The sequence below is a fragment of the Spirillospora sp. NPDC052269 genome (assembly GCF_040679435.1).
In the GTDB taxonomy this organism is placed as follows: domain Bacteria; phylum Actinomycetota; class Actinomycetes; order Streptosporangiales; family Streptosporangiaceae; genus Spirillospora.
Window position 1 is genome coordinate 151866 of sequence record NZ_JBFAUU010000006.1, and the last position, 47143, is coordinate 199008.

General features: G+C 71.5%; 53 protein-coding genes. 27 read left to right on the top strand and 26 right to left on the bottom strand.

Features of this window, described 5'->3' with window-relative positions:
• The first annotated feature begins 294 nt into the window (after nt 1–294).
• The 5 genes from AB0L06_RS14535 to AB0L06_RS14555 all read left to right on the top strand — a co-directional run bounded on the left by AB0L06_RS14535 (nt 295) and on the right by AB0L06_RS14555 (nt 4738).
• Complete coding sequence (locus AB0L06_RS14535; protein WP_500231461.1) at nt 295–738, top strand: RrF2 family transcriptional regulator; 444 nt, start codon at nt 295–297, stop codon at nt 736–738.
• A 77-nt stretch (nt 739–815) separates the two neighbouring features.
• Nucleotides 816–2009 carry a globin domain-containing protein gene (locus tag AB0L06_RS14540; protein ID WP_500231462.1) on the top strand — a complete coding sequence of 398 codons (1194 nt, stop codon included), beginning with the start codon at nt 816–818 and terminating at the stop codon, nt 2007–2009.
• A 17-nt stretch (nt 2010–2026) separates the two neighbouring features.
• Nucleotides 2027–2617, top strand: a complete 591-nt coding sequence (locus AB0L06_RS14545) for a histidine phosphatase family protein (protein WP_500231463.1) — start codon at nt 2027–2029, stop codon at nt 2615–2617.
• An 81-nt stretch (nt 2618–2698) separates the two neighbouring features.
• Nucleotides 2699–2998 (top strand): metal-sensitive transcriptional regulator, encoded by a 300-nt coding sequence (locus AB0L06_RS14550; RefSeq protein WP_122199502.1) that lies wholly within the window; start codon nt 2699–2701, stop codon nt 2996–2998.
• A gap of 138 nt (nt 2999–3136) precedes the next feature.
• Entirely contained in the window at nt 3137–4738 is a 1602-nt protein-coding gene (locus AB0L06_RS14555) for a DHA2 family efflux MFS transporter permease subunit (protein ID WP_500231464.1), read from the top strand.
• Nucleotides 4739–4741: 3 nt separating this feature from the next.
• On the opposite strand, the gene AB0L06_RS14560 is transcribed toward AB0L06_RS14555, so the two are convergent.
• The 3 genes from AB0L06_RS14560 to ggt form a co-directional block, all read right to left on the bottom strand.
• Complete coding sequence (locus AB0L06_RS14560; protein WP_500231465.1) at nt 4742–5629, bottom strand: oxygenase MpaB family protein; 888 nt, start codon at nt 5627–5629, stop codon at nt 4742–4744.
• A gap of 149 nt (nt 5630–5778) precedes the next feature.
• Nucleotides 5779–6126, bottom strand: coding sequence for a divalent-cation tolerance protein CutA (gene cutA / locus AB0L06_RS14565; RefSeq protein WP_500231466.1), 348 nt, complete (start codon nt 6124–6126; stop codon nt 5779–5781).
• Nucleotides 6127–6173: 47 nt separating this feature from the next.
• Nucleotides 6174–8024, bottom strand: a complete 1851-nt coding sequence (gene ggt / locus AB0L06_RS14570) for a gamma-glutamyltransferase (RefSeq protein ID WP_500231467.1) — start codon at nt 8022–8024, stop codon at nt 6174–6176.
• A gap of 409 nt (nt 8025–8433) precedes the next feature.
• On the opposite strand from ggt, the gene AB0L06_RS14575 reads away from it, so the two are divergent.
• Nucleotides 8434–10650 (top strand): APC family permease, encoded by a 2217-nt coding sequence (locus AB0L06_RS14575; protein ID WP_500231468.1) that lies wholly within the window; start codon nt 8434–8436, stop codon nt 10648–10650.
• Nucleotides 10651–10682: 32 nt separating this feature from the next.
• Nucleotides 10683–11687 (top strand): tetratricopeptide repeat protein, encoded by a 1005-nt coding sequence (locus AB0L06_RS14580; RefSeq protein ID WP_500231469.1) that lies wholly within the window; start codon nt 10683–10685, stop codon nt 11685–11687.
• Nucleotides 11688–11690: 3 nt separating this feature from the next.
• Here AB0L06_RS14580 and AB0L06_RS14585 read toward each other — a convergent pair whose 3' ends face one another.
• From AB0L06_RS14585 to AB0L06_RS14595, 3 genes are read right to left on the bottom strand one after another with little or no spacing between them, the layout of a single operon-like run.
• Entirely contained in the window at nt 11691–11972 is a 282-nt protein-coding gene (locus AB0L06_RS14585; RefSeq protein WP_500231470.1) for a hypothetical protein, read from the bottom strand.
• 50 nt (nt 11973–12022) lie between these two features.
• Complete coding sequence (locus AB0L06_RS14590; protein WP_500231471.1) at nt 12023–12505, bottom strand: ATP-binding protein; 483 nt, start codon at nt 12503–12505, stop codon at nt 12023–12025.
• Nucleotides 12502–12813, bottom strand: a complete 312-nt coding sequence (locus AB0L06_RS14595) for a hypothetical protein (RefSeq protein ID WP_500231472.1) — start codon at nt 12811–12813, stop codon at nt 12502–12504. The genes AB0L06_RS14590 and AB0L06_RS14595 overlap by 4 nt, the downstream gene beginning before the upstream one ends.
• Before the next feature lie 305 nt (nt 12814–13118).
• Here AB0L06_RS14595 and AB0L06_RS14600 point away from each other — a divergent pair, with 305 nt between their 5' ends.
• The 5 genes from AB0L06_RS14600 (at nt 13119) to AB0L06_RS14620 (ending at nt 15436) form a co-directional block, all read left to right on the top strand.
• Entirely contained in the window at nt 13119–13976 is an 858-nt protein-coding gene (locus tag AB0L06_RS14600) for a helix-turn-helix domain-containing protein (protein ID WP_500231473.1), read from the top strand.
• A gap of 22 nt (nt 13977–13998) precedes the next feature.
• The gene (locus tag AB0L06_RS14605) at nt 13999–14205 is read left to right on the top strand and encodes a DUF397 domain-containing protein (protein WP_500231474.1); all 207 of its coding nucleotides are present in this window, start codon (nt 13999–14001) and stop codon (nt 14203–14205) included.
• Between the two features lie 333 nt (nt 14206–14538).
• On the top strand, nt 14539–14775 hold the full coding sequence (locus AB0L06_RS14610) for a DUF397 domain-containing protein (protein ID WP_500231475.1): 237 nt from the start codon (nt 14539–14541) through the stop codon (nt 14773–14775).
• Nucleotides 14772–14975 (top strand): DUF397 domain-containing protein, encoded by a 204-nt coding sequence (locus AB0L06_RS14615; protein ID WP_500231476.1) that lies wholly within the window; start codon nt 14772–14774, stop codon nt 14973–14975. Before AB0L06_RS14610 ends, AB0L06_RS14615 begins: the two co-directional genes overlap by 4 nt.
• Nucleotides 14976–15025: 50 nt before the next feature.
• Nucleotides 15026–15436 carry a hypothetical protein gene (locus AB0L06_RS14620; RefSeq protein ID WP_500231477.1) on the top strand — a complete coding sequence of 137 codons (411 nt, stop codon included), beginning with the start codon at nt 15026–15028 and terminating at the stop codon, nt 15434–15436.
• A 175-nt stretch (nt 15437–15611) separates the two neighbouring features.
• Here the strand turns inward: AB0L06_RS14620 and AB0L06_RS14625 are convergent, their stop codons facing one another.
• Nucleotides 15612–15914, bottom strand: a complete 303-nt coding sequence (locus tag AB0L06_RS14625) for a DUF5959 family protein (RefSeq protein ID WP_500231478.1) — start codon at nt 15912–15914, stop codon at nt 15612–15614.
• Between AB0L06_RS14625 and AB0L06_RS14630 the strand changes: the two genes are divergently transcribed.
• Nucleotides 15851–16222, top strand: coding sequence for a hypothetical protein (locus tag AB0L06_RS14630; protein WP_500231776.1), 372 nt, complete (start codon nt 15851–15853; stop codon nt 16220–16222). The two genes, AB0L06_RS14625 and AB0L06_RS14630, sit on opposite strands and share 64 nt — an antisense overlap.
• 19 nt (nt 16223–16241) lie before the next feature.
• On the opposite strand, the gene AB0L06_RS14635 is transcribed toward AB0L06_RS14630, so the two are convergent.
• Complete coding sequence (locus AB0L06_RS14635; RefSeq protein WP_500231479.1) at nt 16242–17390, bottom strand: methyltransferase domain-containing protein; 1149 nt, start codon at nt 17388–17390, stop codon at nt 16242–16244.
• Between the two features lie 534 nt (nt 17391–17924).
• Nucleotides 17925–19130 carry an FAD-dependent monooxygenase gene (locus tag AB0L06_RS14640; protein WP_500231480.1) on the bottom strand — a complete coding sequence of 402 codons (1206 nt, stop codon included), beginning with the start codon at nt 19128–19130 and terminating at the stop codon, nt 17925–17927.
• Between the two features lie 106 nt (nt 19131–19236).
• Here AB0L06_RS14640 and AB0L06_RS14645 point away from each other — a divergent pair, with 106 nt between their 5' ends.
• Nucleotides 19237–19695 (top strand): MarR family winged helix-turn-helix transcriptional regulator, encoded by a 459-nt coding sequence (locus AB0L06_RS14645; RefSeq protein ID WP_500231481.1) that lies wholly within the window; start codon nt 19237–19239, stop codon nt 19693–19695.
• Nucleotides 19696–19961: 266 nt separating this feature from the next.
• Here the strand turns inward: AB0L06_RS14645 and AB0L06_RS14650 are convergent, their stop codons facing one another.
• Both AB0L06_RS14650 and AB0L06_RS14655 read right to left on the bottom strand, forming a co-directional pair.
• Nucleotides 19962–20504, bottom strand: a complete 543-nt coding sequence (locus AB0L06_RS14650) for a DUF4262 domain-containing protein (protein ID WP_500231482.1) — start codon at nt 20502–20504, stop codon at nt 19962–19964.
• A 39-nt stretch (nt 20505–20543) separates the two neighbouring features.
• A complete protein-coding gene (locus AB0L06_RS14655; RefSeq protein WP_500231483.1) occupies nt 20544–20999 on the bottom strand; it encodes a helix-turn-helix domain-containing protein in 456 nt (151 codons plus the stop codon).
• Here AB0L06_RS14655 and AB0L06_RS14660 point away from each other — a divergent pair.
• From AB0L06_RS14660 to AB0L06_RS14670, 3 genes are all read left to right on the top strand, one after another.
• Nucleotides 20951–21202: a hypothetical protein gene (locus tag AB0L06_RS14660; RefSeq protein WP_500231484.1), complete on the top strand. Its 252-nt coding sequence runs from the start codon at nt 20951–20953 to the stop codon at nt 21200–21202. The two genes, AB0L06_RS14655 and AB0L06_RS14660, sit on opposite strands and share 49 nt — an antisense overlap.
• Nucleotides 21203–21241: 39 nt before the next feature.
• Nucleotides 21242–21835 (top strand): pyridoxamine 5'-phosphate oxidase family protein, encoded by a 594-nt coding sequence (locus AB0L06_RS14665; protein WP_500231485.1) that lies wholly within the window; start codon nt 21242–21244, stop codon nt 21833–21835.
• Between the two features lie 201 nt (nt 21836–22036).
• The gene (locus AB0L06_RS14670) at nt 22037–22600 is read left to right on the top strand and encodes a dihydrofolate reductase family protein (RefSeq protein ID WP_500231486.1); all 564 of its coding nucleotides are present in this window, start codon (nt 22037–22039) and stop codon (nt 22598–22600) included.
• A 113-nt stretch (nt 22601–22713) separates the two neighbouring features.
• On the opposite strand, the gene AB0L06_RS14675 is transcribed toward AB0L06_RS14670, so the two are convergent.
• Genes AB0L06_RS14675 through AB0L06_RS14685 form a run of 3 tightly spaced genes read right to left on the bottom strand, consistent with a single transcriptional unit; the run spans nt 22714 to nt 23810 of the window.
• Nucleotides 22714–23106, bottom strand: coding sequence for a hypothetical protein (locus tag AB0L06_RS14675; RefSeq protein ID WP_500231487.1), 393 nt, complete (start codon nt 23104–23106; stop codon nt 22714–22716).
• A gap of 57 nt (nt 23107–23163) precedes the next feature.
• Nucleotides 23164–23676: a hypothetical protein gene (locus AB0L06_RS14680; protein WP_500231488.1), complete on the bottom strand. Its 513-nt coding sequence runs from the start codon at nt 23674–23676 to the stop codon at nt 23164–23166.
• Entirely contained in the window at nt 23673–23810 is a 138-nt protein-coding gene (locus AB0L06_RS14685; protein ID WP_500231489.1) for a hypothetical protein, read from the bottom strand. Before AB0L06_RS14685 ends, AB0L06_RS14680 begins: the two co-directional genes overlap by 4 nt.
• Before the next feature lie 224 nt (nt 23811–24034).
• Here AB0L06_RS14685 and AB0L06_RS14690 point away from each other — a divergent pair, with 224 nt between their 5' ends.
• Nucleotides 24035–25003, top strand: coding sequence for an ATP-binding protein (locus AB0L06_RS14690; protein WP_500231490.1), 969 nt, complete (start codon nt 24035–24037; stop codon nt 25001–25003).
• 128 nt (nt 25004–25131) lie between these two features.
• On the opposite strand, the gene AB0L06_RS14695 is transcribed toward AB0L06_RS14690, so the two are convergent.
• Entirely contained in the window at nt 25132–25518 is a 387-nt protein-coding gene (locus AB0L06_RS14695; protein ID WP_500231491.1) for an SCO5389 family protein, read from the bottom strand.
• A 236-nt stretch (nt 25519–25754) separates the two neighbouring features.
• Between AB0L06_RS14695 and AB0L06_RS14700 the strand changes: the two genes are divergently transcribed.
• Nucleotides 25755–27437 carry an AMP-binding protein gene (locus tag AB0L06_RS14700; protein ID WP_500231492.1) on the top strand — a complete coding sequence of 561 codons (1683 nt, stop codon included), beginning with the start codon at nt 25755–25757 and terminating at the stop codon, nt 27435–27437.
• On the opposite strand, the gene AB0L06_RS14705 is transcribed toward AB0L06_RS14700, so the two are convergent.
• Nucleotides 27397–28500, bottom strand: a complete 1104-nt coding sequence (locus AB0L06_RS14705; protein ID WP_500231493.1) for a GNAT family N-acetyltransferase — start codon at nt 28498–28500, stop codon at nt 27397–27399. The genes AB0L06_RS14700 and AB0L06_RS14705 overlap by 41 nt on opposite strands.
• 31 nt (nt 28501–28531) lie before the next feature.
• Here AB0L06_RS14705 and AB0L06_RS14710 point away from each other — a divergent pair, with 31 nt between their 5' ends.
• Nucleotides 28532–29011, top strand: coding sequence for a MarR family winged helix-turn-helix transcriptional regulator (locus AB0L06_RS14710; RefSeq protein WP_500231494.1), 480 nt, complete (start codon nt 28532–28534; stop codon nt 29009–29011).
• 50 nt (nt 29012–29061) lie between these two features.
• Here AB0L06_RS14710 and AB0L06_RS14715 read toward each other — a convergent pair whose 3' ends face one another.
• From AB0L06_RS14715 to AB0L06_RS14730, 4 genes are read right to left on the bottom strand one after another with little or no spacing between them, the layout of a single operon-like run.
• A complete protein-coding gene (locus tag AB0L06_RS14715) occupies nt 29062–30006 on the bottom strand; it encodes an ABC transporter substrate-binding protein (protein ID WP_500231495.1) in 945 nt (314 codons plus the stop codon).
• Between the two features lie 17 nt (nt 30007–30023).
• On the bottom strand, nt 30024–30878 hold the full coding sequence (locus tag AB0L06_RS14720) for an ABC transporter ATP-binding protein (protein ID WP_500231496.1): 855 nt from the start codon (nt 30876–30878) through the stop codon (nt 30024–30026).
• Nucleotides 30875–31912, bottom strand: a complete 1038-nt coding sequence (locus AB0L06_RS14725; protein ID WP_500231497.1) for a FecCD family ABC transporter permease — start codon at nt 31910–31912, stop codon at nt 30875–30877. Before AB0L06_RS14725 ends, AB0L06_RS14720 begins: the two co-directional genes overlap by 4 nt.
• 46 nt (nt 31913–31958) lie before the next feature.
• A complete protein-coding gene (locus AB0L06_RS14730) occupies nt 31959–32954 on the bottom strand; it encodes a FecCD family ABC transporter permease (protein ID WP_500231498.1) in 996 nt (331 codons plus the stop codon).
• A 181-nt stretch (nt 32955–33135) separates the two neighbouring features.
• On the opposite strand from AB0L06_RS14730, the gene AB0L06_RS14735 reads away from it, so the two are divergent.
• The 5 genes from AB0L06_RS14735 to AB0L06_RS14755 all read left to right on the top strand — a co-directional run bounded on the left by AB0L06_RS14735 (nt 33136) and on the right by AB0L06_RS14755 (nt 38343).
• Nucleotides 33136–33957 carry an NUDIX hydrolase gene (locus tag AB0L06_RS14735; protein ID WP_500231499.1) on the top strand — a complete coding sequence of 274 codons (822 nt, stop codon included), beginning with the start codon at nt 33136–33138 and terminating at the stop codon, nt 33955–33957.
• Nucleotides 33954–35006, top strand: coding sequence for a serine/threonine-protein kinase (locus tag AB0L06_RS14740; protein WP_500231500.1), 1053 nt, complete (start codon nt 33954–33956; stop codon nt 35004–35006). The genes AB0L06_RS14735 and AB0L06_RS14740 overlap by 4 nt, the downstream gene beginning before the upstream one ends.
• Nucleotides 34999–35973, top strand: coding sequence for a hypothetical protein (locus tag AB0L06_RS14745; protein ID WP_500231501.1), 975 nt, complete (start codon nt 34999–35001; stop codon nt 35971–35973). Before AB0L06_RS14740 ends, AB0L06_RS14745 begins: the two co-directional genes overlap by 8 nt.
• On the top strand, nt 35973–37328 hold the full coding sequence (locus AB0L06_RS14750; protein WP_500231502.1) for an adenylosuccinate synthetase: 1356 nt from the start codon (nt 35973–35975) through the stop codon (nt 37326–37328). The genes AB0L06_RS14745 and AB0L06_RS14750 overlap by 1 nt, the downstream gene beginning before the upstream one ends.
• 112 nt (nt 37329–37440) lie before the next feature.
• Nucleotides 37441–38343, top strand: a complete 903-nt coding sequence (locus tag AB0L06_RS14755) for a neutral zinc metallopeptidase (protein ID WP_500231503.1) — start codon at nt 37441–37443, stop codon at nt 38341–38343.
• Between the two features lie 6 nt (nt 38344–38349).
• Here AB0L06_RS14755 and AB0L06_RS14760 read toward each other — a convergent pair whose 3' ends face one another.
• Nucleotides 38350–38736: a DUF7715 family protein gene (locus tag AB0L06_RS14760; protein ID WP_500231504.1), complete on the bottom strand. Its 387-nt coding sequence runs from the start codon at nt 38734–38736 to the stop codon at nt 38350–38352.
• A 189-nt stretch (nt 38737–38925) separates the two neighbouring features.
• Here AB0L06_RS14760 and AB0L06_RS14765 point away from each other — a divergent pair, with 189 nt between their 5' ends.
• On the top strand, nt 38926–40599 hold the full coding sequence (locus tag AB0L06_RS14765; protein ID WP_500231505.1) for a translation initiation factor IF-2: 1674 nt from the start codon (nt 38926–38928) through the stop codon (nt 40597–40599).
• A gap of 9 nt (nt 40600–40608) precedes the next feature.
• On the opposite strand, the gene AB0L06_RS14770 is transcribed toward AB0L06_RS14765, so the two are convergent.
• Entirely contained in the window at nt 40609–42696 is a 2088-nt protein-coding gene (locus AB0L06_RS14770; RefSeq protein WP_500231506.1) for a hypothetical protein, read from the bottom strand.
• 80 nt (nt 42697–42776) lie between these two features.
• Entirely contained in the window at nt 42777–44171 is a 1395-nt protein-coding gene (locus AB0L06_RS14775) for an MFS transporter (RefSeq protein WP_500231507.1), read from the bottom strand.
• Between the two features lie 132 nt (nt 44172–44303).
• Here AB0L06_RS14775 and AB0L06_RS14780 point away from each other — a divergent pair, with 132 nt between their 5' ends.
• The gene (locus tag AB0L06_RS14780; protein WP_500231508.1) at nt 44304–44879 is read left to right on the top strand and encodes a TetR/AcrR family transcriptional regulator; all 576 of its coding nucleotides are present in this window, start codon (nt 44304–44306) and stop codon (nt 44877–44879) included.
• Between the two features lies 1 nt (nt 44880).
• Here AB0L06_RS14780 and AB0L06_RS14785 read toward each other — a convergent pair whose 3' ends face one another.
• From AB0L06_RS14785 to AB0L06_RS14795, 3 genes are all read right to left on the bottom strand, one after another.
• Nucleotides 44881–45336, bottom strand: coding sequence for a hypothetical protein (locus tag AB0L06_RS14785; protein ID WP_500231509.1), 456 nt, complete (start codon nt 45334–45336; stop codon nt 44881–44883).
• A gap of 3 nt (nt 45337–45339) precedes the next feature.
• Nucleotides 45340–46197: an ABC transporter permease gene (locus AB0L06_RS14790; RefSeq protein ID WP_500231510.1), complete on the bottom strand. Its 858-nt coding sequence runs from the start codon at nt 46195–46197 to the stop codon at nt 45340–45342.
• On the bottom strand, nt 46194–47143 hold a 950-nt coding region (locus tag AB0L06_RS14795), incomplete at its 5' end, for an ABC transporter ATP-binding protein (RefSeq protein WP_500231511.1). The genes AB0L06_RS14790 and AB0L06_RS14795, both read right to left, overlap by 4 nt.

Below are 47143 nucleotides of genomic sequence, written 5' to 3' on the forward strand. Positions count from 1 at the left end.
ACCCCTCACGCGCGGTAAAGGACGGTCTAGGCTTCTACCATCCACCTTGGTGTGGAGCATCTGAGCGTCTACCGATTTGCTACATTGCATCCGTCGCGCGTCCGGCGGGTCACGCGGGACGCGCGTAGGTGACGCGGAAGGTCGTGCGACCGCCGCGCGAAGGGGGCGTGTGAGGCGGGCCGTGGCGCGTCCGGGCGGGCGCGGGGCGTGGTGTCATGGACGCGGATGGTCATGTGACCATCCGCACGGCCGTAAAAGGCGCATCCAGGATGCAAGTTCTCCTACGCTTGGATCATGCGGCTGACGAAGGCGACCGACCTCGCTCTCCGCGTGGTGATGAGCCTCGCGGCGACCGACCCCGAGCCGAGCACGGCCCGGCGGGTCGCCGACGAGATGCGCGTCCCGTACAACCACCTCGCCAAGGTGGTGGCGCGGCTGCAGCGGATGGGCATGGTCGAGACCCGGCGCGGACGCGGCGGCGGGCTCAGCCTGACCGACGCGGGTCGCACCGTGTCGATCGGACGGCTCGTCCGCGAGCTCGAAGGGGCCGGGGACGTCGTCGAGTGCGAGGGTGACGTGCCCTGTCCGCTCCGGCAGGCGTGCCGGCTGCGGTCCGCGCTCCGCCAGGCGCAGGAGGCGTTCTTCGCCTCGCTGGACGAGATCACGCTCGCCGATCTGGTCGCCGCGCCGACCGGTCCGGTCCTGCTCGGGCTCGTCGGCCGTCCCCCCTCCGGGTAGAGCGATCTCCCCTGCTCACTCTTCCCCGCTCCCGTCCGTCGTTAAATCAGTAGATCAAATACCAATTTGGAGGCGCCATGCTCTCCCCCCGGTCCACCGAGGTCGTCCGCGCCACGCTCCCCGTCATCGGCGGCGCGATCAACGACATCACCGCCGTGTTCTACCCGCGGATGTTCGAGGCGCACCCCGAGCTGCTGCGCGACCTGTTCAACCGGGGGAACCAGGCGGCCGGCACGCAGCGGCAGGCGCTGGCCGGATCGATCGCGGCCTTCGCGACCGCGCTGGTCGAGAACCCGGACGTCCGCCCGGACGAGATGCTGAGCCGGATCGCGCACAAGCACGCGTCCCTCGGCGTCCTGCCGGAGCAGTACCCGATCGTCCACGAGCACCTGTTCGCCGCGATCGTCCAGGTGCTGGGCGACGCGGTCACCGAAGAGGTCGCCGCCGCCTGGGACGAGGTCTACTGGCTGATGGCGAACGCGCTCATCGAGATCGAGCGCCGCCTGTACGCCGAGCAGGGCGTGCTGGCCGGCGACGTCTGGAACTCCTGGGTCGTCGCCGAGCGCGTCGAGGAGACCGACACCACCGCGACGTTCCGGCTGCGTCCGGCCGACGACGCGGCCGCGGTCCCCCCGTTCCGGGCCGGCCAGTACGTGTCGGTGCGGGTGCCGCTCGAGGACGGCGCGCGCCAGATCCGGCAGTACAGCCTGACCGACGCCCCCGGCGTCCGGGAGCGGACGATCACCGTGAAGCGCGAGGAGGGCGACCCGGCGGGCGAGGTCTCCAACCGGCTGCACGACACCGTCCGCGTGGGCGACACGCTCGAGCTGTCGGTGCCCTACGGCGACCTGGTCCTGGACGACGCGGACGGCCCGGTGCTGCTCGCCTCCGCGGGCATCGGCTGCACCCCGATCGTCGCGATGCTCAAGCAGCTCGTCGAGGACGGCCACGGGGCCCCGGTGATCTCCGTCCACGGCGACCGGGCGCACGCCACGCACGCCCTGCGGGACGAGCGCACCGCCCTGATCGGCAAGCTCGCGGACGGCTCGGACCTCACCTGGTACGAGACGCCGGAGCAGCCCTGGCCGGCCGAGCGCACCGGCCTGGTCGACCTGTCCGGCGTCGAGCTGCCCGAGGGCCTGCACGCCTACCTGTGCGGACCGCTGCCGTTCATGCGGGCCGTCCGGACGCAGCTGATCGACGCGGGCGTCCCGGCGTCGGCGATCCACTACGAGGTCTTCGGCCCCGACCTGTGGCTGGCCGCCGCCTGACCCATAGGGTGTCCCCTATGGGGGAACTGATCATCCTTCGGCACGGAGAGACCGAATGGAGCCGGGACGGGCGGCACACGGGACGCACCGACATCCCGCTGACCGCCAAGGGCGAGGAGCAGGCGCGCGCCCTGGTCCCGGCCCTTTCCGGCCTGCACCCGGTGCGGGTCGTCTCCAGCCCGGCCGAGCGGGCGCGGCGCACCGCCGCGCTCGCCGGCCTCACCGTCGACGAGACCGACCCCGACCTGTGGGAGTGGGACTACGGCGGCTACGAGGGGATCACCAGCCCCACGATCCGCAAGACCCTCCCCGGCTGGTACCTCTGGGACGACGGCGTGCCCCCCGGTGACGCCGAGCACCCCGGCGAGACCGTCTGGCAGGTCGGCAAGCGCGTCGACGACGTCCTCGGACGCGTCCGCCCGCTGCTGGCCGAGGGGGACGTCGTCCTCATCGCGCACGGGCACGTGCTGCGCGTCCTCACCGCCCGCTGGCTGGGCCTGGATCCGACCGACGGACGCCTGTTCGCCCTGGCCACGGGCACCGTCTCCACCCTGGGAACCGAACATGACCGGCCCGTCATCACGACCTGGAACGTACCCCCGAAGTAGCGGGTAGGATACCCCTCGGGGGGTATCCCCTCGGGGGTATCGTGGCCGAGCCCCCGCAACGCCGGCGACTGTGAGGACGAGATGGCGACGAGCGAGACTCCGACGCGCGGCTACACCGCCACCAAGGATCAACTGGGAACCAGGCTGCGCCGTATCGAAGGCCAGGTGCGCGGCATCGAGCGCATGGTCGAGGACGACCGGTACTGCATCGACATCCTGACCCAGATCAGTGCGATCCAGGCCGCCCTGGACAAGGTGGCCCTGGGCCTGCTGGACGGGCACGTCCGGCACTGTGTGACCGAGGGTTCACACGAGGGCAAGTCCGAGGAGATGTCCACGGAGCTGATGGCCGCCGTCGGCCGCATCATGCGACGTGGCTGACCCCGGCTTTACCCTTTTCACCCTTGAGCAGGCGAAACATCCCTTGAAGTTCGGCATCGGCCGTGATCCGCTGAAAAGAGCGTGAACTTCGACGGGTCCCGGAGGCGACCCCGGGGCCCCGACAGGGGGCCTTTCGCCATGGCCGACGACCGGCTGACCGACGCCGCGCGATCCGACGCCCCGCCCGACCCTACTCCGTCCGGCGGGGCGTCCAGCGGGGCGTCCGGGGATCGCGCCGCGCCGCCGGGCGACCGGCTGGACCGCCAGACGATCGTCCTCGGCCTGGTGGTGGTCTGCGGCACCGTCATGGCCGTCCTCGACACCACCATCGTCAACGTCGCGCTGCGCACCCTGGGCAGGGACTTCCACGCCGACCTCGGCACGATCCAGTGGGTCGTCACCGGCTACCTGCTCGCGCTGGCCATGGTCATCCCGCTGACCGGCTGGGCGATCGACCGGTTCGGCGGACGCCGCGTCTGGATGACCTCGATCGTCCTGTTCGTCCTGGGCTCGGCGCTGGCCGGGCTGTCCTGGAACATCGGCTCGCTGATCGCGTTCCGGGTGCTGCAGGGCCTCGGCGGCGGCATGCTGATGCCGACCGGGATGGCCCTCCTGACCATCGCCGCCGGGCCCACCCGGATGGGCCGCGTGATGAGCATCGTCGGCGTCCCGATGCTGCTCGGGCCGGTGTTCGGGCCGGTCATCGGCGGCTACCTCGTCGAGCGCGCCGACTGGCGCTGGATCTTCTTCGTGAACCTGCCGGTCGGCCTCCTGGCCCTGCTGCTCGCCTGGTGGAAGATCCCGCGCGGACGGCCCCGGGAGGACGGCGCGGCCCTCGACGTCCGCGGCATCCTGCTGCTGTCGCCCGGGTTCGTCCTGCTGATCTACGGGCTGTCCACGGCGAGCGGGAGCGGCGGGTTCGGGCAGCCGTCCACGATCGCGTGGCTGACGGCCGGGGCCCTGCTGGTCGCGGCGTTCGTCGTGCACGGCGCGCTGCGCGGCGGACGGGCGCTGATCGACGTCCGCCTCTACCGGAACCGGACGTACGCGACCGCATCCGCCGTGGCGTTCCTCGTCGGGACCGTCCTGCTCGGCTCGATGCTGCTGATCCCGCTGTACTACCAGCTCGGACGCGGCCAGGGCGCGCTCGACGCCGGGCTGCTCATGGCCCCGCAGGGCATCGGCGCGGCCGTGTCCATGCCGCTCGCCGGAATCCTCACCGACCGGCTCGGCGCGGGCCGCGTCGTCCCGTTCGGGATCATCGTCCTGACGCTCGGGACCATCCCGTTCACCCAGCTCGAGGCCGGCACGTCGTTCTGGCTGCTGGGCTTCGCCATGTTCGTCCGCGGCCTCGGCATCGGCGCGACGATGATGCCGTCCATGTCCGCGGCCGTCGCCACGCTGGAACGCGCCGCCGTCCCCCGCGCCACCAGCGCGCTCAACATCGTCGTCCAGCTCGGCGGCTCGTTCGGCACGGCCCTGCTGGCCGTCGTCCTGTCCCGGCAGCTCGCCGAGAACCTCCCGGCCGCGGCGCGCGGCGCGCACGGCGGCACCACCACGGGCGGCGACATCCCCGCGGCGCTCCGGCCCCTGCTCGACCCGCACCTGGCCACGGCCTTCTCCGCCACCTTCTGGGTGGCGCTGGTCCTCGGCGCGGCCCTGATCATCCCGGCCCTCCTGCTCCCCCACCGAGGCCGCGACCGCACCCGCGAGGACGAACCGCCGATGGCCGGGGGCTAGGAGCTAGGAGGCGATGGCCCAGGCGGACGGGTCGACCCCGTGTTCGCGCGTGAGCTCCCGGGCCCGGCGGGCGTCGGGGCTGTAGCGGTACCGCTCGGGGACGACCCGGGTCGTCCGGTAGAGGCCCTTGAGGGTGAGGGTGGCGGCGAGGTCGGACGTCGGGAGGCCCGGGAGGCCGTACTTGCGGCGGGCCCAGCGCGGCAGCGTGGAGACGACGAGGACGCCGAGGGCGGGCGCCGCGAGCTTCAGCGGCATGAGCCTGCTGGGGAGGGCAGGGTTGAACATGCGGCGGAAGCCGTCCCTGGCCTCGTCACAGGCCCAGACCCGGCGGCGCATGCCGGCGTAGTAGTCGCGCATCTCGGCGACCGAGGACGGGACGTCCGCCGGGTCGAGGCCGACGACTTCGGCGGCGAGGCGCTGCTCGTCCACGAAGCGGTCGGCGTCGGCGCGGCTCAGCGGGACGCCGGAGCGGCGCGCGACGTCCAGGTAGGAGTCGACCTCGCCCATGTGGATCCAGAGCAGGCTCTCCGGCTCGTCCACGGGGAACACCTCGCCGGTGCGCGGGTCGGTGCCGCTGAGCTTGGAGTGGATCTTGCGGACGCGGCGTCCGACCCGTTCGACCTCGTCGTGCGTGCCGTAGGTGCGCACCCGGACGAACTCGACGGTGCGGCCGAGCCGGGCCCACGCGGTGGCCGGGTCCATGAGCTCGGAGTTCTGCGCGGTGCCCCACATCGAGTGCGGGTGCAGCGCCTGGAGCAGCAGCGCGCGGATCCCGCCGATGATCAGCACCGGCTCGCCCATCACCCGCCAGGTGACCGAGCCCGGCCCGAACAACCCGAAGTCCTCGCCGCCCGCGCCGGAAACCGCGCCGGATGCCGAGTCGGATGCCATCGCCCGCTCCTCTCCGCGCCGTCCTCGAGCCGGGCGGCGCCGCTCGCACGCCTTCGAGGAAACCACGTCCGCCGGTGCAAGTACTCACTTATTTCCCGGATATGGCGGGACTCACACCGGACGGACGATCACGCGGACGCGCGGGCGGTTCAGGCCTCCTCGGGCTCGGGTTCGGCCGGGCCGGTCTGCTCGGCGACCCAGGCGAGGTAGTCCATGCTGCCCGCGACGACCGGGGTGGCGATGATCTCCGGAGTGTCGTAGGAGTGCTCCTCGGTGATGAGGCTGGCGAGCTCGTCGAACCGGTCGACGGTGGTCTTGAAGACCACCATCCACTCCTCGGCCGCCTCGATCTCGCCCTCCCACCAGTAGGTGCTGGCGACCGGGCCGACCAGCTGCGCGCAGGCGGCCAGGCGCTCGGAGACGGCGGACTTCGCCAGTTCGGCCGCCTCCGAGCGTGAGTCGGTGGTCGTGGTCACCTGGACGTACGCATCGGCCATGACCTGCTCCTTCCCCCGTGCACCGATCGTAGCCGGACGGGTACGGATCACCTCGCCGGCCGTACCACCAGCGCACTTCCGCCGTGTCGGCGGACGGGCTCCGCGACGGCCTGGACCAGCCCGGGCGCCAGGAACTCCAGGCCCGTGGCCGCGCCGATCTGGCCGACCGGGGGCCCGGGGAACAGCGTGAGCTGATGGCCCTTCGCCGCCAGCGCCTGCCCGTACCGGTCGATGAACGCCTGCTCGGCGAACACCTGCGGCGTGTTGCGCTGGGTGGCGCGCGGCGCGGCGAGCGCGTCCGGGAGCTTCATCCCGAGATCGAGCCGGTTCAGCAGGATCTGCAGGACGGTCGTGATGATCGTCGAACCGCCGGGGCTGCCGACCGCGAGCAGCGGACGGCCGTCCTTCAGCACGATCGTCGGGGCCATGCTGCTGCGCGGGCGCTTCTCCGGACCCGGCAGGTTCGGGTCGGCGGGCTGCCCGGCGGCGGGCGGCTGGAAGCTGAAGTCGGTCAGCTCGTTGTTGAGCAGGAACCCGCGTCCGGGGACGGTCAGCGCGCTGCCGCCGAACTGCTCGATCGACAGCGTGTAGGACGCGACGTTCCCCCACTTGTCGGAGACGACCAGGTGCGTGGTCTGCGGGCCCTCGTGCGTGAGCGGCTGGGTCTTCCCGGTGGACGGCGCGCACGGCGGGTAGTGGCCGTCCGGCTTGCCCGGCGGGACCGGAGCGGGCGCGGCGGCGTCCGGCTTGATCTGGCAGGCGCGCTCGCGGGCGAAGCCCTTCGAGAGCAGCTCCTTCATCGGGACGTTCACCTTGTCGGAGTCGCCGATGTAGGCGCCGCGGTCGGCGTAGGCGAGCTTGGACGCCTCCAGGTAGTAGTGCAGCGCGCTGACCGGGTCCTTCGGGCTGAGCTTGTAGTTCCCGAGGATGTTCAGCGCCTCGCCCACCGTGAGCCCGCCGGACGAGGACGGCGCCATGCCGTACACGTCCACGCCCCGGTACTTCACGTGCGTCGGGTCGCGCCAGACCGGCTTGTAGGCGGGCAGGTCGGCGTCCGCCATCAGGCCCGGCCGGACGTTGCGGGTGGCGTTCGGGTCCTTCGGCGGATGCTGGACGGTCCGGACGATCTCCTTGCCCAGCTCCCCGCCGTACAGCCAGGACGGCCCGCGCTTGGCGAGCTCCTTGTACGTCCGGGCGAGGTCGGGGTTGCGGAACGTGGAACCGACCGCCGGGAGCTTCCCGCCGGGCAGGAACAGCTCGCGCGTCGGGACGATGTCGCGGAACCGCGCCTCGTTCGTCGCGGTCTGGTCCTGGAACTCCTGGTCGACCGTGAAGCCGTTCTGGGCGACGCGGATCGCGGGCTGGAGGAGGGAGGACAAGGAGCGCGTCCCGAAGCGGTGCAGCCCGGTGTCCCACTGCGCGAACGTTCCGGGGACGCCGACGGAGAGTCCGCTGGTCACGGCCTCGTCAAAGGAAAGCGGCTTGCCCGTGTTCGGGTCGATGAAGGAGGTGTCCCTCATCGCCTTGGGCGCCTTCTCGCGTCCGTCGATGGTGTACACGCGGCGGGTGCGGGCGTCGTAGTAGGTGAAGAAGCCGCCGCCCCCGATCGCCGACACGTAGGGCTCGGTGACGCCGAGGGTCGCGGTGGCGGCGACGGCGGCGTCCATCGCGTTGCCGCCCTTGCGCAGCACCTCGAGCGCGCTGCGGCTGGCGTCCAGGTCGACGGTCGAGACCGCGCCGCCGTAACCGGTCGCGACGGCCTGCTTGCCGTCCGCAGGGCGCTGCTTCATCGGGGCCGTGGGCGCGGGCGCGGCGGTGGCCTGGCCGGGAGCGGCCAGCGCCGCGACGACCGCCGCCACGGCGGTGACCGCGACGGCTGGGCGGGCGCGCGTGGACAAGGCCGGACGGGCACGCGTGAACAGGGTTTCACTCAGCGGACGAAAGGGACGAGCGAACGCACGGGCGCTGGGGCCGGACGCATGGGCGTCGGGGCGCGGACGTGGGCGTACGCTGCGACGGAACGGCGCGGGGAACGACAACAGGACCTCCTCCGGAACCGGCGCCCCCAACCGTGCCACCGATCCCGCCCGAATACCAGCTTCCCGGCCGACCTTGGACGTACCACCCGTCCCGTCCGGTCCTGACGCCGGACTCGTCCCGTCTCGTCCCGCCTCACGAATCTCAGGGAAATCATTGCGGTTTCGCCTGCTTGTGGTGAATTGTGGGCCCTTCAAGCAGTGCTGTCTCGCGAACAGCGGCGCGGGTTCAGGCCCTGGGGAAACATCGCCTAAGACCTGGGACTTCGCCATGCCCAACAACATGTTCCGCCGGCTGCCGGTGGAGCGCGCGACCGGAGAGATGCACGGGGGCCGCCACCGGCTCCGCGTGGTCTACCGGACCCGCGACCTGATCGTGCTCGGCCTCGGTGTGATGGTCGGCTCCGGCATCTTCAAGATCTCCGGACAGCTCGCCGCGCAGACCGCCGGCCCCGCCGTGATCGTCTCGTTCGTCGCGGCCGGGATCGTGTGCCTGCTGGCCGCGCTGTCCTACGCCGAGCTGTCCTCGATCATCCCGGTCGCGGGCAGCGCCTACTCGTTCAGCTACGTCGCGTTCGGCGAGGTCTGGGCGTGGGTCGTCGGCTGGTCGCTGATCCTGGAACTGCTGCTCGCCGCGTCCGTCATCGCGCGCGCGTGGTCGCTGTTCGCGACCCAGACACTGCACGACTTCAACGTCCCGATACCGAGCGCGCTCGGCGGCGTCATCGGGCAGCCGAAGGGCTTCGACGTCTTCGCGCTCGGCATCCTGCTGCTCATCGTCGCGATGCTGGCGATCGGGAGCCGGATGAGCATCCGGACGCTGTGGTTCATGGTCCTGGCGAAGCTGATCGTCATCGCGCTGCTCGTCGCGACCGGCCTGAAGTTCTTCGCCCCGCACAACCTGACGCCGTTCGTCCCGCCCGCGAAGGCCGCGCCGGACGACAGCGCGCAGACGGTTCTCGATGCGCTGACCGGCGCGGTCACGGGCGGCTCGCCTCATGTCTTCGGCATCTGGGGCATCCTCGCCGCGACCCCCGCGATCGTGTTCGCCTACATCGGCTTCGACCTCATCGCGACGGCCGCCGAGGAGACCGACGACGCCCCGCACCGCGTGCCGCGCGGCATGATCGCGTCGCTGTGCATCGCGGTCGTGCTGTACCTGGGCGTCGCGGTCACGATGCTCGGCATGGTCCCGTACAGCCGCCTCGACCCGGCCAAGCCCGCGCTCAGCAACGCGTTCGGGACGGTCGGGGCGAGTTCCATGGGCAAGATCGTGGACGTGGGGGCGGTGCTGGGGCTCACCACGGTCATCCTGGTGGTGCTGATCAGCCTGACGCGTGTCCTATTCTCGATGTCCCGGGACGGGCTGCTGCCTCGGCAGATCTCCGGCATCGGACGGTACCGGGTGCCCACGCGGGCGACGCTCGTCGCGGGCGCTGCTGCTGTCTTGATGTCGCAGACCATCAACGTGCTGACGCTGGAGCACATGGTCGTCATCGGGACGATGTTCGCGTTCCTGTTCGTCTCCGCTTCCGTGCTGCGACTGCGGCGCGACCAGCCTGACCTGCATCGTCCGTTCCGGGTTCCGGCGGCACGGTTGACGGCTGTGGTGACGATCGTGCTGGTGGCGTGGCTGATGCTGAATCTGGAACTGCGGACGTGGGCGTACTTCGGCATCTGGATGTCCGCGGGGATGGTGCTGTACCTGGCCTATGGACGGCGACGGAGCCAGCTGAAGCTGCTACTGGAACAGCCTCCGCCCGCCCGGATCTCCATGCCGTACCCGATGCCCGCCCCTTCGGGCGCGCCTATGGCCGCTCCTGTCCCGATGAACGCCCCCATGGCGCCTGGCCCGATGGCCGGACCCGCGGCTCCTGGTCCTGTGCCTTCCGGTCCGTATTCTTCTGGGCCGATGTCAACAGGGCCTTCGCCGTCCAACGCGATGGCCTCCCCGCCCCCGCCGCAGTCCGGGCATGAGTTCTTCGACGGGCCGCCGCAGCAGCAGTGGTACAACCGTCCGCCGGCCGAGACGCCGCCGAGCAACGACCCGTTCGAGGTCCCGCCGCAGCGGCGGGCACAGCAGGAGAACTACGCGTCGCAGGGCGGCGGCTACTACCAGGACGACGAGGACGTCATCGGCCTTGGCTACGGCCAGCCGTCCACCCCCAACCGACATCCTTCCGCCGACCCGCGCAGCTCAGGCGACCCGCGTCCGACGGGCCGATATGCGACCGGCGGCCGCAGCCCTGGGCAGACCGGCGGCTACGAGATGCCGCAGCAGTCGACCGGCCCATACCCTGCGCCGCACGACCAGACGGGCGAGAACCCGTCTCCGTCCGGACGGTATGCGACGGGTGGATATGCCCAACCGGGGGACGATCCGTACAGCTCGGGCTCGGGACGGCACCGCAGCGGTGCTGCAGGCCAGCCCGACCCGTCCGACGAGGACCCGAACCTCCCGCCCAACGGAGGCCGCTACCGCCGCTGAACTCGTCAGTGGCTCCCCCTAGGCTCCGGCGCATGAAGCCGGAGCCTAGGGACGCCGACCGCGCGGCGCGCACGACCGCCGACCTGCTCGGTGACTACGTCCGAGCGGCCCAGGCGTACCCGGTGGGACGGATCGAGCGTGCGTTCACGGACGTCCGGGGACGCTACGAAGCGGTGTTGAGCGAGACTCCGCACAACTCCGCCGCGGCCTCAGGACTGACCGTCCTCACTATGGCGAAGCTGCTCTCGTATGTGTTCCACGGCCCTGGCCACCGAAGTTCCAACACACGCGAATGGCCTCTGGGACGGTCAGGACCGCTGGAAGAACTGTCCACACCCCTCCCTGCGGACGACGCGACCGGCCACGAGCTGGCCAACGACGTCGTGCATGCAGCGAGATGCGCGCTGACCGTGGATCCGTCCGACAATCTGGCGGCGTTCTTCCTCGGCCATGCGCTGTGCCATCTCGGGGACGAGGCGGAGGCTCGCGCCGCCTGGCAAGAGGCCCTCCGCCTGGATCCCGCTGACCACGTGGTGGCGGAACTGCTGCCTGCTCTGGACGAGTGTCCGGCGACGCCGCCGCCCGAGCCGCCCTACGTCTGCCGCTGCCCGCGCGGCTTTCTTCTCGTTCGCCACCGCTTCCTGATCTCCAACAACGGCGACCGGGCCGAGGTGAGCTGGCTGCTCAACGACCCGGTCGATGTCCGTAAAATCGTGGACGCGTGGGTGGACGAACATCCGTGGGCGGACTCCTTCGAGGACGACCCCGAAGCGTCCGAGGACTACTGGGATCTGGAGTCCCCGTACTTCGATCCGCTGCCCGGCGAAGACCTCAGCTTGGAGGTCCACTCCCACGCCGAACCGGTCACGGTGCAGTACCTGGACCGAGGACTCCGTCGTTCACCGGACGACACCGTCCACATCGATTGGTCGGCGATCCAGCTGCCCAGCGGTCTGCGCGCTCCCCTGTCGACCGGCCAACCCGTCCGCTGCAGCGGACGCTGGTACCTCTTCGGCGAGAACTACCACCACCTCTGACCTTCAGCGGGGGATCAGCCGCGCCCTCCACTCCTCGAACATCAGCGTGGCCTCCAGCTGAGCGGCCGCGCCGACCACGAACCGGCAGTCGCCCAGCTCCGTCCCACTCCGGGCATGCACGTACAGATCGTGGGCGGCACCCGGACGCCGGACGACGACTTCCTCCACCGCACCGCGACGCGACACCACGACGAGCACCGGCACCCCGTTCCGCGATTCCAGCTGAACGAGATGCCCGGCGTCCTGGGCCAGCAGGCCGAGCCGCATGAGACGCCGACTCGCCACCCACCGACCACGCGCCTCCTCACAGCGCGCCCACGTTCGAGCAGGCCACCTCACCGCCGCGCCTCCCGCAGATCGACGGTCATCTCGAACCACACCGACCACCGCTGGACGGCCCGGGTGTCCGACACCTGGCAGGCACCTGCCCGGTCGGCCAGGGCGATCACGATGGCGAGTCCCCGTCCAGACTCCTCCCACGACTCCAGCGGATCGGCGTCCACCACCGGGAAGCGGGGCATCCCGTCCGCGACGCCGTCGTCCAGAATCTCGACCCGCACCCGACTTGCAGACGTGTCGGCCTGTCCCGCCAGCAGTCGGACCGACACCTCCACTCCGCCACCCGGACGTCCCGATGCCGTATGCCGGACCGCGTTGGTGACGATCTCGGTCGTCACCAACTCCAGGTCATCGACATCGGCGACGCCCAGCGGCGTGACCCACTCCCGAACCTGTGCCCGCACCTCCCGGACGTCCAGTACGCCTTCCCGCTGTGGCGCGAGCCGCTTCGGCCCCGCGATCACTTCCCAGGCCGTCACCGCGTGACCGCCGCGATCTGGTGAGCCGCCTGCATCGTGCCGTCCACGGTCGCCATCCGCCCACCGTCCCAGCAGTACACCCAGCCACCAGCAACATCCTGGACGCCGAGGACCGCCATCCGCCGCCCATCAGCCCCGATCCGCACGTACAAGACGGGCTCACCATGAGCCGGATACGCCAGCCAGGACGCCCGGTCGATCGCGTGCAGGTCCGCCATGAGATCGGTCAGAACCCGCAGCCGCGCAGCGGCCAGATCCAGGTCCTCACATGCGCGTCCTGCGCCCACCGTGCCCGGTAGGTTGTGCATGGTCCGACTCCTTACTAGTCGGGCAAGGCCCCGGCTCGGTGTGTGCGCACCGGCCGGGGCCGCCTGTTTCTTGGACTACTCCAACGGCCGACCGTTTCCGGCGACGTGGCAACGACGCGACCTCAGCAGCAAGGGCAACACCGCCTCCTGCATCTCCGATCACCGCCATCCACCCGCGCCAGTTCTTGCATTCGCCACCATCCGCTTCTGGAAGGTGACACTCTGTGAGTCGCCCCACCTGCACCGTAGGTCGGGAACTGCAGCGAGCACAAGCAACTTGCAGAAATGCGAGAGGGGATTCCGACATGGCTCCGCGCTCCAGCCCCACGGCCCGACGTCGCCGACTCGCCTCGACCCTCCGTGACCTGCGCGAAGAGCGCGAGCTCACCCTCGCCGAGATCGCTCGATCCCTCGGCTGGTCCGAATCCAAGGTCAGCCGCATCGAAACCGGGCGAATCGGAATCCGCACCGATGACCTCGACCGACTCCTGGACGCCTACAAGGTCCAGGACGAGTTGCGCAGCGCACTCCAAACACTCCGCAGACAGGCAAGCCACCGCGGCTGGTGGGCTTCGTATGCGGACGCACTTCCGCAGTGGTTCAACAGCTACGTTGGCCTCGAAGACGGGGCAAAGTCCCTGACGATCTACGACAACCAGCTCGTCCCAGGGATCCTGCAGACCGAGGGCTATGCCGAAGCGGTCATCAAGGCCGCACGACCCTACGTCACCCCCGACGAAGTCGAGCGCCAGGTCGCCGCACGCTCGACCAGGCAGTCACTTCTCACACGAGCCGAGTCCCTGGAAGTGTGGATCATCCTCGACGAAGCCGTCATCCGCCGCAACGTCGGCGGGACGGACGTGATGCGCACGCAGCTTCGGCACCTGCTCACCCTCTCCGGGCTTCCATCCGTCACACTGCAGGTCTTGCCTTTCGAGCACGGCGCTCACGCTTCGATGGGCTCGGCGTTCACCTACCTCACTTTCCCCGAGGCGGGAGATATCGGTCTCGTCTACATCGAAGACCTCACGAGCAGCCAGTATTTGGAGGAGCCAGGAGACATTGAGCGGTATACGCTGGTTATCGACCATTTGCGAGCATCCGCCTTGTCTCCCAAGGCCTCAACAGCTTTCATTGGGAGCGTCCTGGATGCTCTGCCATAACCGATCTTGAGGGGGACGCGGTATGTCCGCGCCAGATCTCACTCGCGCCCACTGGCGCAAGAGCAGCCGCAGCAACGGATCGGGCGGCGCGTGTGTCGAAGTCGCGTCCGTCCCCGCCGTCGTCGCGGTGCGCGACAGCAAGAACCCCCACGGCGGGAACCTCGTGTTCACGCGTGGGACCTGGAAAGCCTTCAGCCAGGACGTCAAGCGCGGCGCCCACGACCTCTGAGCACTGCACCCCGCTCCGATGAACCCATCCCCCTCTTCCTACGCCCTGTGGCGGAAGAGCCCGAGAGGTGACGGCGGTGGCGAGTGCGCCAAGCTCGCCAGCCCACGCGTCACCATCGGCGTCCGGGACAGCAAGGCACTGAACGCTACAGGGCGTCCTCTCCCCTCGTTCCACCAGTGAGAGCCCCCGTACTTTCGGGGGTTCTTTCATTGGTCGGGGCCAGGGCACACCCTTGTGGCCTGTGCTGGACGCCGAAGTTGCGCTCGCTCCCCACGGCACGCGGGTTAAGCTCAATGCCACGATCCGCGAACTTCGCTCCTTGAGGAGATGCGGATGAATGCTCCGGACCCAACCCCCACGGTTTGGCGCACCAGCATCCACAGCCAGCAGAACGGCGCGTGCGTCGCGGTCGCTCGCTTCCCGCGCATGGTCGCCGTCCGCGACAGCAAGAACCCCGACGGCAGAAACCTCGTGTTCTCCCTACATGCGTGGCAAGCGTTCAGCCGGGACGTGAAGCGCGGCAATCACGATCTTGCGAGCTTCGGCCCGTCTGAGGAGGACGCGAGGTGAATGCTGCAACCCAACCCTCAGCTGCCTGGCGCACCAGCAAGCGCAGCCAGCAGAGCGGCGCGTGCGTGGCGGTCGCCCGCTTCCCACACGTGGTCGCGGTCCGAGACAGCAAGAACCCTAAGGGCGGGAACCTCGCGTTCACGCTCCAGGCGTGGCAAGCCTTCAGCCAGGACGTCAAGCGCGGCGCGCACGGCCTCTGACCGCTGTGCCCCGCCCCGATGCGCCCATCAACCTCCCCCGCGCTGTGCCGGTGGACGAGCCGGAAGGGCTACGGAAAGATGCCTTTGTGGACTCTGCTGCGCCCCTGTCGGACGAGGAACTGGACTCCCTCGAGGAAGTCGCAGATGCGGCGACTCCTGGTCCCTGGTATGTCAGGCAACTCGATGACACCCACGCCATGTGCCTTGTGGCGGTCAGCACCGTGCCCGACAGTGGACGGAACGAGCGTTGGCCGGACTTCGACCACGGCCAGATCGTGGCCGCCACCCTCATCCAAGCGCCGCGCTACGTCGATGTGGCGGACGACTTTTGGGACCAGAACGCCCAGTTCATCGCCGACGCACGTCGCGACGTTTCCCGGCTGATAGCCGAGGTCCGACGCCTCCGCAGCCTTCTGAACACCGGCAACGACGAACCCGACTCCACCACCGAGCCGCTCTGAACCTCAGCCGGGACGCCTCGAAGACCAGGCAGCGACGGGCACGCCTCCAAGCACGCTCGACGCGGCCCGTCGACTTCGTCCCGAGCACATCGCGCGCTCGTCGACCCGCGTTCAGCTCCAGTCCAGAGCACACTGACGCTCCCCTCGGACGGCGGCGCCAGACCGGGCCCGGTATTCAGGGGTTGTGTTGCCCCATGTACGTCCGGGCGAGGTCGAGCCTGTTGCGGTGGTCTTCGATCCAATCGTCGGGGAACCGCACCAGCAGAGCCACCGATGTAAGCGACGCGACAGGGTTTTGGACCGTGACCTCGGACGCCAAGCGCGGGCCGGTCGAGTCAGCGAAGTCAACGGGGACGATCGCCATCTGGGGCCCGTCCCTCTTCCATCCACACGGCCGAACGCCCTCCATGGGACATGAACCAAATGAACATTCGAGAAAGATTTCTTGCCGTCCTGGAGTCGGACTCCAAGGAGACATTCCTGCTGGCCCTGGGGCATCGACTGGGAATCTCGGCGCGCGAAATCTTCGCCGAGAAATCGCCTGGCGGGTTGCAGCAGGCCCAAGCCTGCAACGAGATGACGATCGCCATCTGGTCGCAGGTGCGGGCCATGAAAGATGAACTAGGGGACGGTTACCCGGATTCGGAATTCCTCGTGATCCTCCTCGGCAAGGCCGACATGGGAGATGCACGGACGCACCTTCGCAACGCGGTTGAGAGCGCCCTTCTCTCGATAGCCGGCGATGAGACAGCGGGGTCGGGCCGCGCGCGTCCCAGAAAGTGTTGATGGCCAGCGCTGGAGCCGCTTACCTGTCGATGCGGTTGGCTTCGGTGTCGAGCCAGACGTGCTGGGCGTCCGGGGTGACGGTGAGGCCCCACCGGTCAGCGGTGGGGCTGCCCAGGCCGTTCCACCAGTGGTAGGTGTCCTCCACCTCCTGCCACAGGTTCCGGTCACCGGACTGGCGGACCGGGAACCTCTCCGCGCCCGACTCGACCTCCAGGCTGGCCCATGAGCCTGACCACGGATCGACCAACCACACCGTGTACGCGCCGTCGCCCTGGTGCCTGACGACCAGCTTGCACCGGGGGACCTTGAGCCCGCCCGCCAACGACACGTCGTACTCGCCGACCACGTCGTAGGGATGCAGTTCGGTGAACGAGCGACGCACCCCTGTGGACTCACCCACGTCCCGGGACAGTCGCGCCTGCTTGCCGCGCTGGTCTCGCAGTCTCATGAACGCCACGTTCCCCACGATCCGGCCCCGCATGGTCGAGTCGCGCGACACCGCGAACGACACCAGCGCGCCGTTGTGGAAGTCGGTGGTCCACGGCACCAGCACCCGTCCGCCCGGCCGTGTCTGGGCCGCCCACGCAGACGGCACCCGGTCGGCCGCGACTGTGGCGATCACCCGGTCGAAGGGTGTGTGTTCCGGATGGCCCAACGCGCCGTCCCCGGTGACGACTGTGACCCGATGACCCACCTCTCGCAGCACTCTTTGGGCTCGTCCGGCCAGTTGAGGATCCACCTCTACCGAGGTCACCCGATCGGCCCCAAGGCGTTCGGCCAGCAGCGCGGCGTTCCAGCCCGTTCCCGTGCCGATCTCCAACACGTTCATGCCCGGCTCGACGACCAGCGCCGCCAGCATCGACGCCACGACATCGGGACGGCTGGCCGAGCTGGTGATCTCATGGCCGACCTGCCCTGGCTCGGCCGGGACACCGTCGTCCACCTGGGTGATCACCACCTCGTTGGCGTAGCACAACTCCAGCCACGCGGACCGGTCGTCGGCCCGCCGCACCGGCAGCAGCCGGTCACCGTCCTCGATCCATACGGTGTCGGGGACGAAACGGTGCCGGGGCACCGCCTCGAAGACCGGACGCCAGTCCGGGGTGAGCGCCCCGGCCTCGGTGAGGCCGTCCACAAGGCGGGCCGACAAAGCTGCGGCGTCGGTCACCTACTTGCCCTTCTCGTGCCGGCCGCCCCCAGGCGGGTTCTTGGGCTCCTTCGGCGGGACCGGCTTTTCCCACTGACCGTCCTGTTCCTTCTTGTCATCGTGCTTGCCCACGTCCGAGCTCCCCTCGCTCGATCCGACCCGAGACTGATGCGCGCCAGTGCGCTACCGGTCACGCTAGGTTCACGCGGACCTCAGGGTCCTTGAGTGCGGCAATGTGTGGCACACGAGTTTCAGTCCAGCGCGTTTCACACTCTGGGGATCGGCTCTCGGACGGCCTCGCCCTGGACAGTCAGCCCGGCGAACTCGTCGAATGTCGCGGTGTACTGGGCGATCTCGGTAGGCCGCGTGATCATGAGCCGACCGGTCACGGTCACTGAACGCGGCCGATCGTCCGAGTGCGCGAGCTTGATCGTGTGCCAAGGTCGCCGGCCTGCGGGCCAGCACTGGCGTCTGGGGCAGGATGGCGTTGGGCGGCGGACGGTTGGTCCTGAGCCGGACGGCTGGGCGGTCAGGGCCGCGCGGCTGGTGTGAGGGTTAGGGGCGGGTGGTCTCGGTCCACTTGATGTGGTGGTGGAACATCCAGGTCATCTTCGCCATCTCCTTGGGGCTGTCGGCCTTGCGGAGGATGAGAGGGAGGGCCAGGTCGCGGAGCAGACGACCGACCACCCCCTGCTTCTTGGTGTTGTTCATTCCGGAGGCCCACTTCACGATGCGCTCGACGCGGTCGCGGCGCAGCGATTCGTAGCGGGCGAGGGCGTCCGGGATGGTGGGCAGGTCGCGCAGGCATTGAGCGAGGATGACCGCGTCCTCGGCTGCCAGGGAGGCGCCCTGCCCAGAGGACGGGGAGACGGCGTGGGCGGCGTCACCGATCACGACCATCGCATCGTTGTGCCAGGTGGTGACGGTCGGGAGGTCGTACTGGTTGGTGAGGCCGAAGTCGGCGGTGGTGTCCCGGACGATCTGCGCGGCGGGCCCCTGGTCGGCCGATAGCAATCCGTCCAACTGGGCCTTGAGGTCGGCGGTGGTCAGTTTGCGCAGGGCGTCGCGGGACCGTTCCTGCTTCGCGGGCGGGTTGGCGAACCACCAGACCTGGCCGTCGGGGGCGACGGTGTAGCCGAAGAAGCAGTCGCGGCCCCAGATCATCACGTAGTCGCCGGGCGTGGCGTCGACGTTCGTGGTGCGCGCGAAACCGCCGGTGTTGCCGAGGCCGGTGTAGCGGGGGCCGGGGTTGGCGGGGTCGATGGCGGTCCGGGTGACCGAGTGGACGCCGTCGGCGCCGATCAGAACGTCACCCTCGGCGCTGGTGCCGTCGGCGAAGTGGGCACGAACCCCACCGTCCGGCAGGTTCTCGGCGCGGACCAGGCGCTTGCCGTGCTCGACCGGGATGCCCCGGTCGACGACCAGCTTGGCGAGGCCGCGGTAGAGGTCGGAGCGCCGGATGGTGTGGGTGACGGTGCCGTCGTCCAGCGTCGGTCCGAGCGCGACCGAGCCCAGGTGCTTGCCGCTGCCGCTGTGGAACTGGATGCGACCGCTGGGGAACCCCGCGTCGAGCACGACGTGGTGGGCGTCCACGGCGCGCAACGCGTCCATGCCGTTGACGGCGACGGTCAGGTAGACGCCGTGGTCCAGTCCCGCGCTCTCCTCGTAGGCCTCGAAGAGCCGGGCCTCGAGGCCGGCCTTGTGCGCCGCCAGCGCGGCGACGGTCCCGGCGACGCCCCCACCGATGATCAGAACTCGCATCCTGCACCCCTTCAGTTATTTCGTTCGGCCGAACGAAATATAAGCCGGGGCCGAGCGGGCGGTCAACCTTTTTGTTCGGCCGAACGAAGTAGATAGCCTGAGCGTCATGACAGACCGGGATGAGCTGGTAGGACGGCTGCTCGCGAGCGGGCGCGAGCTGAGCAACGCGGCGGTGATGTTCCACACCGCCCTGGCCGAGCACCAGGGCCTCACCGCCACCGAGGAGAAGGCCCTCGACCTGCTGGACCGCTTCGGCCCACTGACCGCACGGCAACTGAGCGAGCGCTCGAACCTGGCTCCGGCGTCGGTGACCGGCCTGATCGACCGCCTCGAACGCAAGGGCTTCGCGCGCCGCATCCCCAACCCCGCGGACAAGCGCAGCGTGCTGGTGGAAACCGTGCCCGATCGCCTCGCCACCCTCGCCCCACTGTTCGAGGACTACGTGGCGTCCCTGAGGGACCTGGTCACCCGCTACGACGAGCGCGAACTGACCGCGATCGTGGACTTCCTCACCGAAGCCGCCGATCGCCAGCGACAAGCCACCCGACGACTCCGCGACGGCTGACCCCTTCCGGCCGCCGCGACCCTCAACCGGGGAACCGGCGGGTGCGTATGTGAACGCCCCCCTGCGGACGGCCCGGGACGGGCGGCTCTCAGCTGTCGATGCGGTTGGCTTCGGTGTCGAGCCAGACGTGCTGGGCGCCCGGCGTGGCGGTTAGGCCCCACCAATGCGAAACGTAGGCCATGACACCCACCTGATCTGGGGTAATGCCCAGATACGGCACCCGGCGGGTGGGGGCCGTCGGCGGGGTTCGGCGAGACGCGGCGGGGTTAGAGGTCTTGCGTCCAGGGGCCGGCCGGATGGTCGGAGGGGTCCAGCCAGAGTTGCGGCTGGAGACCGCGGTGAGCCTCGTCCGACTCCGGGTCCCACGGGAAGGCGCCCTGTTCGCTGGGCCAGACGACTTGCAGGACTGGCAAGGGGGGCCGTCGGTAGAACTTGATGGCCGTCCCGAAGAACGCCTTGTACCAGGGATGGCCGACGGCCTTCAGGGCCACGGGATAGCCGTCGATGACGTCATCGCGTTCCTGGCCGTCCTCGGCGGGTCGCCCGTTGAGCGCGTTCTGGGCCAGGCCGTTGAGCATGCGGTGCATCAGCTTGACGTCCAGGCCGAACATGGCGAGTTCGGGCGATCGGTGGTTGTGCCACAGCCCGATCGTGAACGCCCACCCCGGCCCCAGGTCGTCGGCCGGGATCAAAATGACCTGCCATCCGTGTTCGCGCACCTGCCGAATGGTCTGCTCAGTGATGGGGTCGTTCTCGTCGCCGTAGTCATGGCACAGAACACAGCGGCAGACGGCTTGGTCGGGGGTCATGCCGGAAGGTTAGACCGCCCCCGGTTTCCGGCGCGGTCGTCAAGGGGGGTTGGGATGGAAGGGCGCGACGGTAGGCGCCGGAGGTGGCGCCCAGGGCGCTTTGGAAACGTCTGCGGGGGTTGGTGGAGGAGAGGCCCGTGCGGCGGGCGCTGGTCTCTTGGGGAGGTCGGTGGATTCCAGGAGGTCTCGGGCTGTGGCTATGCACTGGGCCAGGCGCCACTGGCCTGGGCTGGTGCCCAGTTGGTCGGTGAAGCGCCTGGTGAGGGTGCGCGGGGAGACGCCTGCGCGGGCGGCGATGGCCTCAAGGGGCAGGGGCTCGGCGATGCGTCTGGTGATCCACTCGAGGAGTGGGGCCAGGGTGCCGTCGAACTGGCCGGGGTATGGGGCGCGGAGTACTGGAGCTGGCCGCCCTCCCGGTGGGGCGGCATGACCATGGTGCGGGCGATGTGCGCGGCGTAGCGGGCACCCTGGTCGTGGCGGACGAGATGCATGCACAGATCGATGCCAGCGCCGGCGCCGGCGCTGGTCGCCACGTCGCCGTTGTCGACGTACAGGACGTCGGGGTCGACCCGGACGTTCGGGAAGCGGGTGGCAAGGTCATCCGGCCGGGTCGTTTCATCCACGCGCCCGCCGGCTCCTCGCACGTCCCGCAGACGGCGAGCGGATGCACGTTGTTCCTGTTCTATCCGTTGGGGTGACCGGAGAAGCGCGAACGCGATTCGGACATACTCATGCGTATGGGCAAGAGCTATGAGCGGATCGACGGCAGGCTGCGGGCCTTCATCGAGGCGCAGCACATCTTCTTCACCGCGACGGCCCCTCTGGACGCGGACGGGACCGTCAACCTCTCCCCCAAAGGCCTGAACGGTTCGTTCGCCGTCCTCGACGAACTCACCGTGGCCTACCTCGACTTCGCGGGCAGCAACGCCGAGACCATCGCCCACCTGCGCGAGAACGGCCGCATCACCCTCATGTGGTGCGCCTTCGACGGCCCGCCCAACATCGTCCGCGTCCACGGACGCGGCGAACCCGTCTTCCGCGACGACCCACGCTGGGACGGGCTGATGCGCCACTTCCCGGACATCGACCCGACCCTGCACGGCCTGCGCGCGATCATCGTCGTGAACGCCGAGAAGATCCGCGACACCTGCGGGTACGCCGTCCCCCTCATGACCTACGAGGAGGACCGCCCGCTGCACGCGTCCCGCTTCGCGCGCGAGACCGACGAGTCACTCGACGCCTACTTCCACAAGAAGGAGCACGTCGCGTCCAGCATCGACGGCCTGCCGGGCCTCCCCCTCCCACTCCCCCCACTCCCCCGCACGCCATGACCGCGGACGCCACAGGACCGGACCGCCCCGAGGCGGGCGGCAAGCGGCATCGTCGGGCTCCTTGACCGGGGTGATCCGACGACAGGCCTCATCCGGAGCAGCCTGAAAGATCCTGAAAATGTCGCCGTCTCAGCGATGAGCTAGGGACGCCCCGTTGGTCTGCACTGCATCGATCCGGTGCCATCCGACAGGGAGCCTTCGTTGAGAAAGATCTTCGCGTTCATAGCGGTGAGCGCCGACGGGTACCACGCGGGCCCGAACCAGGAGCTCGACTGGCAGGACTTCGACGAGGAGTTCGACGCGTTCTCCAGGGAACAACTCGCCGAGGTCGACACGCTGCTGTTCGGGCGCGTCACCTACGAAGAGATGGTCGCCTACTGGCCCACGCGACAGGGCGACGACGGGATCGGCGACACGATGAACGGCATCGCCAAGATCGTCGTCTCCCGGACCCTCGAAACAGCCGACTGGACCAACACCCGGCTCATCAACACGGGCGTGCAGGACGAACTCACCGCGCTCAAGCGGCGACCGGGCAAGGACATCGCCATTCTCGGCAGCTCCACCCTGACGGCCGGTCTCCTGCCGACAGGACTCATCGATGAGCTGCGACTGCTCGTCAACCCGATCGTCCTCGGCAACGGCCGGCCCGTCCTCAAGGGCGCAAGCCACAGAACCAGGCTGGAACTGACCAAGACCCGCCCCTTCAAGTCCGGCGGCATCCTGCTCCACTACCGGCCGCACGCCACGCCCCCGGCACCCTGACGATCTCGATCCCCAGGTCGGACTGCCGCGGTCAAAACATCGGCGTCGGTCTGCGACGGCCCGGGCGAGTGAGTTCGGAGGCCACTTCCGGGGATGGGAGTGGCCTCTCACCGTCACCGCGGTTCACGGGGCCGGTCGAGTGCCATGCGGACGGCTAGGCGTCCGGCTTGCCGGAAGCCGTATTCGCTGGAGTCGACCTCGTGCCAGCGGGCGCCGGTGAGCGCGGCCTGGACGGCCAGAGCGTCGGGCCCCGCCTGCGGCAGCGGCTTCTGTCCCTCGTGTTCGACGTCGCCGAGCAGTTCGCGCCTGATGCCGTCGGCCACGGCCTCGGCGAACTCGGGCGGGAGATCCTTCTCGTCGACGAGGTTGACGAAGTCGAACTCGGTCGCGCCGTCCGGCGAGGGTTCGAAGTCGACGGTGATGATGGCGAACGGCCCGCAGCGTCCGATGTTCTTGATGTAGCGGACGTGCACATCGCGCACCGCGTCCAGAAACAGCCCGGGCATCGGCTCTCACTTCCACTCGGCACAGCGCGATCAAGGCTAGCCGGGCTCGGTCTCGGTTCAGCCGTGGCGGTGGCGGCGGACGGCGTAGGCGACGGTGACCGCGGCCAGGAGAGGGCCCCAGGCCACGAGCGGCACGTAACAGAGGTACAGGATGACCCGCTTGGCGCCCTGCGGGGTCTCCGGGTCCGAGCCGTCGAAGCCGAACAGCAGCTGGGTCCAGATCACCATCAGGGCCACCGCGCCGAGTGCGGCCGGGATGATCGCCGCCAGGGGGTGGACGCGGCGTCCCCGCAGGAACGGGATCCAGCGCGGCCAGACCTCGCCCCACGGCCGGACGAGGCCCATGCTCAGGAACGCCAGCGTCTCGGACAGCAGCGTCAGCGCGCAGACGTAGCCGAGCAGGGAGGAGAAGTCGATGCGGTGCGGATCGAGGCTGCCGGTGAATCCGGCCGGCAACCTCAGCGCGAACAGGATCCGCCAGATTCCGGACGGGAGGGCGCACCAGATCGTCGCCTGAGCCGCCCACTCGGCCCAGCGCGGCACCGGTCCTCGCGTGGTCACCACGGTCATCGCACACCTCCGACAGCGGCCGGGGCGGCGGACGGAGACGGATCCTCGTCGGACCCCGTGGCCAGCAGGGCGCCGGCGATGACGGCGGTCAGCAGCGCGACCACGAGCAGCTTGATCTTCAACTTCGGTGTCACGACAGAAAGATCTCGTTCAGGCGGGATGCGGCGCTTCCCCCGCGGGACCGAACAGGGTCGTCCTCGCGGGGGAATCTGCGGGGCGCCCCCTCCCCCCATCTGGCAAAACGTGCGATCAGGGACGGATCGGCATGGTCCGCGGTTCGGCAGCGCGGGGGCGGGCGGGGGTGTCAGACTCAATGCCTGCGGAAACGGTTTTCAGTTTCAGAACGGGGGCATCGATCGTGAAGGTCGCGTTCGTCGGCAAGGGTGGGAGCGGCAAGACGACCACCTCTTCGCTCTTCATCCGCCACCTCGCCGCCGAGAGGGCGCCGGTCGTCGCGATCGACGCGGACATCAACCAGCATCTCGGGGTCGCGCTCGGGATGTCGGAGGAGCAGTCCGCCGAGGTTCCGGCGCTCGGCGCGCACCTGACGGAGATCAAGGAGTACCTGCGGGGCGACAACCCGCGGATCGCGTCGGCGGAGGAGATGGTCAAGACGACCCCGCCCGGACGCGGGTCGCGGCTGCTGCGGTTCGACGGGCACGACCCCGTCCACGCGCTGTCGCGGCAGGTGGACGGCGTCACGTTCATGGCGACCGGGCCGTTCGACGAGGACGACCTGGGCGTGTCGTGCTACCACGGCAAGACCGGCGCCATGGAGATGTACCTCAACCACCTGGTGGACGGTCCGGGCGAGTACGTCGTCGCGGACATGACGGCGGGCGCGGACACGTTCGCGTCGGGCCTGTTCACCCGGTTCGACGTCCTGTTCCTGGTGGTCGAGCCGACGCGGAAGGGTGTCGCGGTCTACCGGCAGTACACGGGCCACGCGTCCGAGTTCGGCGTCCGGATCGTGGTGGTCGGGAACAAGGTCCAGACGGACGAGGACGAGGCGTACCTGCGCCAGCACGTCGGGTCCGACCTGCTGGCGGTCATCGGGCACCAGCCCGCGGTGCGGGCGATGGAGCAGGGCCGCCCGTTCGAGCTGGACTCGCTGGACGACGCCGCGCGCAAGACGCTGAGGCGCCTCCAGGACGAGGTGGACGCCCAGCCGAAGGACTGGGCCAGGTACCAGCGCCAGGCCAACGAGTTCCACGTGAGGAACGCCGAGGGCTGGGCGAACAAGGCGGTCGGCGTCGACCTCACACGGCAGATCGACCCCGGCTTCGTCCTCGGGCCGGACGCACCGGACGCGCCCGCCGGCGCCTGAGTCGGAGCGCACCAGGACCTGGATCGCGGAAACCCCGTGGTCCAGGCGCGACGAGGCCCCCACGATCAGGGCGGAACGTGGGGGCCTCGTTCGTGCCGACCGGCGATCACGTCTCAGAGTCGTGCCGGTCAGCAGTTCAGCAGCGTCGGGTCCTGGTTGAGCAGTTGCGCCTCGGGCGAGACGAACCGCTGGTAGGCGGCCTCCGCGTCCTTCTTGAACACGGCGGGCTTGCAGCAGTTCTGGAACGCCAGCCGCACACCGAAGTGCTCCTGGATCGCGTTCCGCATGGAGTCGCTGGAGAACATGCGGAACATCTGCCCCCATTCCTCCTCGGTCTCGGGGACGAGCGTGTTCTGGACGCTCTCCGCGTCCGTGCTCTTCATCTCCTCCACCAGCCGCGTCACCATGGCCCAGGCGAACGGCAGCGAGTCGGCGACGCACTTGATGAACTCGTCCTGCCCGACCTTGCCGGACTCGGCCTTGGCGAGAAGCTCGGGCGATACGTTGAGCGACATGTCGCACCTCCGCCTTGGACGCTAGGCAGGCTGTCACTGTCCGTCCATCCCCGGTCGCACAGAACTATCCGAAGGGACAGGCGCGGGGTACGCGGAGGACTGCGTGATGTGGCGGTAGGTCTTCATTCCGGGGTCCGGTATCGCCCTCTGCCGGGTGTCAACGTTCACCTGTGGTCACTCGAACGCGAGTTGGCCGAACTCCGTCCGGAACCGTGCGGGCGGGGGAAGGGGAACGCATGCAGGGGGACGGTGACGGCGTGGGCCGGACGGGCTCCGAGCGGGGACTCGAGGGGTTGATGGCTTCGCTGCGTCCGGCGGCGGCCCGGTCCGCGGACCACTACGCCGACGGCTGGTGGCGGAAGGAGACGTTCGTCGACGATCTGCGGGCGACGGCGTCGTCCGATCCCGGCCGGACGGTCTTCATCAACTGGCGCCGGGACCTGGGGCACGAGGTCGTCGTGACGTACGGCGAGCTCGCGGAGCATGTGCGGCGGCTGTCGGCGGGGCTGCGGGGGCTCGGGTTGCGGCGCGGTGACGCCGTGGCGTTCCAGTTCCCGAACTGGTGGGAGGCGGCGGCGCTGCTCCTCGCGTGCATGGACGCCGGACTCGTCGCCGTGCCGGTCCTGATCACGCTGGGCGGACGCGAGGTCGAGCGCGTCCTGTCCGGGACCGGGGCGAGGGCGTGCGTGGTCCTCGACGAGTGGGAGGGCGCCCGGCCCGACCGGATGCTGGCCGGCCTGGACGCGCGGCTGCCGCGGCTCGAGCACCGGATCGTGTTCGGCGACGCGGCGGCGACCGGCGCCGTCGCGTTCGCGGACCTGCTCGCCCACGACCCGTCCGCTTCGGACGAGGGTTCACCGCGCGGGCCGGACGAGCTGTCGATCGTGCTGTTCACGTCCGGGACGACGGGCGAGATGAAGGGCGTCCTGCACACCGCCAACACGCAGTACGCGTCGCTCCGGGCGATGCGCGTGAACGACGGGCCGGAGCGCCGGCTGGCCTCCATGGCCAACCTGATCCACGGGGCGGCGATGCTGATCAACATCCTGCGTCCGATCACCGACGGCCGCTCTTCGGTGTTCGCCGACACGCGCGACGCGGACGTGTGGCTGGGCCTGCTCGCCCGCCACCGAATCACCTTCCTGCTCGGATCCCCGCCGGGACTGCGGTCGCTCGTCGAGGCCCAGCAGCGTGAACGCCGGTCCCTGCCCGCGTTGGAGACGGTCACCAGCACCGGGGCTCCGTTTCCGGCCGCCTACGTCGAACCGGTCCGGGAGTGGCTGTGCGAGCGTCTGCGGAACACCTACGGGATGACCGAGATCGGCTTCTTCTCCGCGACCGCGCCGGACGACCCGCCTGAGCTGGCCGGACGCAGCATCGGCCGTCCCGCTCCCGGGTTCGCGTCGCGCCTGGTGCCGGACGAGTCGTCGGACGGCGGCGACGTGTTCCGCCTTCACGTGCGCGGGCCGTCGGTGTGCCTGGGGACGTTCCGGCTGTCCGACCGGCGCATCGCGTGGGATCCGGCGGACACCGGCGGCTGGTACGACACCGGCGACCTCGTCCGCGAGGACGGGCACGGCGGCCTGCAGTACCTCTTCCGGGTCGCCGACCGGATCGGGAGTCCGCTGCCGATCCCGGTCCTGGAGGTCGAGGACGAGCTGCTGCGCCATCCGTCCGTCGCGGACGTCGCGATCGTCGGGTTCCCCGACCCGGACGACGGGACCGAGACCGTGTGCGCGGTCGTCGTCGCGGACGGCGAGGCGCCCACGCTGGAGAGCCTGCGGCGGCACCTGCTCGAGACCGGCATGACCGAGTGGTACCTGCCGACCCGGCTCGAACAGGTCGATGTGCTCCCCCGCAACCACATGGGCAAGGTGCTCAAGCACCGGCTCCGCGACCGCTTCCTCGGCCGGGAGTGATCTCGAGGTCCTTCGTGAGGCGGACGGTCCCGTCGGTGGAGACCGCCGGCTGGAGGCGGTAGCCCTGGCGCTGGTAGAGGGCGATGTTGCCCTCGCTCTTCGCGCCGGTGAAGAGCAGGATGCGGCGGGCGTCCCGGGTCGCCGAGGCCTCGGCGGTCTCCAGGAGCCATCGGCCCAGGCCACGTCCTCGCAGGTCGGGGACGACGGCCAGGCGGCCGAGGTGGTGGTCGGTCTCGTCCGGGCGGGTCCGGACCATGCCGAGGAGCCGTCCGTCCAGCCAGAGGCCCGTGGTGTCCCAGGTCGCGAGCCACTCGCGCACGTCGTCCGGCGTCTCGTGCAGCGCCGGGATGTCGAGGGTGTCGTTGACGATGGCCTCGTCCATCCAGCAGGCCCGCTGGAGGACGGTGACCTCGGGCGCGTCGTCCGGGGTGAGCCGCCTCGCGTAGGAGCCCGGCAGGGGGCCGGGCACGGTTCCGGGGCGGGCGCGGTCGCGCATGGGACGCAGGGCGTGGGCGAGTCGGGTCAGTTCGTCCAGGAGTTCCGTGGCGGCGGCGTCGCGGGCGGTGTCCGGGCGCAGGCGGCCGTCTTCGACGGCTTCGGCGATGCGGATCGCAACCGTCGCGCCCAGCGGGACCATGCGGAGGGTGGTCACGACCTGCTTGGAGTGCTGGACGGATCGGGTGCCCGCCGACGTGTTGCCGTAGCTGACGAAGCCGATCGGCTTCCACGCCCACTCGGAGCCGAGGAAGTCGAGGGCGTTCTTCAGGGTCGCGGGCATGCCGTAGTTGTACTCGGGGGTGACCGCGACGAAGCCGTCGGCGGCGTCCGCGATCGCGCTCCAGCGGCGGGTGTGCTCCTGCCGGTAGATGCCGGAGGAGGGGTGTTCCTCCTCGTCCAGGAAGGGCAGGTCCAGGTCGCCGAGCGCGAGCGGGACGAGTTCGACGCCCAGTTCCGCGGCGTGCGGGGTGAGCGCGTCGACCAGCCATCGGCCGACGGCGGGGCCGAGGGCGCCGGGGCGGGTGCTGCACATCAGGACGAGGACGCGGAGCTTGTTTGTTTCCATGTAAACGAACGGTACGTGCTAGTTTGATGACATGTCAACGAAATCCTCGGACGAGGGCGTGCGCTGGCTGGACGCGGGCGAGGAGCGGGCCTGGCGGGCCTTCCGGCGCGTCCTGGTCGCCGTCCAGTCCGGGACGGCCCGCGACCTGGCCGCGATCGGCCTGTCCGAGCCCGACTACGAGGTGCTGAGCACGCTGTCGGAGCGTCCGGACAGCACCAGCACGCTGGGCGAACAGGCCGACAAGATGGGCTGGTCGCGCAGCCGGCTGTCCCGGCACGCGACCCGCATGGAGGCCCGCGGCCTGCTGCGGCGCGAACCGGATCCGTCCGACGGCCGGGGGTGCCTGCTCGTCCTCACCCCGCAGGGGCTGGACGCGCTGGAGAACGCCGCGCCCGCGCACGTCGCGTCCGTGCGACACCACTTCATCGACCGCCTCGGCCCGGACGACCTCGCCGCGCTCGAGCGCATCGCCGAACGAGTGGAACGCCCTCCGGCCGAAAGCTCGAAGTAGCACGAAGGCCCGGACGACCTTGTGGAGTCGTCCGGGCCGTTCGCGTGGGGTTACTTCTTGGTGAGGGGGCCGAGGTCGGCCGTGAGGTCGTCGAGGATCTTGCCGGCGGCGGTGACGCCGATGCCGGTCATCCAGATCTCGTCGTCGACGACCTTGGTGTGGCCGGCCTTGACGGCGGAGAGGCGCTGCCAGAGGGGGCCCGTCGTGGTCTTGGCCTGCGCGTCGGCGGCCTTGGCGCCGTAGGCGGCGACGAAGACGAAGTCGCCGTCGGCCTGGTCGACGCGCTCGGGGCTCAGGGGCGCGAAACGCTTGTCGGCCTTGTCCTTGAGCATCTGCGCGTCCGGACGGGACAGGCCGGTGTCGCGCAGGACGATCCCGGAGAACGAGTCCGGGCCGTACTGGCGGATCTCGTCCGGCATGAAGCGGATGACGCTGACCTTCAGCTTCGCCGGGTCGCCGAACGACCTGCCGACCTGGCGGGCGCGGTCCTCGTAGGCCTTGAGCTTCTGCTCGCCCTCGGACTTCTTGCCGACGGCCTCGGCGTCCAGCAGGAAGTTCTGCTTCCAGGTGATGCCGACCTGGTCGGTGAAGACGGTCGGGGCGATCTTGCTGAGCTGGGAGTAGTACTTCTCCATCCGGAACTTCGAGCCGAGGATCAGGTCCGGCTTGAGCGCGGCGATCGCCTCGACGTCCGGCTGCTGGGTGGTGCCGACGCTCTTCACCTTGGCGAACCCGGCGCCGAGGTACTTGGGCATCCCGGCCTGCTGGTCGGGGACGGTCGCGCCGACCGGGGTGAGGCCGAGCGTGGCAAGGGTGTCGAGCTTGTCGGTGTCCAGCACCACGATCTTCTTGGGGTCGTCGGAGACCTTGGTCTCCCCCATCGCGTGCTTCACCAGGTGCGTCGCCCCGGACGCGGTCGAGTCGCCCGTTCCGCCGCACGCGCTCAGCGCCAGTGCCGCCGCGGCGACGACCGCGAATCCCTTCGTCATTCTCATTCGGGTGTCTCCTTCGTTCAGGCCGGGGCGTCCGGCACGACCATGGGCGCGCCCGTGACCGGGCAGGGGACGACCACGCCGCCGAGGCCGAACACCTCGGACAGGCACGCGGCGTCCATCACGTCGGCGGGGGCGCCCTGCCGCACGACCGCGCCGTCCTTCATGACGACCAGGTGGTCGGCGTACCGGCACGCCTGGTTCAGGTCATGCAGGACGGCCACGACCGTGTGGCCCCCGCGACGGTTGAGCCGCCGCAGCAGATCGAGGACCTCGATCTGGTGGGCGAGGTCGAGGTAGGTGGTCGGCTCGTCCAGCAGCAGGGCGTCGGTGTCCTGCGCGAGGGTGAGCGCGATCCAGACCCGCTGCCGCTGGCCGCCGGACAGCGCGTCCACCGGGCGGTCCCGCAGGCCGGTGAGGTCGGTGAGCGTCAGGGCGCGCTCGACGGCCTCGGTGTCGGAGGCGCTCCACTGCCGGAACCAGCGCTGGTGCGGCTGGCGTCCGCGCGCGACCAGGTCGGTGACCGTGAGGCCCTCGGGCGTGACGGGCGACTGCGGCAGGACGCCGAGGCGGCGGGCCAGCTCGCGGGTGTTGATGCCGTGCACGTCCGCGCCGTCGATGAGGGCCGAGCCGGAGCGCGGGGAGAGCAGCCGGGCGAGGGTGCGCAGCAGCGTCGACTTGCCGCACGCGTTCGGGCCGATGACCACGGTGAACGCGCCGCCGGGCAGCTCCAGGTCGAGACCGGACAGGATCGTCCGGTCGCCGTATCCGACGGTCAGGTCGCGCGCGGCGAGCGTGACCGCCGGACGGCCGGGCGCGGCGGGGGCCGGGGCCGCCTCGGAGGCGTCCGTCAGCGGTTCGGAGACGTCGGTCATCGGGTCTTCCTCCGGACGAGCAGCCAGAGCAGGTAGGGGCCGCCGAGCGTGGCGGTGAGGACGCCGACCGGCAGCTGGACGGGCGCGAACGCCGTCCGGGCGATCAGGTCGGCGACGACGGTGAGCAGCGCGCCGGTGAGGGCGGCGCACAGCAGCGGCGGGCGGTCCGCGCGGAGCAGGCGGCGGGCGAGCTGCGGCGCGGCGAGCGCGACGAAGTCGACGGCGCCCGCCTGGGACGTCGCGAGGGCGGCGAGGACGACGGCGACGAGGCCGAGCAGCAGGCGGCGCGGGCCGACGCGGACGCCGAGGCCGCGCGCGAGGTCGTCGTCCAGCCCGGCGGTGTCGAGCGCGCGTCCGGCCCAGAACAGCAGCGGCGACAGCACCAGCAGCGGGACGAGCAGGGTGAGCGTCTCGCGCTGGCCGAGCCCGGCGAGGCTGCCGGACAGCCAGACGCGGGCGCGTTCGCCGTCCGACGGGTCGGCGCCGACGATGAAGACCTCGGTGAGGGCCTTCAGGGCGAGCGCGACCGCGATGCCGGACAGCACGAAGCGGTTGGCGGTCAGGCCCGTCCGCCCGGCGAAGGCGAAGACCGCGACCGCGGCGGCGACGCCGCCGAGCAGCGCGGCCGGGCCGAGCCAGGCCGCGCCGAGGCCGGAGGTCATCACGGCGGTCGCGGCGAGGCCCGCGCCCTGCGTGACGCCCATGACGTCCGGCCCGGCGAGCGGGTTGCGGGTGACGGACTGGAGCAGCGCGCCGGACACGCCGAGCAGCGCGCCGACGGCGAGGCCGACCTCGACGCGCGGCAGCCGCAGGTCCTGGACGACCAGGGTCGCGGGGCCCTGCCCGGCGAGCGCGCTCAGCACGTCGGCGGGCGCGACGAAGGTGCTGCCGATCGCGAGCGAGGCCAGCGCGGCGACGGCGGTGAGGACGGCCAGGACGGTCCCGAAGACCAGCGCGCGGCGGCGGACGGTCACCGCGACCGGGCCGAGTCCGAGGACGAGCACGCCCGCGGCCGGGTGCCGGACGGCGGTCACGTGGTCACCTTCCAGGTCCGGTGCGCGAGGGGGCGGCGGGTGGCGGTCACGCGGTCACCGTCCGGGCCCGGCGGACGAGGACGAGGAGGAACGGGGCGCCGAGCAGGGCGGTGACGACGCCCGCGCGGACCTCGGCGGGCGGGGCGATGAGGCGGCCGATGACGTCGGCGGTGAGCAGGAGGGTGGGGCCGAGCAGGAGGGACACGGCGAGGGTCCAGCGGTGGTCGGCGCCCACGAGGGCGCGGGCGAGGTGGGGGACGGCGAGGCCGACGAAGCCGATGGGCCCGGCGGCGGCGACGGCCGCGCCGGTGAGCAGGATCGCCGCGACGGCGGCGGCGAGCCGGACGCGTCCGACGTTGCGGCCGAGGCCGCGGGCGACGTCGTCGCCGAGGGCGAGGGCGTCCAGGCCGCGGGCGGCGGCGAAGGCGACCGCCACGCCGGCCACGACGAACGGGATCACCCAGGTCGCGACCTCCGGCGGACGTCCGGCGAGCGCGCCGACCGCCCAGAACCGGAAGGTGTCGAAGGTCTGCTGGTTGACGGTCAGGACGCCGACGACGACGCCGGTGAGCGAGGCGTCCAGGGCCGTCCCGGCGAGGGCGAGGGTGACCGGGGACGCGCCGTCGCGGGTCCGCGCGGACAGGGCGTAGACGAACGCGCCCGCGACCGTCGCGCCGGCGACGCCGAACCACAGGTAGGACGGCAGGGACGTCAGCCCGAACACGCTGATCGCGATGACGACGCCCAGCGACGCGCCCGACGTGACGCCCATGATGCGGGGGTCGGCGAGCGGGTTGCGGGTGAGCGCCTGCATGAGCACGCCCGCGACGGCGAGCGCGGCGCCGGCGGCGAGGCCGACGACCGTGCGCGGCACGCGCAGCGAGCGGACGATGACGTCCTCGTCGGTGCCTCCGTGGTGGAGCAGCGCGTCCAGGACATGGCCTGGGGCGATCGCGCGGCTGCCGAGCGCGAGGCTCGCGAGGACGGCGACGAGCAGTGCGAGCGCGGAGACCGCGAGCACCGTCGTCCGCCTGCGGAGCATGCGTCACTCACCGCCGTTCGTGGGCTCAAGGATTCAGTTAGGTAAACCTAACCTAATTGACCTGGCCGATCGTAAGGCACGGCGGGCATTCCCCTCAAATCCCCCTGGACGAACCCTCCGACACGGGTTACGTTCTTCTCAGGTCGAGATTGACTCAGATAGAGAAGGACGGGCCCACGGGATGAACCAGCCGCCGCAGGACGAGGCCGCGTTCCTCGCCGCCTACGACCCGCGCGCCTACGACCCCGTCTCGGTGACGGTGGACGTCGTCGCGCTGACCATCCGGGACGGCGCGCTGAACGTGCTTCTGGTGCGGCGCGGGCATGCGCCCTTCATGGGGATGTGGGCGCTGCCGGGCGGATTCGTCCGGGGCGTGGTGGACGCCGAGGACCTGTCGCCCGCCGCGCGGCGCGAGCTGGCCGAGGAGACGGGGCTCGACCCGTCCCAGCCCGGCGGCCCGATGGAGCGGATGCACCTGGAGCAGCTCGCCACCTACGGCGCCCCGGGACGCGACCCCCGGATGCGCGTCATCTCCGTCGCGTACCTGGCCTTCGCGCCCGAACTGCCCGATCCGCACGCGGGCGGCGACGCCGCCGAGGCCGCCTGGGTCCCCGTGGACGGGCTGGGCCTCAGCGAGGCCGGGGCGCAGCACCCCGGCGTCACGCGCAAGCTCGCGTTCGACCACGCGCGGATCCTCGCGGACGGCCTGGAGCGGGCGCGCGGGAAGCTCGAGTACACGCCGCTCGCGACCGCGTTCTGCCCGCCCGAGTTCACCGTCCCCGAGCTGCGCGCCGTCTACGAGACGGTCTGGGGCGAGGAGCTCCACGCGGGCAACTTCCATCGGAAGGTGCTGTCGGTCCCGGGGTTCGTCGAGGCGACAGGAGGCACCGCCGACCGCGAGGGACGCCGCGGCGGCCCCAAGCCGAAGCTCTACCGCGCGGGCGACGCGCGGCTTCTGCACCCCGCTCTGCTGAGGCCCAGCCGGGAGGAGGAGATCAGATGACTTACGAGGAGGCCGTGGCGCTGGTGGAGCGCGCCGTCTCCCCCGCGGACCTGTTCGGCGAGGACGAGGCCGAGGCGGCGCGGCTGTTCCGGCGGCTGGCCCGGCTCGTCCACCCGGACGCCACGCCGGCCGGCTCGTCCCGGCACTTCGCCCGCCTGTCGGAGCTGTGGCACGCCTACAACGCGGCGAACACGCCGGTCTTCGAGGTCGGGTCGGACCGCTACCGGCTCGGCGAGACCATCGCCAGCGGCGACCTCGCGGAGCTGTACCTGGCCGAGCAGTACCGGTCCGAGAAGTACCGGTCCGAGCAGAACCCGGCCGACGACCGGGGACGGAGCGTGGTGCTCAAGATGCCGCGCGACCCGTCCGACAACGACCTCATGGCCCGCGAGGAGGAGGCGCTCGGGAAGCTGCGCCGCGACGGCGAGCCGAGGTTCCGCGTGTACGTCCCGGAGCTGGTCACGGCGTTCCGGCACCGCGATCCGGACACCGGGGAGACGCGCCGGGTCAACGTGCTCGTGCCGCTCGACGGGTTCGTCTCGTTCGCCGAGGTCCGCGCCGCCCATCCGGACGGGCTCGACCCGCGCGACGCGGCATGGATGTGGCGGCGGCTGCTGGTCGCGCTCGGCTACGCCCACCAGGCGGGGGTCGTGCACGGGGCCGTCCTGCCCGAGCACGTGCTCGTCCACCCGGAGAAGCACGGGCTGGTGCTCGCCGACTGGTGCTACTCGGTCACCCGTCCCGGCGGACGTGTCCCCGCGATGGTCGACCGGCACGACTCCCTGTACGCCCCCGAGATCCCCGCGCGCGAAGCGGCCGTCCCCGGGACGGACGTGTTCATGGCGTCGAAGTGCGTCGCCCGGCTCATGGGCGGCCGCGCGCCCGCCGCCCTGCGCGGCTTCATCTCCGGGTGCACCCTCCCCGCGCCGCACCGGCGTCCGCGCGACGCCTGGCGGCTGCTCGCCGAACTCGACGAGCTGCTCGGGCGGCTTTACGGCCGCCGCACCTTCCGCCCCTTCACCATGCCCTCAGGAGGACGACATGGGTAGTGGAGACTGGTCCACCGACGTCTACAGCGCCAACCGCGCCTACCAGAGCGCGAACAACATCAGCGCGTTCGCCTACAGCGACAGCGGCGCGACCTCCGTCCACGCCGACCTCGATCCGAAGAACGTCGCGCTGCGCGAGTCACGCGACTCCGACGAGCACCCCGAGTCGCTGGCGATCTCGGTCCTGTTCGACGTGACCGGCTCGATGGGGACGGTCCCGCGCACGCTCCAGACGCGGCTGCCCGACCTGCTCGGCCTGCTGCTGCGCAAGGGCTACGTCGCGAACCCGCAGATCATGTTCGGCGCGATCGGCGACGCGCACTGCGACCGCGCGCCGCTGCAGATCGGGCAGTTCGAGTCCGACAACCGGATGGACGACGACCTCGGCAAGTTCCTGCTCGAGGGCGGTGGCGGCGGCCAGATGAAGGAGTCGTACGAGCTGGCCATGTACTTCATGGCCCGGCACACCGCGATCGACTGCTACGAGAAGCGCGGCAGGCGCGGCTACCTGTTCATGATCGGCGACGAGCTCGCCTACCCGTCCGCCCGCAAGGAGCAGGTCCGCTCGCTGATCGGCGACGACCTCGGGGAGGACGTCCCGCTCGGCGGGCTCCTGGACGAGCTGCGCCGCGCCTGGGACGTGTACTTCATCATCCCCGCGGGGGCCTACCACACCTCCGACGACCGGCTGCGCGACTTCTGGCGCGAGCAGCTCGGGCAGAACGTGCTGTTCCTGGACGACCTGGACGCGGTCTGCGAGACGATCGCGCTCACCATCGGGCTCGGCGAGGACGCCATCGACCTCGACGAGGGCCTGGAGCACCTGGACGAGGCCGGATCGGATGCCGGGGAGGTCGTGTCGAAGGCGCTCACCCCGCTGCGGAGGACCCGGGGCACGGTCGCCGAGACCGGCACGCCGTCCGGACTGCGCGGCAAGGGACGCGACTCCCGGAACCGCCGGCTCTGATGCGGCATGCCATCGTCGTCGACCTCGGGTTCGGCGATGCCGGCAAGGGCACCGTGGTGGACCGGCTCTGCGCGCAGGCGGCGCGTGGCACAGGGGCCGGGCCGGTCCACACGGTCGTCCGTTTCAACGGCGGGGCCCAGGCCGCGCACAACGTCGTCGCGCCGGACGGACGGCACCACACGTTCGCGCAGTTCGGCTCCGGGACGTTCACTCCCGGCGTCCGGACGCACCTGTCGCGGTTCATGCTGGTCGACCCGCTGGCCCTGGCCGCCGAGCACGAGCACCTGCGCGCGCTCGGCGTCCGGGACGCCTTCGCCCGGCTGACCGTGGACCGGGACGCCCCGCTCACCACCCCGTACCACCGGGCCGCCAACCGCGCGCGGGAGACCGCCCGCGGCGCGGCCCGGCACGGGTCCTGCGGGATGGGCGTGGGCGAGACCGCCGCGTACGCCCTCGCCCACCCCGACCTCGCCCCGCGCGCCGGGGACTGCCTCGCGCCCGCGCGCCTGCGGCAGCGCTTGGCCGCCTTGCGCGACTGGTACCACGACACCTTCCCTGCGGGCGGGGTCTCTTCGGAGGTCGCGCCCGTCCCAGACGGCGAGCCCGTTCCGGATGTCGAGCTTGTTCCGGACGTCGACGACTGCGCGACGGCGTTCCTGGCGTTCGGGGCGAGCGTCCGGATCGTGGACGACCGGCACCTGCCGCGCGTCCTGCGCACGGGACGCGCGGTGTTCGAGGGCGCGCAGGGCGTCCTGCTGGACGAGTGGCACGGTTTCCACCCGTACACGACGTGGTCGACGACGACGTTCGCGAACGCGGAGACGCTTCTCGCGGAGGCGGGCGAACCAGGGTTTCGGCTGGGCGTTCTACGCGCCTACGCGACCCGGCACGGGCCCGGGCCGTTCGTGACCGAGGACCCGGCGCTCACCGCCGACCTGCCCGACCCGCACAACGGCGCCGGCCCGTGGCAGGGCTCGTTCCGCGTGGGCCACCTGGACACCGTGGCGCTCGACTACGCCGTCCGGGGCGCCGGAGGCGTGGACGGTCTCGCGCTCACTCACCTCGACATCGCTTCAACCCGTCCTGACCTGCACCTTTGTCGCGCCTACGAGATGGACGGCGGGATCGTGCGGCGGCTGCCGTTCGAGGCGGAGCACGACCTGGAGCGGCAGGGCGCGCTCACGGAACGGCTGCTCACGGCGCGTCCGGTGCTGGAACCGCTCGGCGATCCGGTGGACGCGGTCGAGGACGCGCTCGGCGCCCGGGTCGTCCTCCGGTCGCACGGCCCGACCGCGGACGACAAGACCACGACCGGAGCCCTTTTCGGAGAGCATGAATCCGAGCGGTCACTGTGACCGTTCGGGAAGAACCCGCCTACCTCGCCGTGACGCCCGTGATGCCGTGTCCGCGCCAGGGGCCGGGGTGACGTCGGATGGGTCCGTCACCCCCTGACCCCCTGGAGGCGGAGTGCCGCTCCCCCGACCGTCACGCGCGCGACTTCGCGGACCGCGGTCACTGACCGTCCTGGCGCTCGCCGCGTACGGCGTGGTGGCCGTTCCCGGGACGGCGTCCGCGTTCACCGTGACGCCGGGCGACGGGCCGGTCGTCCTGAGCCCCGGATCCCTCACGCCCGGCTCCCCCACGGGCGCGTTCCCGGTGTCGGCGCACGCCCCCGCGTCGGTGACCGTCCGCGTCTCCGGGACGACGTTCGCGTTCGGCTCCGGAATGCCCGTCCACGCGCTCGACACGAGCGCCTCCTTCGCACCCGACGATGCCGCCGAGGAGACCGTGTCCCTCCGACAGGCCTTCCAGCAGGCCCTTGAGCAGGACCTCCAGGACGCCCAGGATGTCGTGGACGGGTTCTGGCGGCGGCACTGGACGGAGATCTTCGGCGGACGCTACGCCCCGCCCGCCGTCCTCGGCCCGTACGACGGCGCGAACGCCGCGACGACCCCGCACTGCGGCGGTCACCCGCTCGAACGCGACAACGCGGCCTACTGCCCCGACGGCGACTACCTCGCCTGGGACGAGCACCTGATGCGCGACGGCTACGGGACGGGCGACGCCTGGGTGTTCATGGTCATCGCGCACGAGTGGGGGCACGCCGTCCAGCACCGGATGCCGTCCATGCTGGTCTCCGACCGCGGCGAGCTGCAGGCCGACTGCCTCGCGGGCGCCACGCTCTCGGGAGCGGCCCGGGACGGCGCGCTGCGCGCCGAGACCGGCGACCAGACCGAGATCGACGCCGCGTTCCGCCAGATCGGCGACGGCGCCCCGTGGACCCGTCCCGGCGACCACGGCACCGCCGCGCAGCGCATCGCCGAGTTCGCCCGAGGGGGCGCCCAGGGCGTCCGCGCCTGCCTGCCCTGACACGCCCTACGGCTGGACGACCTGGCGGACGACGATCTCGTCCAGGCGGCGTTCGACGATGGCGCCGACCGGCCAGTCGCGGACGAGCGTGCGCAGGCCCGCCGCGTCGTGCTCGGCGTGCGAGCCGTCGTAGCCCTGCTGCTCCAGGCTGCTGCGGATCGCCTCGACGTAGTCGGCCTCGGTGAAACCCGGGACCTCGCGGACCATGGCGGTGGTGGTGGCGCGGTGGGAGTTCAGCCCGGCGAACGCGCGGGCGCAGCCGCAGCCGCCGTCCGGGTCGCCGGCGTCGCGGTCGCAGATCACGCCGATGTGGACGAGTTCGCCCTCCACGCACCAGGCGAAGTCGTTGTCGCGGTAGCCCTGGGTGAGGTTGGTTGCGGTGAGCAGCTTCACTGGCCGAAACCCCTTCCGTGACGCGCCCACCGTACGACGCCGGTCGGACATTCCACCGCCCAACGTCCCCCTCCCGGCAGGGTTCCCAAACGTGATCGGGGCCTGTGGGACGGGACTCCGCCGGAAGCTGAACACCCTTGCCAAAACGCCCTTGAGGAGCACTCGCGACGCGCGGGTAGAGTGCGCCGGATGAGACGGGTGTTCGGCAGGCGGCCCGCCCCCGCCGCGCGGAACCCCCGTCGAGGGAGCGGTGCCGGACGCGGCGACGGGGTGTGGGACACGCATCGGCCGGAGCGGCGGGTGCTGGCCGTGGTGCGCAATCTCGCGTCCGCGACGCGGATGCTGGACGTCCTGCCGGTGTTCCACGGCGATCCGAGGATCGGCGTCGAGTTCACGGTCAGTGAGGGGTCCGCGTTCGACCGCGAGCTTCCGGGGCTGCTGCGTGACATCGACGCGCGGGTCGTGCCCTGGCGCGAGGCCGTCCACGGCGGATATGACCTGACGCTCGCGACGTCCGCGAACGGAGGCCTGCACCGGCTGGGCCGGCGGCTCGTGGTGATGCCGCACGGCGCCGGCCACAACCGGCTCGTCGAGGCGGCGAGCGGCAGCGCGGACGTGGCGTCCGGGCTGGCCGCCGCGCAGCTCATGCGTCGCGGACGCGTCGTCCCGGCGAAGATCGTCCTCGCTCACGAGGAGCAGCTGGCGCGGCTGCGGGAGAGCTGCCCGCCCGCCGCGCGGATCGCGGTGGTCGCCGGGGATCCGTGCTTCGACCGGATGACGGCGAGCCTTCCGCTGCGCGACCGGTTCCGGCGCGCGCTCGGCGTCCGGCGGGGGCAGCGGCTGGTGGTGCTGTCGTCCACGTGGAACGGCGGGTCGCTGTTCGGCCGGATGCCGCACCTGCTCGCGCGCCTGACCGCCGAGCTGCCGGTGGACGGGTTCCGCGTCGCGATGGCGCTGCACCCGAACGTGTGGGACCGGCACGGCGCGTACCAGATCGAGGGCTGGCTGGCCGAGGCGCTGAACGCGGGTCTGCTGCTCGTCCCGCCGCGGGACGGCTGGCGCGCGGCGCTCGTCGCGGCGGACGCCGTCGTCGGCGACCACGGCTCGGTCACCTACTACGCGGCGGCGCTGGGCCGTCCCACGCTGCTCGCCGCGTTCGCCGACGCCGAGGTCGACCCGGCGTCCCCGATGGCGGAGCTCGGACGCGTCCTGCCGAGGTTCCGGCCGTCCGAGGGGGTGCGCGGCCAGCTGGAGAAGCTGACCGTCCCGCTGGACGTGCCCGACGCGATCGGCATGCGCGGGCAGGCGGCGGCGAACCTGCGCGAGCTGCTGTACGAGCTGATGTCCCTGGATCCGCCCGCGAACCCGGCCCGGCTGCGTCCCGTCCCGCCGCCCGAGCCGCGCGGCCCGCGTGCCGTGACCGCGCTGAACGTCCAGGGCGAGGTGCGGGACGACCGCATCCGGCTCGATCGGTACCCGGCCGTCCTCGACGACCACGCGCCGGACCTGCTGGACGACCCGCACCTCGTCGTCGACGAAGGCGAGGCCGACGAGCGCCTGCTCACCTCGGCGGACGTCTTCGTCCGCGCCGACCCGCCCGAGGATCCGGAGGCGTGGGCCGGGGACGTCCTCGCCCGCCACCGGGGCGCCGAGATCGCCGCGGCGGCCCTGGACGACGGCGCGACACTGGTCGTGCTGCGCGACGGAACGCGCGCCCGCCTCGAAGGCGCGGACGCGTCGCTGTGCGCCTCGGCGGCCTACCTGCTGCTCGTGTCAGGGCGTCCGCTCGCCGGGTCGTTCACCGTCTCGGCGGGGCCGCGAGAATTCCGCCTCCACGTCACCCCCCCCCCCGACACGAAATAGGGGTTGTCGTTAGGCCTCCGGCTCCGGGCGGCGCAGCGCCTTCACCCGCCGCAGGTATCCGGCCGCCTTCTCCTCGTCCTCGGTCGCCTCGGCGAGCAGTTCCAGGGCGCGGGCCTCGCGCACGGGCATGTCCCGTGTCGCCAGGGTCGCGAGCGCCCGCGTCAGTTCCTCGGCCGCGTCTCCGGGCCGTCCGAGCGCGAGGTACGCCTCGCCCAGCCGGGTGCGGATCTTCGCGGCGGTCAGCGGATCGGGCCCGCCTTCCTGCACCCGCAGGCTGAACTCGAGCTGCGTGACGGCCTCGGCGTGCCGTCCGGCGGCGATGAGGGCGCCGCTCAGCAGGTAGCCGTGCACCGCCACGCCGCGCGGATTGACCAGGGCGGCGTTGATGTCGCGCGACCGCCGGAAGGACGCGATGGCGGCCTCGTGGTAGCCCTGCCGCTGCCGGACGATCCCGACGGCCTCGATCACACCGGCCAGGACGCGTTGACGCAGCACGCCCCCCGCGAGGCTCCCCGGCTCCACGGCCACGATCGCGTCGCCGAACCCGGTCAACGCGGGGAGTTCGGCGATCGCATCGTCCAGCTTGCCGCCGCGAAGGAGCGCGCGGACGAGCAGCGTGTGCATGCGGGCCTCGGCCACGTCGTCGCCGAGCTCCCGGGCGGACGCGAGGCCGAGGCGGGCGATCTCCAGCTCGTCGACCGGGTGCGCGTGGCCGTCGTACAGCGCCCACAGGGACTCGGTGAAGCGCCACACCAGGTCGTCCCAGCGTTCGGCGGCGGCCGTCCGGACGACGGCGAGGATGTTCGCGTGCTCGCGTTCGAGCCACCCGAGGGCCTCGTCCCGCTTCACCGGCGGCTCGGGCGGCGCGGCGACCCGGAGCCGCTGCCCGAGGACGGCCCAGTCGCACGCCTGAACCTCCTTCAGGTACCAGGCCACGAAGCGTCGCCGCAGGTCACGGGACCCGTCCGCGACCGACTGCGCGTGCAGGCGGACGAGGTCGTGGAACCGGTACCGGTCCTCGCCCGCCTCCTCCAGGAGGCACGACTCCAGTAGGGCGTCCAGCGCGTCGTCCGCGCCCGCGTCCATGATGAGGTCGCACAGTTCGGCGGAGAAGTCGGGGCCGGGGAACGCGCCGAGGCCGCGGTAGAGGGCGGCGGCCCCGGGCGGGAGGTCGGCGTAGGCGGCGTCGAACACGGCTTCCACCACGGGCTTCCCCTCTGCGGTCAGCTTGGCGAGCCGCCGCTCCTTGTCGGCCAGGTCCGCCGACAGCCTGCCGATGCCCTGCCTGCGCCGGGTCGCCAGGCGCGCTCCGCAGACGCGGAGCGCGATCGGCAGGCCGCCGCAGATCCGGGCGAGTTCCGCCGCCGCGCCGGGTTCGCGCGTGACGCGCTGGTCGGCGACCATCCGCTCGATGAGGCGGCCGCCCTCCGCCTCGTCCAGGGGGCCGAGGTCGAGCGGGACCGCGCCGCGCATGACCAGGCCGGTGAGGCGACGGCGGCTGACCGCGACGACGACGCTGCCCGGCGCGCCCGGCAGGAGCGACTCGACCTGCCCGGCGTGGGCGACGTTGTCCAGCAGGATGAGCATCGGGGAACGGCCGTCGGTGAGCGTCCGGAACAGCGCGGTGCGCGCCTCGAGGCCGGGGTCGATCCACTCCTCGCGGGCGCCGAGCGCGCGCAGGAACCCGCCGAGCACGTCGGCGACGTCCGTGCCGCCGCCATGGCCGAGCCGGGCGAGGTCGGCGTAGAGCTGCCCGCCGCCGAACCGGTCACGCGCCCGGTGCGCCCAGTGGACGCCGAGGCCGGTCTTCCCGACCCCGCCGATGCCGCTGACGACCACGACCGCCGGGCCGCCCGGCCGGGACGACGCCGCCGACTCCAGCAGCGCCAGTTCCTTCACCCGGTTGACGAACTCGCCGGACTCGGCCGGGATCTGGCGCGGGACGACCGACACCGGCTGCGCGACGGGCGGCAGGTTCGCGGTGACCGTGCCGGCTTGGACGACCACGCCCGCGACCGCGTTGTGCATCGTGTTGACCGCCGCGTCGGCCGCTGCTCTGGTCACAGCGTCCGGTTTGACGTCGTCCCCGTCCGGCATCAGCGCGCCACCCCGTGTGCTCGGCCTCACTGGTCGCGCCGAATCTACGGGAGGCCCGCGATCGTCACCAGCCCCCGCGCTCACTCACGCGCACGCGGACCGAACCAGGACACGAGCTGGATCGCGATGGCCAGGACGAGCCCGGCGGACGACCACGCGAACACCCCGGAGACGGCCTCCTTGGCGTGGGTGAACGGGATGAGCAGCACGGCGAGGCCGAGCGAGCCGCCGATGGTCAGGGCGGTCTGGAGGACGCCCGCCGCGACCCCCGCGTACTCGGGCGGCGCGGTGGTCAGGATGATCATGTTCATCGGGATGATCGCGACGCCGACGCCCACGCCCATCAGGACGAGCGCGGGCAGGACGTCCGCCGTGTAGCCGCTGGTGGCGTCCAGGCGGGTCAGCCACAGCACGCCCGCGAGGAGGACGACGAGCCCGGCCGGGGCCCGCACCTTCATGTCGATCTTGGCGACGTGCCGGGTGAGCAGCTGCGTGGTGGCGAGCACCGCGACGCCGTAGGGCAGCATCGCGACGCCGCTCCTCAGCGCGTTCATGTGCCGGACGTTCTGGAGGTACAGGACGAGGTAGACGAGGAATCCGGTCAGGACGGCCGCGAGCAGCAGCAGGCTGAGCACGGCTCCGGCCCGGTTCCGGTCGGCGAAGAGGGCGACGGGCAGGAGCGGTTCGTCCGTCCGGCGGTCGAGGACGAACAGGGCCGTCCAGAGCGCGGCGGACGCGGCGAGCGTGGTCAGGGTCAGCGCGTCGCCCCAGCCCTTCTCGGCGGCGTGGACGAGCGTGAACACGGCGGTGGTGAGCGCGCCGGTGACCAGAACGGCGGACGGAACGCCGAGCGCGCGCGACCGGACGCCCTCGTCCCGGACGCCCAGCACCCGCACGGCCACCGCCAACAGGGCGAGCCCGACCGGGACGTTCGCCAGCAGGCTCCAGCGCCAGTCGCCCATCCAGGTCAGGACGCCTCCGACGACCATCCCGGCGGACGCGCCGAGCCCGCTGACCGTCGAGTACAGGCCGAACGCGCGCTGCTGCCGCGCGCCCTCGAAGAGGGTGGCGAGCAGGGCGAGACCGGTCGGCCCCGCGAGCGCCGCGCCCGCGCCCTGGAGGACCCGGCCGGTCAGCAGGACGGGCAGGTTCGGCGCGAGCCCGGCGACGAGGGACGCGACCACCACGAGGCCGATCCCGGAAAGGAACACGCGCCGGTGCCCGAGGACGTCGCCGAGCCGTCCGGCGAGGAGCAGCAGGCCGCCGAAGGCGAGGAGGAACCCGTTCGGGACCCAGGACGCCGAGGCCGTCGTGAGGCCCAGGTCGTCCTTGAGGGTCGGCAGTGCCACGTTCACGATCGTGCCGTCCAGCTGGAGCATGAACTCCGCGCCGACGATCGCGACCAGGACCGGCGCCCACGCGCGGTCCCGGACGCCTCCGGCGGGGACCGCGTCCCGCACCGTCTCCGTGCTCATCGACCCTCCAAAAGGGTGAGGATGCCTCAGGTTAGAAGTGCCGACAGAACCTGAGGCGGGCTCGACTTGAAGGCCCCCAGCTAAGCTGAGGTATCCTCAGCTTGTCAATCCGCCATCGTGGAGGAGCGAGCCTTGCCCCACCCGCACATCGCGCGGCGTCCGAAGCGCGCGGACGGCCAGCGCAACTACGACGCGATCCTCGGCGCCGCGCGCCGGGCGTTCGAGCGGGACGGCTCCGAGGCGTCCCTGGAGGACGTCGCGGCCAGCGCGGGCGTCGCGATCGGCACGCTGTACCGGCACTTCCCCAGCCGCGCTTCCCTGGTGGAGGCCACGACCCGGGACGGCCTGGTGCTGCTGGTCACGCGCGCCGAGGAGCTGTCCGCGGGTGACGATCCCCTGGCCGCGCTGACCGCCTGGATGGACGACGCCGTGCGGCACTTCAGCACGTTCCGCGGGCTCGTCGGCATCCTGACGCAGAGCTGGTACGACGAGGGCACGCCGTCCCACACCATGTGCGACGCGATGCACGACAGCGGGGCCGAGCTGCTGCGCGCGGCCCAGGCGGCGGGGCGGGTCCGCGCCGACCTGACCCCGGAGGAGCTGTTCGACCTGCTGCTCGCCGCCGCCTGGCTGCGCGAGAACGCCACGCCCGACCGCGACGGCAGCGCGCGCCTGCTGACCCATGCCCTCGAGGGCATCGTCCTTTAGTTCAGGAGACGTCGAAGCAGCCGTCGAAGCGCCAGAGCGGGTTGGTGACGGTCGCGCCGTCCGCGGCGGTGAGGGTGGGCGTGCCGTTCAAGTCGGACGGGCCGTCGCCGTCGGCGGTGTAGCAGCCGTTCGGCTGGACGTGCAGCTGGTAGTTCGCGGTCGCGGTGACGGCCGGGCCCGCGTTGAACCAGGACAGCGTGCACGTCCAGTCGTCCCCCGCGCCCTTGGTGGACGCGTTGGGCCCGGTCCCCCGGGCGCAGTCGGCGCGGGCCTTGACCGCGGCCGCGGCCACCTTGCGTCCCCGCAACTGCTGCTGCAGGACGTAGAGGTTCGCGAACGTGGGGGCGACGGCGGCGTTCACCCGGTCGCGGTTGACGGCCGTGGTGTCGCATCCGGCGAGAGCGGGCAGCGGCACGACGGCGACCAGCGCGAGGACGAGGACCTTGATGCGGCGCACGGGTCAACCTCCGGTGATGTCGCGGCGGCGGAGCAGGGCGTACGCGCCGCCGACGCACAGGAGCAGGTAGGCCGCGCTGACGAGCGCTCCCCAGAGCAGCGGGCCGCGGAAGGACGGGTCGGCGAACAGTCCGTGCCAGGCGCCGAACGGGGTGCTGAGCAGCAGTGTCCGGACGGGGACGGGGAGGTCGACCATCGCGCCGAGCTGCATCACCAGGCCGATCACGACCGGGCCGCCGATGCCGAGCGCGCCGTTGCGGCCCGCGACCGACAGCAGCAGGCCGATGCCGGTGAAGCCGAGCACCGGCGGCAGCGCCGAGGCCCAGCCCGCCAGGACGAGCGCGGTGGCGTGACCGGGCGCGATCAGCGTCCCGGACAGCCCGACCAGCGGTTGGCGGCCGACGACCAGCACGCCCGCGAGCAGGCTGGACGCCCCCAGCAGGACGGTCACCGCCACGGCGTAGGTCAGCGCGGCGAGCGTCTTGCCCGCGAAGACCTGCGCGCGGCTGCGGGACCGGGTCAGGATCGTCCGCCAGGTGCCGTGCCGGTCCTCGCAGGCGAAGATGTCCCCGGCGACGACGCTGGTCAGCGCGGGCAGCGCCCACTGCCCGGCGAAGCCGAGCACCACCAGCGGGACGGCGAAGCCGCTGTCGTGCACCCACCGGCCGAACAGGGTGTCCTGCGGCGTCGTGGACTGCACCTCCAGCGCCGCCGCGAACAGGAACGGCGCGACGACGCAGGCGAGCGCGACCAGCCGCGTCCGGACCTGCCGGACGAGCTTCGCCGTCTCCCACCGGTACACGACCAGCGTCCCGCCGCGCGCCGCGACGGGGCTGACCGGACGGGTGTCGAGTGTGGTCATGCGGGGACCTTCTCGGGGGTCGGGGCGCCCGCCGCCGGTGCGCCGCCCGTGAGGTCGAAGAACAGCGAGGTCAGCGCGGACGTCCGGAGGGTCAGGCTGCGGACGGGGATCCCGGCGCGGCCGAGGTCGACGACGTAGTCGTCCAGGCGGTCGCGGGTCGCGCGCACCGACAGCGGGCCGTCGCCGTCCCTCGAGACCTCCAGCCCGGACGAGCCGGACGCGACGCCGAGGGCGGCGTCGTCGTCACCGGTGGTCAGGCGGAACTCGGGGGCGGGCGCGCGTTCGCGCAGCTCGGCCATCGTCCCGTCGAACACGGCCGTGCCCGCGTTCATGATCGTGACGTCGTCGCAGAGATCCTCGATCTCGTCCATGTCGTGGCTGCTCAGCAGGACCGCGACGCCGTCGGCGGCGAGCCGCCGGACGAGGTCCGCGACGTCCCGCATGCCCGCCGGGTCGAGGCCGCTGGTCGGCTCGTCCAGGATCAGCAGGCGCGGGGCGCGCAGCAGCGACGCGGCGATGCCGAGCCGCTGCCGCATGCCGACCGAGTAGCCGCCGACCCTGGCCCTCGCCGCGTCGCCCAGCCCGGACGTCGCCAGCGCCGCCGCGATCCGGTCGCGGGCGTCGCCGCCGTCCAGCCCGGCGAGCAGTTCGAGGTTCGCGCGGCCGGTCATGTACGGGTAGAAGCGCGGGGCCTCGACGAACCCGGCGACGCCGTCGAGGGCGCGGGCGCCGTCGCCGGCGTGCGTCCGGCCGAACAGCCGGAGCGTCCCGGCGTCCGGGCGGACGAGGCCGAGCAGCATCGACAGCAGCGTCGTCTTCCCGGCGCCGTTCGGCCCGGCGAGGCCGTGCACCCGGCCGGGCCCGACCGTGAGGTCGACCCTGGCGGGCCGTCCTCGGCGGCTCGATCGGCAATCTCGTCGAGTGGTACGACTGGTTCGTCTACGCC

What these genes read in the sequence shown, in the direction of transcription:
- AB0L06_RS14535 (WP_500231461.1), top strand. Translation starts at nt 295, where the DNA reads ATGCGGCTGACGAAGGCGACCGACCTCGCTCTCCGCGTGGTGATGAGC.
- AB0L06_RS14540 (WP_500231462.1), top strand. Translation starts at nt 816, where the DNA reads ATGCTCTCCCCCCGGTCCACCGAGGTCGTCCGCGCCACGCTCCCCGTC.
- AB0L06_RS14545 (WP_500231463.1), top strand. Translation starts at nt 2,027, where the DNA reads ATGGGGGAACTGATCATCCTTCGGCACGGAGAGACCGAATGGAGCCGG.
- AB0L06_RS14550 (WP_122199502.1), top strand. Translation starts at nt 2,699, where the DNA reads ATGGCGACGAGCGAGACTCCGACGCGCGGCTACACCGCCACCAAGGAT.
- AB0L06_RS14555 (WP_500231464.1), top strand. Translation starts at nt 3,137, where the DNA reads ATGGCCGACGACCGGCTGACCGACGCCGCGCGATCCGACGCCCCGCCC.
- AB0L06_RS14560 (WP_500231465.1), bottom strand. Translation starts at nt 5,629, where the DNA reads ATGGCATCCGACTCGGCATCCGGCGCGGTTTCCGGCGCGGGCGGCGAG.
- cutA (WP_500231466.1), bottom strand. Translation starts at nt 6,126, where the DNA reads ATGGCCGATGCGTACGTCCAGGTGACCACGACCACCGACTCACGCTCG.
- AB0L06_RS14575 (WP_500231468.1), top strand. Translation starts at nt 8,434, where the DNA reads ATGCCCAACAACATGTTCCGCCGGCTGCCGGTGGAGCGCGCGACCGGA.
- AB0L06_RS14580 (WP_500231469.1), top strand. Translation starts at nt 10,683, where the DNA reads ATGAAGCCGGAGCCTAGGGACGCCGACCGCGCGGCGCGCACGACCGCC.
- AB0L06_RS14595 (WP_500231472.1), bottom strand. Translation starts at nt 12,813, where the DNA reads ATGCACAACCTACCGGGCACGGTGGGCGCAGGACGCGCATGTGAGGAC.
- AB0L06_RS14600 (WP_500231473.1), top strand. Translation starts at nt 13,119, where the DNA reads ATGGCTCCGCGCTCCAGCCCCACGGCCCGACGTCGCCGACTCGCCTCG.
- AB0L06_RS14605 (WP_500231474.1), top strand. Translation starts at nt 13,999, where the DNA reads ATGTCCGCGCCAGATCTCACTCGCGCCCACTGGCGCAAGAGCAGCCGC.
- AB0L06_RS14610 (WP_500231475.1), top strand. Translation starts at nt 14,539, where the DNA reads ATGAATGCTCCGGACCCAACCCCCACGGTTTGGCGCACCAGCATCCAC.
- AB0L06_RS14630 (WP_500231776.1), top strand. Translation starts at nt 15,851, where the DNA reads ATGAACCAAATGAACATTCGAGAAAGATTTCTTGCCGTCCTGGAGTCG.
- AB0L06_RS14625 (WP_500231478.1), bottom strand. Translation starts at nt 15,914, where the DNA reads ATGTCTCCTTGGAGTCCGACTCCAGGACGGCAAGAAATCTTTCTCGAA.
- AB0L06_RS14640 (WP_500231480.1), bottom strand. Translation starts at nt 19,130, where the DNA reads ATGCGAGTTCTGATCATCGGTGGGGGCGTCGCCGGGACCGTCGCCGCG.
- AB0L06_RS14645 (WP_500231481.1), top strand. Translation starts at nt 19,237, where the DNA reads ATGACAGACCGGGATGAGCTGGTAGGACGGCTGCTCGCGAGCGGGCGC.
- AB0L06_RS14650 (WP_500231482.1), bottom strand. Translation starts at nt 20,504, where the DNA reads ATGACCCCCGACCAAGCCGTCTGCCGCTGTGTTCTGTGCCATGACTAC.
- AB0L06_RS14665 (WP_500231485.1), top strand. Translation starts at nt 21,242, where the DNA reads ATGGGCAAGAGCTATGAGCGGATCGACGGCAGGCTGCGGGCCTTCATC.
- AB0L06_RS14675 (WP_500231487.1), bottom strand. Translation starts at nt 23,106, where the DNA reads ATGCCCGGGCTGTTTCTGGACGCGGTGCGCGATGTGCACGTCCGCTAC.
- AB0L06_RS14680 (WP_500231488.1), bottom strand. Translation starts at nt 23,676, where the DNA reads ATGACCGTGGTGACCACGCGAGGACCGGTGCCGCGCTGGGCCGAGTGG.
- AB0L06_RS14695 (WP_500231491.1), bottom strand. Translation starts at nt 25,518, where the DNA reads ATGTCGCTCAACGTATCGCCCGAGCTTCTCGCCAAGGCCGAGTCCGGC.
- AB0L06_RS14700 (WP_500231492.1), top strand. Translation starts at nt 25,755, where the DNA reads ATGCAGGGGGACGGTGACGGCGTGGGCCGGACGGGCTCCGAGCGGGGA.
- AB0L06_RS14705 (WP_500231493.1), bottom strand. Translation starts at nt 28,500, where the DNA reads ATGGAAACAAACAAGCTCCGCGTCCTCGTCCTGATGTGCAGCACCCGC.
- AB0L06_RS14710 (WP_500231494.1), top strand. Translation starts at nt 28,532, where the DNA reads ATGTCAACGAAATCCTCGGACGAGGGCGTGCGCTGGCTGGACGCGGGC.
- AB0L06_RS14715 (WP_500231495.1), bottom strand. Translation starts at nt 30,006, where the DNA reads ATGAGAATGACGAAGGGATTCGCGGTCGTCGCCGCGGCGGCACTGGCG.
- AB0L06_RS14720 (WP_500231496.1), bottom strand. Translation starts at nt 30,878, where the DNA reads ATGACCGACGTCTCCGAACCGCTGACGGACGCCTCCGAGGCGGCCCCG.
- AB0L06_RS14730 (WP_500231498.1), bottom strand. Translation starts at nt 32,954, where the DNA reads ATGCTCCGCAGGCGGACGACGGTGCTCGCGGTCTCCGCGCTCGCACTG.
- AB0L06_RS14735 (WP_500231499.1), top strand. Translation starts at nt 33,136, where the DNA reads ATGAACCAGCCGCCGCAGGACGAGGCCGCGTTCCTCGCCGCCTACGAC.
- AB0L06_RS14740 (WP_500231500.1), top strand. Translation starts at nt 33,954, where the DNA reads ATGACTTACGAGGAGGCCGTGGCGCTGGTGGAGCGCGCCGTCTCCCCC.
- AB0L06_RS14745 (WP_500231501.1), top strand. Translation starts at nt 34,999, where the DNA reads ATGGGTAGTGGAGACTGGTCCACCGACGTCTACAGCGCCAACCGCGCC.
- AB0L06_RS14750 (WP_500231502.1), top strand. Translation starts at nt 35,973, where the DNA reads ATGCGGCATGCCATCGTCGTCGACCTCGGGTTCGGCGATGCCGGCAAG.
- AB0L06_RS14765 (WP_500231505.1), top strand. Translation starts at nt 38,926, where the DNA reads ATGAGACGGGTGTTCGGCAGGCGGCCCGCCCCCGCCGCGCGGAACCCC.
- AB0L06_RS14770 (WP_500231506.1), bottom strand. Translation starts at nt 42,696, where the DNA reads ATGCCGGACGGGGACGACGTCAAACCGGACGCTGTGACCAGAGCAGCG.
- AB0L06_RS14775 (WP_500231507.1), bottom strand. Translation starts at nt 44,171, where the DNA reads ATGAGCACGGAGACGGTGCGGGACGCGGTCCCCGCCGGAGGCGTCCGG.
- AB0L06_RS14790 (WP_500231510.1), bottom strand. Translation starts at nt 46,197, where the DNA reads ATGACCACACTCGACACCCGTCCGGTCAGCCCCGTCGCGGCGCGCGGC.